This is a genomic window from Micromonospora sp. NPDC050200 (genome assembly GCF_040656135.1).
Taxonomy (GTDB): domain Bacteria; phylum Actinomycetota; class Actinomycetes; order Mycobacteriales; family Micromonosporaceae; genus Micromonospora.
On sequence record NZ_JBFALG010000001.1, the window covers coordinates 100,594 to 158,264 of the forward strand.

The 57,671-nt window shown below is 71.9% G+C and carries 44 protein-coding genes and 1 pseudogene (2 of these 45 only partly in view); 18 read left to right on the forward strand and 27 right to left on the reverse strand.

Going from position 1 to position 57,671, the window contains the following annotated elements; translation table 11 throughout:
- Nucleotides 1-188: the end of a hydrogenase formation protein HypD gene (gene hypD / locus AB0I41_RS00425; RefSeq protein ID WP_357099925.1), read on the forward strand. The gene continues 940 nt to the left of window position 1, outside the view; 188 of the gene's 1,128 nt are visible here — the last part of the coding sequence; the start codon falls outside the window, past its left edge; it ends in the stop codon at nucleotides 186-188.
- On the forward strand, nucleotides 185-1,336 hold the full coding sequence (gene hypE, locus AB0I41_RS00430) for a hydrogenase expression/formation protein HypE (RefSeq protein WP_357099928.1): 1,152 nt from the start codon (nucleotides 185-187) through the stop codon (nucleotides 1,334-1,336). The genes hypD and hypE overlap by 4 nt, the downstream gene beginning before the upstream one ends.
- A 22-nt stretch (nucleotides 1,337-1,358) precedes the next feature.
- On the opposite strand, the gene hypF is transcribed toward hypE, so the two are convergent.
- The 5 genes from hypF to AB0I41_RS00455 are packed head-to-tail and all read right to left on the reverse strand — an operon-like array spanning nucleotide 1,359 to nucleotide 5,574.
- Nucleotides 1,359-3,641 carry a carbamoyltransferase HypF gene (hypF, locus tag AB0I41_RS00435; protein ID WP_357099931.1) on the reverse strand — a complete coding sequence of 761 codons (2,283 nt, stop codon included), beginning with the start codon at nucleotides 3,639-3,641 and terminating at the stop codon, nucleotides 1,359-1,361.
- 11 nt (nucleotides 3,642-3,652) lie between these two features.
- A complete protein-coding gene (locus AB0I41_RS00440; RefSeq protein WP_357099934.1) occupies nucleotides 3,653-4,318 on the reverse strand; it encodes an SIS domain-containing protein in 666 nt (221 codons plus the stop codon).
- Nucleotides 4,315-4,575 carry a HypC/HybG/HupF family hydrogenase formation chaperone gene (locus AB0I41_RS00445; RefSeq protein WP_357099937.1) on the reverse strand — a complete coding sequence of 87 codons (261 nt, stop codon included), beginning with the start codon at nucleotides 4,573-4,575 and terminating at the stop codon, nucleotides 4,315-4,317. Before AB0I41_RS00445 ends, AB0I41_RS00440 begins: the two co-directional genes overlap by 4 nt.
- Nucleotides 4,572-5,186, reverse strand: a complete 615-nt coding sequence (locus AB0I41_RS00450; RefSeq protein WP_357099940.1) for an SIS domain-containing protein — start codon at nucleotides 5,184-5,186, stop codon at nucleotides 4,572-4,574. Before AB0I41_RS00450 ends, AB0I41_RS00445 begins: the two co-directional genes overlap by 4 nt.
- A gap of 10 nt (nucleotides 5,187-5,196) precedes the next feature.
- Nucleotides 5,197-5,574: a helix-turn-helix transcriptional regulator gene (locus AB0I41_RS00455; RefSeq protein WP_357099943.1), complete on the reverse strand. Its 378-nt coding sequence runs from the start codon at nucleotides 5,572-5,574 to the stop codon at nucleotides 5,197-5,199.
- A gap of 230 nt (nucleotides 5,575-5,804) precedes the next feature.
- Here AB0I41_RS00455 and AB0I41_RS00460 point away from each other — a divergent pair, with 230 nt between their 5' ends.
- The 4 genes from AB0I41_RS00460 (at nucleotide 5,805) to AB0I41_RS00475 (ending at nucleotide 9,733) form a co-directional block, all read left to right on the forward strand.
- On the forward strand, nucleotides 5,805-7,019 hold the full coding sequence (locus AB0I41_RS00460; RefSeq protein WP_357099945.1) for a hypothetical protein: 1,215 nt from the start codon (nucleotides 5,805-5,807) through the stop codon (nucleotides 7,017-7,019).
- 134 nt (nucleotides 7,020-7,153) lie between these two features.
- Complete coding sequence (locus AB0I41_RS00465; RefSeq protein ID WP_357099948.1) at nucleotides 7,154-7,801, forward strand: hypothetical protein; 648 nt, start codon at nucleotides 7,154-7,156, stop codon at nucleotides 7,799-7,801.
- 62 nt (nucleotides 7,802-7,863) lie between these two features.
- Nucleotides 7,864-9,075: a M23 family metallopeptidase gene (locus AB0I41_RS00470; protein ID WP_357099951.1), complete on the forward strand. Its 1,212-nt coding sequence runs from the start codon at nucleotides 7,864-7,866 to the stop codon at nucleotides 9,073-9,075.
- A 256-nt stretch (nucleotides 9,076-9,331) separates the two neighbouring features.
- A complete protein-coding gene (locus tag AB0I41_RS00475) occupies nucleotides 9,332-9,733 on the forward strand; it encodes a hypothetical protein (RefSeq protein ID WP_357099954.1) in 402 nt (133 codons plus the stop codon).
- Nucleotides 9,734-9,797: 64 nt separating this feature from the next.
- On the opposite strand, the gene AB0I41_RS00480 is transcribed toward AB0I41_RS00475, so the two are convergent.
- Nucleotides 9,798-10,898, reverse strand: a complete 1,101-nt coding sequence (locus AB0I41_RS00480; RefSeq protein ID WP_357099957.1) for a hypothetical protein — start codon at nucleotides 10,896-10,898, stop codon at nucleotides 9,798-9,800.
- Nucleotides 10,899-12,081: 1,183 nt separating this feature from the next.
- On the opposite strand from AB0I41_RS00480, the gene AB0I41_RS00485 reads away from it, so the two are divergent.
- From AB0I41_RS00485 to AB0I41_RS00515, 7 genes are all read left to right on the forward strand, one after another.
- Complete coding sequence (locus AB0I41_RS00485) at nucleotides 12,082-13,506, forward strand: M1 family metallopeptidase (protein WP_357099960.1); 1,425 nt, start codon at nucleotides 12,082-12,084, stop codon at nucleotides 13,504-13,506.
- A gap of 143 nt (nucleotides 13,507-13,649) precedes the next feature.
- Nucleotides 13,650-14,357, forward strand: coding sequence for a hypothetical protein (locus tag AB0I41_RS00490; RefSeq protein WP_357099963.1), 708 nt, complete (start codon nucleotides 13,650-13,652; stop codon nucleotides 14,355-14,357).
- A 7-nt stretch (nucleotides 14,358-14,364) separates the two neighbouring features.
- Nucleotides 14,365-14,934, forward strand: a complete 570-nt coding sequence (locus tag AB0I41_RS00495; protein ID WP_357099966.1) for a MauE/DoxX family redox-associated membrane protein — start codon at nucleotides 14,365-14,367, stop codon at nucleotides 14,932-14,934.
- Nucleotides 14,931-15,479: a hypothetical protein gene (locus AB0I41_RS00500; protein WP_357099969.1), complete on the forward strand. Its 549-nt coding sequence runs from the start codon at nucleotides 14,931-14,933 to the stop codon at nucleotides 15,477-15,479. Before AB0I41_RS00495 ends, AB0I41_RS00500 begins: the two co-directional genes overlap by 4 nt.
- Nucleotides 15,476-16,489 carry a peptidoglycan-binding protein gene (locus tag AB0I41_RS00505; protein WP_357099972.1) on the forward strand — a complete coding sequence of 338 codons (1,014 nt, stop codon included), beginning with the start codon at nucleotides 15,476-15,478 and terminating at the stop codon, nucleotides 16,487-16,489. Before AB0I41_RS00500 ends, AB0I41_RS00505 begins: the two co-directional genes overlap by 4 nt.
- Complete coding sequence (locus AB0I41_RS00510; RefSeq protein ID WP_357099975.1) at nucleotides 16,486-16,665, forward strand: hypothetical protein; 180 nt, start codon at nucleotides 16,486-16,488, stop codon at nucleotides 16,663-16,665. Before AB0I41_RS00505 ends, AB0I41_RS00510 begins: the two co-directional genes overlap by 4 nt.
- Before the next feature lie 81 nt (nucleotides 16,666-16,746).
- Entirely contained in the window at nucleotides 16,747-17,250 is a 504-nt protein-coding gene (locus AB0I41_RS00515) for a hypothetical protein (RefSeq protein WP_357099978.1), read from the forward strand.
- A 16-nt stretch (nucleotides 17,251-17,266) separates the two neighbouring features.
- Here the strand turns inward: AB0I41_RS00515 and AB0I41_RS00520 are convergent, their stop codons facing one another.
- From AB0I41_RS00520 to AB0I41_RS00530, 3 genes are all read right to left on the reverse strand, one after another.
- Nucleotides 17,267-18,142 (reverse strand): DMT family transporter, encoded by an 876-nt coding sequence (locus AB0I41_RS00520; protein ID WP_357099980.1) that lies wholly within the window; start codon nucleotides 18,140-18,142, stop codon nucleotides 17,267-17,269.
- 16 nt (nucleotides 18,143-18,158) lie between these two features.
- Nucleotides 18,159-18,923, reverse strand: coding sequence for a phosphatase PAP2 family protein (locus AB0I41_RS00525; protein ID WP_357099983.1), 765 nt, complete (start codon nucleotides 18,921-18,923; stop codon nucleotides 18,159-18,161).
- A 281-nt stretch (nucleotides 18,924-19,204) separates the two neighbouring features.
- Nucleotides 19,205-20,038, reverse strand: a complete 834-nt coding sequence (locus AB0I41_RS00530) for a hypothetical protein (RefSeq protein ID WP_357099986.1) — start codon at nucleotides 20,036-20,038, stop codon at nucleotides 19,205-19,207.
- Nucleotides 20,039-20,229: 191 nt separating this feature from the next.
- On the opposite strand from AB0I41_RS00530, the gene AB0I41_RS00535 reads away from it, so the two are divergent.
- Both AB0I41_RS00535 and AB0I41_RS00540 read left to right on the forward strand, forming a co-directional pair.
- The gene (locus tag AB0I41_RS00535; RefSeq protein ID WP_357099989.1) at nucleotides 20,230-22,779 is read left to right on the forward strand and encodes a wax ester/triacylglycerol synthase domain-containing protein; all 2,550 of its coding nucleotides are present in this window, start codon (nucleotides 20,230-20,232) and stop codon (nucleotides 22,777-22,779) included.
- Complete coding sequence (locus AB0I41_RS00540) at nucleotides 22,770-23,519, forward strand: SDR family NAD(P)-dependent oxidoreductase (protein WP_357099992.1); 750 nt, start codon at nucleotides 22,770-22,772, stop codon at nucleotides 23,517-23,519. The genes AB0I41_RS00535 and AB0I41_RS00540 overlap by 10 nt, the downstream gene beginning before the upstream one ends.
- Before the next feature lie 64 nt (nucleotides 23,520-23,583).
- On the opposite strand, the gene hpnH is transcribed toward AB0I41_RS00540, so the two are convergent.
- From hpnH to AB0I41_RS00590, 10 genes and pseudogenes are all read right to left on the reverse strand, one after another.
- Nucleotides 23,584-24,582, reverse strand: coding sequence for an adenosyl-hopene transferase HpnH (gene hpnH, locus AB0I41_RS00545; RefSeq protein WP_357100506.1), 999 nt, complete (start codon nucleotides 24,580-24,582; stop codon nucleotides 23,584-23,586).
- Between the two features lie 2 nt (nucleotides 24,583-24,584).
- Nucleotides 24,585-25,544 carry a 4-hydroxy-3-methylbut-2-enyl diphosphate reductase gene (gene ispH, locus AB0I41_RS00550; protein ID WP_357100509.1) on the reverse strand — a complete coding sequence of 320 codons (960 nt, stop codon included), beginning with the start codon at nucleotides 25,542-25,544 and terminating at the stop codon, nucleotides 24,585-24,587.
- Between the two features lie 78 nt (nucleotides 25,545-25,622).
- Nucleotides 25,623-26,210: pseudogene (locus tag AB0I41_RS00555) on the reverse strand (hypothetical protein); the annotation flags it as partial.
- 47 nt (nucleotides 26,211-26,257) lie between these two features.
- Nucleotides 26,258-28,222 carry a squalene--hopene cyclase gene (gene shc / locus AB0I41_RS00560; RefSeq protein ID WP_357099995.1) on the reverse strand — a complete coding sequence of 655 codons (1,965 nt, stop codon included), beginning with the start codon at nucleotides 28,220-28,222 and terminating at the stop codon, nucleotides 26,258-26,260.
- Nucleotides 28,222-29,232 carry a polyprenyl synthetase family protein gene (locus AB0I41_RS00565; protein ID WP_357099997.1) on the reverse strand — a complete coding sequence of 337 codons (1,011 nt, stop codon included), beginning with the start codon at nucleotides 29,230-29,232 and terminating at the stop codon, nucleotides 28,222-28,224. The genes shc and AB0I41_RS00565 overlap by 1 nt, the downstream gene beginning before the upstream one ends.
- Entirely contained in the window at nucleotides 29,229-30,608 is a 1,380-nt protein-coding gene (hpnE, locus tag AB0I41_RS00570; protein ID WP_357100000.1) for a hydroxysqualene dehydroxylase HpnE, read from the reverse strand. Before hpnE ends, AB0I41_RS00565 begins: the two co-directional genes overlap by 4 nt.
- On the reverse strand, nucleotides 30,605-31,474 hold the full coding sequence (gene hpnD / locus AB0I41_RS00575; RefSeq protein ID WP_357100003.1) for a presqualene diphosphate synthase HpnD: 870 nt from the start codon (nucleotides 31,472-31,474) through the stop codon (nucleotides 30,605-30,607). Before hpnD ends, hpnE begins: the two co-directional genes overlap by 4 nt.
- Nucleotides 31,471-32,328: a squalene synthase HpnC gene (hpnC, locus tag AB0I41_RS00580; RefSeq protein ID WP_357100006.1), complete on the reverse strand. Its 858-nt coding sequence runs from the start codon at nucleotides 32,326-32,328 to the stop codon at nucleotides 31,471-31,473. The genes hpnD and hpnC overlap by 4 nt, the downstream gene beginning before the upstream one ends.
- A gap of 291 nt (nucleotides 32,329-32,619) precedes the next feature.
- Entirely contained in the window at nucleotides 32,620-33,999 is a 1,380-nt protein-coding gene (locus tag AB0I41_RS00585) for an MFS transporter (protein ID WP_357100008.1), read from the reverse strand.
- A 363-nt stretch (nucleotides 34,000-34,362) separates the two neighbouring features.
- Nucleotides 34,363-36,375 (reverse strand): translation factor GTPase family protein, encoded by a 2,013-nt coding sequence (locus AB0I41_RS00590; RefSeq protein ID WP_357100011.1) that lies wholly within the window; start codon nucleotides 36,373-36,375, stop codon nucleotides 34,363-34,365.
- 198 nt (nucleotides 36,376-36,573) lie between these two features.
- Between AB0I41_RS00590 and AB0I41_RS00595 the strand changes: the two genes are divergently transcribed.
- Entirely contained in the window at nucleotides 36,574-36,993 is a 420-nt protein-coding gene (locus AB0I41_RS00595; protein ID WP_357100014.1) for a carboxypeptidase-like regulatory domain-containing protein, read from the forward strand.
- A gap of 130 nt (nucleotides 36,994-37,123) precedes the next feature.
- Here AB0I41_RS00595 and AB0I41_RS00600 read toward each other — a convergent pair whose 3' ends face one another.
- On the reverse strand, nucleotides 37,124-37,627 hold the full coding sequence (locus tag AB0I41_RS00600; protein WP_357100016.1) for a winged helix-turn-helix domain-containing protein: 504 nt from the start codon (nucleotides 37,625-37,627) through the stop codon (nucleotides 37,124-37,126).
- A gap of 534 nt (nucleotides 37,628-38,161) precedes the next feature.
- On the opposite strand from AB0I41_RS00600, the gene AB0I41_RS00605 reads away from it, so the two are divergent.
- Nucleotides 38,162-42,427, forward strand: coding sequence for a carboxypeptidase regulatory-like domain-containing protein (locus AB0I41_RS00605; RefSeq protein ID WP_357100019.1), 4,266 nt, complete (start codon nucleotides 38,162-38,164; stop codon nucleotides 42,425-42,427).
- A gap of 112 nt (nucleotides 42,428-42,539) precedes the next feature.
- Here AB0I41_RS00605 and AB0I41_RS00610 read toward each other — a convergent pair whose 3' ends face one another.
- Both AB0I41_RS00610 and AB0I41_RS00615 read right to left on the reverse strand, forming a co-directional pair.
- Nucleotides 42,540-45,695, reverse strand: a complete 3,156-nt coding sequence (locus AB0I41_RS00610; RefSeq protein ID WP_357100022.1) for a M36 family metallopeptidase — start codon at nucleotides 45,693-45,695, stop codon at nucleotides 42,540-42,542.
- Nucleotides 45,696-45,895: 200 nt separating this feature from the next.
- A complete protein-coding gene (locus AB0I41_RS00615) occupies nucleotides 45,896-47,305 on the reverse strand; it encodes an acyltransferase (RefSeq protein ID WP_357100025.1) in 1,410 nt (469 codons plus the stop codon).
- Between the two features lie 388 nt (nucleotides 47,306-47,693).
- Here AB0I41_RS00615 and AB0I41_RS00620 point away from each other — a divergent pair, with 388 nt between their 5' ends.
- Entirely contained in the window at nucleotides 47,694-52,067 is a 4,374-nt protein-coding gene (locus tag AB0I41_RS00620; RefSeq protein WP_357100028.1) for an ExeM/NucH family extracellular endonuclease, read from the forward strand.
- A gap of 101 nt (nucleotides 52,068-52,168) precedes the next feature.
- Here the strand turns inward: AB0I41_RS00620 and AB0I41_RS00625 are convergent, their stop codons facing one another.
- The 5 genes from AB0I41_RS00625 to AB0I41_RS00645 form a co-directional block, all read right to left on the reverse strand.
- Nucleotides 52,169-53,761, reverse strand: coding sequence for an FAD-dependent monooxygenase (locus AB0I41_RS00625; RefSeq protein ID WP_357100031.1), 1,593 nt, complete (start codon nucleotides 53,759-53,761; stop codon nucleotides 52,169-52,171).
- A gap of 186 nt (nucleotides 53,762-53,947) precedes the next feature.
- Nucleotides 53,948-54,865 carry a MerR family transcriptional regulator gene (locus AB0I41_RS00630; RefSeq protein WP_357100034.1) on the reverse strand — a complete coding sequence of 306 codons (918 nt, stop codon included), beginning with the start codon at nucleotides 54,863-54,865 and terminating at the stop codon, nucleotides 53,948-53,950.
- Nucleotides 54,862-55,191: a hypothetical protein gene (locus AB0I41_RS00635; RefSeq protein ID WP_357100037.1), complete on the reverse strand. Its 330-nt coding sequence runs from the start codon at nucleotides 55,189-55,191 to the stop codon at nucleotides 54,862-54,864. The genes AB0I41_RS00630 and AB0I41_RS00635 overlap by 4 nt, the downstream gene beginning before the upstream one ends.
- A gap of 182 nt (nucleotides 55,192-55,373) precedes the next feature.
- Nucleotides 55,374-56,714 (reverse strand): low temperature requirement protein A, encoded by a 1,341-nt coding sequence (locus AB0I41_RS00640; RefSeq protein ID WP_357100040.1) that lies wholly within the window; start codon nucleotides 56,712-56,714, stop codon nucleotides 55,374-55,376.
- Between the two features lie 223 nt (nucleotides 56,715-56,937).
- A protein-coding gene (locus tag AB0I41_RS00645) for an IS256 family transposase (RefSeq protein ID WP_357100512.1) crosses the window boundary here: on the reverse strand, nucleotides 56,938-57,671 show its 3' portion. The gene runs 526 nt beyond the window's last position; 734 of the gene's 1,260 nt are visible here — the last part of the coding sequence; its start codon lies beyond the right edge, outside the window; its stop codon occupies nucleotides 56,938-56,940.

The following is a 57,671-nucleotide window of genomic DNA, read 5'->3' on the forward strand; positions in this document are numbered from 1 at the left end:
AGGCCTGCCAGTGCGGCGAGGTGCTCAAGGGTGTGCTCAAACCTTGGGAGTGCAAGGTGTTCGGCACCGCCTGCACGCCGGAGACGCCCATCGGCACATGCATGGTCTCGTCGGAAGGCGCCTGCGCGGCCTACTACAACTTCGGCCGCTTCACCCGGCAGCGGTTGACGGAGGCGACGCGGGCATGACGACCGAACGTACCGCGGAATGGGCCGAGCGCGCGGTGACCGAGGCCGGCGCGATCGCCGACCGGGAGCCCGACCGCTCGTCGCCGGAGCAGCAGGTGCTGCACCGCATCGAGCGGGCGCGCCGGCGCAAGCCGAAGGTCCGGGAGAGCCGGGTCACGCTCGCGCACGGCGCGGGCGGGAAGGCGACGCACACCCTGGTCGAAGGGCTGTTCGTCGAGGCGTTCCGCAACCCGACGTTGGAGGCGCTCGACGACGCGGCCGTGCTCTCCGTGCACGGCACCCGACTGGCCTTCACCACCGACTCGTACGTCGTGTCGCCGCTGTTCTTTCCCGGCGGGGACATCGGCGATCTCGCCGTCAACGGCACGGTCAACGACCTCGCGGTCAGCGGCGCCCGTCCGTTGTACCTGGCGGCCGGGTTCATCCTCGAGGAGGGCTTTCCCGTCACCGACCTGCAACGGATCGCCACGTCCATGGCCCGCGCGGCGGACCGCGCCGGTGTCCAGGTGGTCACCGGCGACACGAAGGTGGTGCAGCGGGGCAAGGCCGACGGCTGCTACATCAACACGGCGGGCGTCGGTGTGCTGGAGCGGCCGGTGACGCTGGGCACCCCGCACATCCGCCCCGGCGACGCGGTCGTCGTATCAGGGCCCATCGGCGACCACGGCGTCACGATCATGCTCGCCCGTGGCGAACTGGACATCGAGGCCGACCTCGTCTCGGACACCGCGCCGCTGCACGGTCTCCTGGACGCCCTGCTGGACGCGGCCCCCGATGTGCGGCTGCTGCGGGACGCGACCCGGGGCGGGGTGGCGACGATCCTCAACGAGGTCGCGCAGGCGGCACAGGTCGCCGTCGTCGTCGACGAGGCCTCGGTACCGGTACGCCCCGCGGTGACCGGCGCCTGCGAACTGCTCGGTATCGACCCGCTCTACGTGGCCTGCGAGGGACGTTTCGTCGCCGTGGTGGACGGCACGCAGGCGGAGGCGGCCGTGGCCGCGCTGCGCGCCCACCGGCTGGGCGAGGGTGCGGCGATCATCGGCCGGGTCGCCGCCGACCCGCCCGGGATCGTACTGCTCAAAACGGCGTTCGGCGGTACCCGCGTCGTCGACATGCTGGTGGGAGATCCGCTGCCGCGGATCTGCTGACGCGGCACCGGCAGAGTGCCGCTCAGGCCGCCGGGTCAGCCCGGTGACGGGCGGCGGCCACCACCGCCTGGCCGAGGCAGACGCCTCCGTCGTTGGGCGGCACCCGCGAGTGCACGAGCACCCGGAACCCCTTCGTCTCCAGCCCGCACACCACGCGGTCGAGCAGCAGCACGTTCTGGAAGACGCCGCCGGACAGCGCGACGCTGGTCAGACCGGTGCTCTCCCGGACGGCTTCCGCCGCCCGTACCACGGCGTCGGCCAGGCCGTGGTGGAAGCGCGCGGCGATCCGGCCGGGGTCCACGTCGGCGAGCAGGTCATCGACCACGCACCGGACCAGCCCGCGCCCGACGTCGACGAGCGGGACCGGCCCGACCGCCTCGACCCGGTAGCCGCCGCGTTCGTCGAGACGAGCCCGCTGCTCCAGGGCGATCGCGGCCTGCCCCTCGTACGTGACCCGGTCGCGCAGGCCGAGGATCGCCGAGACGGCGTCGAACAAACGGCCGGCGCTCGAGGTGCGCGGCGAGTTCGTTCCGCTGCGTGTCAGCGCCACCACCGTGGACCACCGCCGCTCGTGCCGCCGTACCACCGCCAGGTCGGGCACCGCGTCGCCGTAGATCTCGTCGAGGTACGCCACCGCCATCCGCCACGGCTCACGTACCGCCGCGACCCCGCCCGGCATCGGCACCGCGCCCAGGTGGCCGACCCGATCGAACCCGCGCAGGTCGGCGACGAGCAGCTCACCTCCCCAGAGGGTGCCGTCCGAGCCGAACCCCAGACCGTCGAGGGCGACGCCGATCACCGGGCCGGGGTCGCCGTTGTCGGCCAGGCAGGACGCGATGTGGGCATGGTGGTGCTGGACGCCGACCAGCTCGACGTCGGCGCGCCGCAGCGCGTACTTGGTCGACAGGTACTCGGGGTGCAGATCGTGGGCGACGATCTCCGGCCGGACGTCGAAGAGCCGGCTGAAGTGCTCGATCCCGTCGGTGAACGCGCACAGGGTCTCGTAGTTCTCCAGGTCGCCGATGTGGTGCGACACGAACGCGCGCCGTCCCTTGGCCACGCAGAACGTGTTCTTCAGCTCCGCGCCGCACGCCAGCACCGGTCGGTCGAACGGCCACGGCACGGTCACCGGGGCGGGCACGTAACCGCGGGACCGCCGCACCGGCAGCTCGCGGCCCCGGAACACGCGCACCACCGAGTCGTCGGTGCGGACGTGGATCCGCCGGTCGTGCACGAGGAAACCGTCGGCGATGTGCGCCAGCCGCTCCCGGGCGTCGTCGTCGCGGTGAGCGATCGGTTCGTCCGAGGTGTTACCGCTGGTCAGCACGATCGGCGTGCCGAGCCGGCCGAGCAGCAGATGGTGCAGCGGCGCGTACGGCAGCATGACACCCAGGTCGCGGTTGTCCGGCGCCACCGACGCCGCGACCGGGGCGTCGGCCCGGCGTGGCAGCAGCACCACGGGACGGCGGGCACCGGTGAGCACCGGCACCGCCGCCGGCGGCACGTCGACCAGCACGCGCGCCGCCCCAAGGTCGCCGGCCATCACGGCGAACGGCTTCTCCTCGCGGCGCTTGCCGGCGCGCAGCGCCGAGACAGCCTGCTCGTCGTCGGCACGGGTGGCCAGGTGGTAGCCGCCCAGCCCCTTGACCGCGACGATCCGACCGTCCCGCAGCCACCGCGCGGCGGCCTCCACGGGATCGCCCGGAACCGGGGCGCCGTCGGCGTCGACGAGCCGGAGGGTGGGGCCGCAGGCCGGGCAGCACACCGGCTCGGCGTGGAAGCGGCGGTCCTGCGGATCCGCGTACTCGGCGGCGCAGTCCGCGCAGAGCGGAAACTCGGCCATGGTGGTGGCGCGGCGGTCGTACGGCACGTCCGTGACGATCGTGAACCGCGGGCCGCAGTTGGTGCAGTTCGTCAACGGGTAGCCGTGGCGCCGGTCCGCCGCATCGGACAGTTCGGCGAGGCAGTCCGGGCAGGTGGCGGTATCCGGCGAGATCAACGTTGCGCGACCGACGCCGGTGACGCTGGCGACGATGCCGAAGCCGCGCTGCCCGGTCGGCGGCACCACTTCGGTGCTGACCCGTTCGACCTGCGCCAGCGTCGGTGCGCGCCGGCTGAGGTCCGCCACGAAGCCGGCCATCGCCGCCGCCTCGCCCTCGACCTCGGCGAAGACGCCCTCGGTGTCGTTGCCGACAAAACCGGCCAGGCGGTACTCGGCGGCGAGGTGGTGCACGAACGGACGGAAGCCGACCCCCTGCACGATGCCCTCGACGCGGACCCGTATCCGCCCCGCACCAGCCAGCACCACGGCGGCTGTCAGAGTTCGCCGGCCAGTGCCTGCTGGGTGAGTTCCCAGAGCACGTGATAGATCGTGGTCTGCGCCTCCTGCACCCGGTGCACGGAGGCGGACGGCACCACGAACAGATAGTCGACGGCCTCGGACTCCGCCATCTTGCCGCCGTCGTAACCGGCGAGCCCGACGGTGACCATGCCCCGCCGAGCGGCCTCGTCAAAGGCCCGCAGCACGTTGGTCGATCCGCCGCTGGTGGAGAGGCCTACCGCGACGTCGCCGGCGCGACCGAACGCGGCCAACTGCCGGGCGAAGACCACGTCGAACCCGACATCGTTGGAGAGCGCGGTGAGCACCGCGACGTCGTGGGTCAGCGAGAAGGCCGGCAGCGGTCGGGCGGCCTTCGGCGGGTGCAGAAACAACTGCGCGAGGTCCTGAGCGTCGGTGCTGCTGCCGCCGTTGCCGAACGTGAACAGCCTGCCGCCGGCCTGGAGCACTGCGGCGAGCCGGTGGGCGCACTCGACCAACCGGCGCCCGTGCTCGGGCACCAGGGATTCACGGAGGATGACGATCTCCGCCGCCTTGTCCGCCGTGGACCGGGTGACTTCGGCGAGCACCGCCTCGGCGTCGGTCGCCCGGCTGTCGAGGAACGGGTAGAGCGCGCCGAGGGCACCCTCGACCCGGGCGCTCATCGGGCCCTCTCCACGACCGCGATGGCCTCCTTCGCGTGCACGAGCACCACATCGCCCGGTGCCGCGTCGACCAGCGCAACGCTCACCTCTTCCGGTCCGGCGTCCGTGTCGACCACGGCCAGGCCGCCGAGCAGCAGCTCACGGACCCGGACGGCAACCGCGACGTCCGAACAGGTGATGCAGACCTCGTCGTGGCAGTCGAGCCCGACCGGTGTGGTCGGACGGCCGGACGGCGAGGTGACCGGCCGCCCGTTCACCGGATCACCGCCGGCTCCGACGGACCGGGCTGCTCCAGGAACACCTGCACCATCTCCCACAGGAGGTGATAGATCGTCACGTGCACCTCCTTCACGATGCACGGGTCGTCGGACCTGGCGACGACGACGTGGTCGGCGACCCCGCCGCGGCCGATGTCCCCGCCGTCGCCGCCGACGAGCGCCACCGTGAGCATTCCGAGGTCGCGGGCGGCCTCCAGGCCCCGACGCACGTTGACACACCGACCGTCGGCGGACAGCCCGAGCGCGATGTCCTCCGGGGCGGCGAGCAGGCGCAGCTGGGCGGCGAACACCTCGTCGAAGCCCTCGGTCCGGGCGATTCCGGTGAGGGTGGCGGTGTCGCTCGTCAGCGAGACCGCCGGCAGCGCCCGCTTGCCGACGATGACGGGATGAACGAACTCGACCACGACGTGCTGGGCGTCGGTCGCCGGGCCGCCGTTACCGAAGACGATCAGCTTGCCGCCGCGGCGGAAGCGCCCGGACATGTCGTAGCAGGCCTTCGCGACCTGCGGCGCGTCACCCGCGAGCGCCTCTGCGGGCGCCACCCGGCGGGCGAACGCGAGCCGGGCCGCCGGGATCACGGACGAGTGCATCTTGTCCCCTTCAACAGTGGGAAGCGGCGTAGGGATCACGGTGCCCGTCCCGCGACCTGGCAAAGGCATCCGCCGAGCGCCTCAGGCAGGCACCGATGACCTGATCGAGTTGCGCCAAGCGGCCGATCATCGACCGGAGATCGGCACGTCCCTTGGCCGTCAGCTCGTAGCGGCGGCGCGCCGGCCCCGGCTCAGCGGTCTCCCACATGGAGATCAGCGAGCGGTCGCGCTCCAAGCCGCGGAGCACCCGGTAGACGTGGGCCGGCTCCACATCGGGCATTCCCAGCGCCTCAAGTCGGTCGATCAGGTCGTATCCGTGACCGGGCCGCTCGAGGATCAGAAGCAGCAAGAACGGATGCAGCAGGCCCCGCAGCTCACGCCCGTGCATGCCAGTCCCCTTCCGTGTCGGAGGCCGCCGTTCCTCGTTGGAGCTAAGCACACCCAGCCGCCCAAAAGTGGGCAAAGCCCCCCATTTAGGGGATACTGGCGCAAAGATGCGCTCGTTGACCGCAGGCCAATTCTCTCCTTCAGGAACAAAGGTACGGATCGCACCTTCGCGCGTGTCCTGTCTCGACGGGAGTGGTTGTACGGAAGGTGACGGCAAAATCACCCATCATCATGACGGTTCGGGCGGCAGCGCCGCGATGGCGGGTCACGTGGGCGCTGCGCGAGAACGACCGCCGGCAGCGCGCGTTCGACAGCGAGGCCGAGGCCTGGCACCGGCGCAACGACCACCTGATCCGGCTGCAGATCGAGGCCGCCGGGTTTCACGGGTACCCGCAGCCGCACAACAGCCTGCCAGTGGACCTGGGCCGCGACGAGGTCGTCTACTGGGTGCTGCCGGCTGCGGAGCTGGTCGAGGCCGAGGCGCGGCACATCGCCGGACTGCCCGCGCCGGAGCTGGCCGTCACGGCGCCCGGGGTCGACACGCCCGGTCGCGGCCTGCCGATGGGCCTGCGGGTCGTCGACGCAGGCATGGCGGCCGTGACCAACCACCGGATCGTCTTCTCCGGACGAGAGGGCCGGCGTGAGTGGACGTACCCGGACATGGTGGGGCCCGCGCACCACCCGGACGCCTCCCTCACCCTGCTCCACACCACCGACGGAAGTCGGCTTGCCGGACTACGCGTGCCGGCCACCGCCACCGTGAACTTCCGCTTCTACCTCACCCTCGCCTTCGCCGCCGCCACCGGGCAGCGTGCCGCCATCGCCGCACAGATCGACGCCCTGTTGGACGGGCATCAGAAGGCACGGCCGACGCCACCGCCACCGGCCCACCCGGACCACGCCCCGCTGACCGCGCTGCGCCCCGATCGCCTGGCGGCCACCGCTGCCGCCCTCGTCGCGTTGACGTTCGCGACGCTGGCCGCCGGCACGTCCCCGACGAAGCAGGCCGGCCCGCCGTACCGGGCCGACGCGGGTACAGGCGTCACCGCCGTCACCACCGACGCACCGGACGCCATCGGCGCCACCGCCCCAAGCACCCCCACCAGGCCCGCAGCACCGGACAGCGGTACCGCCGCATCGCTGACCGGCCCGACGGCAACTCCGCCTACCAGCGGCACGCCCACGGTAGATGGACCGACGCCGCGCCAGCACAGGACGAGCGGGAGCGCCCCCTCAGCGGTCACGCCCGCGGGCCGGGCTGCCCGCCCCGCCCCGCCCGCCGTGCCGGCCCCGACCACGACGCCGCCCCCGACCACCGGTCCGTCCCCGTCCCCGTCCCCGACCACCGCGCCACCGCCGCCGGAGTCCCCCGTTGTCAACCTCTGCCTGGAACCCCTACGGCTACCACTGGCGGAGCGCCTGCTATGTCCACCAACCAGTCCCTGAATGGGCGGTAACCTCGCCCGGATCACCCATCCTTCGACCAGCAACCGCCACCCGACAAGTACGAGGACGTCGGTCGTCCGCCGGCCGGGATCGCCCGCCCCGCATCCGCAATGAGGTCGGCTTACAGTGTGAGAATGTGGGGACCTTTTGCCGCGCCGGTGGTGGGCCTGATGGTCGCGGTGGCCGCAGCCGCACCGACGCCGTCACCGTCCCCGGCGGTGGACGCCGCGCCGGTGCTGACGTCGACACCGTTCGGCGCGCTCCCCGGGCAGCAGGTGACCCACGCCGTCACGATCTCCGGTAGGGGCACCCTCACGGCGACGCGGGTCACGTTCACCACGACGGCTGATCTCGACGGTGTCACCACCCGGGCCGAGCCGGGTCGGTGCGCGGCGTCCCCTCGTACCGTCGTCTGCGAGCTCGGTGACCTGCGCCTGGGCACCGCCGGAGCGGTGCCGCGGATCACGATCGCCGGGCGGGTACGTCCGGGTGCGCCGCCAGGCACGCTGGTCCGCAACCGGGTCAGCGTCACCTCGGCGGAGTCCACCGCGACGGGCGGCCAGATCGCCAGCAACGCGTATCTGCTCCCGGGCTCGACGGCCACCCGCACCGATCCACCGCCGGAGTCGCCGGCGGTGGGGAGCGAGGTTCCGCCACCCGGACGGTCGATGCGGGTGCCGGCCGTCGCGGCGGTGGTGGTGGCCGGCGCGGTCGCGGCGGTTGCGCTCCTGACGCGGCGGCTGCGGCGGCGTCACGGCCCGCCGCCACCCGGCCGGCTGTAACGGTCGGGCACCGGGATCCGATGTAGCAGAGGGACGGGAACGGCCGGCGGCAGGAGTACGGCATGGACCAACGGTGGTGGCGACAGGCCACGCTGGCGACCGTCGCCGGGACGGCCACGCTGATGATGACGTCCCTCTGCCTGGACGCCGGGGCGACGACCGCCGTGGCACAGACCTCAGGGCAGGGACCACTGCCCCTGCCGACCCTGCCCAGCCCGTCGCTGACCGTGTCACTGCCGCCGCTGGAACCGCCGAAGGTGACGCTGCCACCCATCAAGCTGCCCTCGGTCGAGCCGCCGACCCTCCCGTCGCCCACTGCGTCGACCGGACACCCGGCGCCGCCCGCGACCACCCCGCCGCCCACCCACAAGCCACCGCAGGTGGACACCCCGGCCCCACCCGGCGACGACGGGTCGACGGTGAACCCCGGATCGGCCCCCGCGCTCATCGCCGGCGACCCCGGCGCCGACCTTTACCCGCAGCCGCCGGTGGACGCCGCCGTCACGCCGCAGGCCCGCCAGGTCGCCGCGCTCAGCGACGTCCAGCACCGGATCCAGTATCTGGAGAACATCCTCGCCCGGACCCGCGACGACCTCATCAGAGTGCGGAGCGGACCGGATCCGGTGCTGCAACTGCTGACCGCCCTGACCGCCGGCGGGGATGCGGATGCGGCATCGCCCTTCGCCGTGGCGGACTCCGCGGACGTCGTGGACACCCCCACCGGCCACGCTGTCGCCCTGTCCGGCGCGATCACCTCCGGCCAGGCCGAGCTCGTCCGCCGCCGGCAGGAGGAGGCGCGGCTCCGGCAGGAGATCAACCGTCGCGTACGCGCCGTGGCCGCCGTGGCGGCACCAGCCCACAGCGTCGCCACCGCCGGTCGGGGCCGGCTCGGCCGTCCCCTGTCGGGCCGGCTCACCAGCCAGTTCGGCACCCGGTTCGACCCGTACTACCACGTGTGGCAGCTGCACCCCGGTGTGGATCTCGCCGCCCCGATCGGCACCCCGATCCTCGCGGCCGCCGACGGCCGGGTGTCGCGCGCCGGTTGGTACGGCGGCTATGGCAACTACACCTGCATCGACCACGGCAGGGCGGACGGGCAGCGACTGTCCACCTGCTACGGCCACCAGTCCAGGCTGCTGGTGTCGCCCGGTCAGCGGGTCCGCGCCGGCCAGGTGGTCGGACTGGTCGGATCGACCGGCGCCTCCACCGGTCCCCATCTGCACTTCGAGGTACGGCTCGGCGGGCGTCCAGTCGACCCGCTGCCCTGGATCTGAGCCGCGTCGTCCTTCGGGCCCGACGCCTCGGTGGTCGGCGAGGACCACCTGCGAGTCCAGGTCGACGCGGACGACGACACGCCGCCCGTCCAGGCGCACCCTGCCCATCAGGTGTCGCCAGGAGCGTTTGGCCGCCGGGGGCGCGGGAAGACACGCGCGCCGAGCGGGCCGGTCGGCCCGACCCGGCTGGACAGGGCTCGACCCGTCGACGGCACCGTCGGTGCGGGCCTCGGAGCACACCGCGAGGAGGAGCGAGATGGCCGACGCGCGACGCAGCACGACCGGGGCCGCCACCAGACCCACCGGCGCCCGGAAGGCCACCGGGGCCAGGAAGGCCCCGACGAACCGGAAGGCGGCGGCGAAGAAGGTCGCGGCCGCCACGAAACGGGCCACCGGGGCGAGCGTGGCCAAGACGCCGGGCGGGAAGCCCACCGCGACGACCGCCCGCGTGGCCCGGAAGAAGTCCACCGCCGCGACGGCGGCCCCGACCCGCACCGCCAAGGCCCCCGCCACGCGGGCCCCGGCGAAGAAGACGCCGGCGAAGAAGGCCGCGCCGGCCCGCGCCCGCACGACCGCAGCCGGCCGGACGCCGACGAAGAAGGCCACCACCATGGAATCCTTCGGCAACCGGCGTACGCCCCGTACGGCGGGCCGCTGACCAGGGTCACGGGGCGTCAGGAGATGCCCGGTCTCAGGTGGTCACTTCAGCCGGGGTTGCGGGATCACGGCGCGGACGGCTGCTCCGGCCGGCGGTCCGTCGGCCGCCGGGGCGCCAGCGGCGTGCTGGGAAAGTCCCGGTCGCCGCTCCACAGCGCCGGCACCGCGTCGACGTTGCGGGCCAGCGCGTAGCCGATGCTCTCGTAGTTGACCCGCCAGCCGCGGAAGTGCGGCCACGACTCCTCGGCCGAGCGTTCCACGACGAAGCCGGCCTGTTGCACGTACGCCACCGCCTCGGCGTACTCCTCGAACGTGAGCCGGAGCGGACCGTCCGGGCTGGGATCTGGATCGAACGGGATACGGACGACCCGAGCGATGTCGCGCAGCGCGGTGAAGCCCGAGCGCAGCATCAGCCGCGCCGCGGGGACCGTCGCCGCCGTCGGGGCCAGGGAGATGTGCATGGCGCCGGCGTCCATCACCGCGATCAGGGCGATGACCCAGCTACGGTACGGGCGCGGTGACCGGAACGACAGCAGCACCGGATAGTTCGTGTGGGTCTCGCCGATGTCCGCGGCCAGGCGCTCCCAGTTCTCGTACAGCCCCTGCAGCTCGTCCACGGTGCCGACGAGGGCCTGCCGGGCCAGCAGTTCCGGACCCCAGGCGGGCTGGGAGACCCGGGACTCCAGCAGGGTGACCTCCAGTTCCCGTCGATTGAAGGCGCCGTAGAGTGTCGGCAGGTAGGCGATCTGCAGCGCGATGACCAGCGGTCCGCTCGCGGCGGCGACGAAGTCCAACGCGTTGAGCCGGCTGCGGGCGTTGGACGCGAATCCGAGGGTGAACAGGCTGGATCCTGCCTCGCGGAAGGAGTCCGGCCAGGACAATCCGGAAAGTCCGTGCATGAGCAGCCCGTACGCGACCAGCAGCCCCGTCAGCCAGGACCACAGCATCACGACCAGCACGATCGGCGCCAGCCAGGCGAGGAGCCGGTCGCGTACCTCGTAGCTGTGCAGGGGCGCCGACAACCGACGCAGCAGCCATCGCATCAGCCGCCACAGCACCCGCACCAGCGCCGAGCCCAGGCCGCGCGCCACCACCAGGTTGCGCAGAACGCTGCCCACCGTGATCACCAGGACGGCCAGGCCGGCCACCCCCGAGATCCACCGCATCAGGTGGTTCTGCCGGGAGCAGGCAGTACCCAGCGGCGCCGCCGGGATGGGCGCTGCTGCCGTTCGCCTACGGCTGCCATTACGGCCCTCTCCGTGACATTGGCTCTCTTTCGGACCTGTGTTGACTGTCGGCGCTTGCGCGGAAAGGCAGCGGACGCGACGTACCCAGGGCACGCAAAAAGGCAAGCATCGGTGTCGCACCCGGCCAGCCGGATGCTTTCGACCACCCGTGCAGGCGGTGAGGGACGGTAGGTGGATGTCATCACTTTGACATCCACCACCGCCATGAATGGCGGGGATTCCCTCCGCGCTGGGAGTGGAACGCGCAACGCCCGGGTGAGTTCCCGCTTCACCGCGATCCGCCGGAGGTCGCCCCGGTCTTACGTCCACTCCACCGGCGGTTTTCGTCTCCGCAAGCCCTGCGGCGACGGTGGTGTGTCGGGCTCCGGCTTGGCTATCGCCGGAACCCGATGGGACGTTACCACGGTCAAGGGCACGCTCAGGGCCTTGCGGCCCCTCCCGCGCGGGCCTTCACCCCCCCCGGCCCTGAAGGGCGGAGCACTGGCCCCGCCCGTTGGGGTGCCTGGCCTAGCCAAGGCCGCCCCGCCGGCCCACCGCGATCGTGGGCTTCGTCGAAGTGTGCAGGTACGCCCGGTGGATCGGCGACGACGGTCAGAAGGGACTCGTCCCGGGCAAGGTCATAGCAAGGCGGCATCTTCCGCCGCTGCTCGCCGATCCCGCGAGTTGGGAGTACCCCGGCGAGCCGAGCTGGGTTGGAGCCGTCACCTTGGTGGAGACAGAGGCCGGCAAGAAGATCAGCCGCACCTCGTAGGACAAAGCATCCCGCGCGAGATGTCGGATCTGAATCAAATGTCCCATGTCGACCCCTCACGCGCCATGACCAGCACCCAGCACGACGAAAGGGCTCGATGCTTGTTCGGATACGCAGCCGACCGTTGATGCGGCCCACCAACGGTGCCCGCCGTCCCGTGGTGCCAGCCGTGAGTGGCTGCCTTCGGCGCTACCGCGTCGGTCGGCCGGGTGCGCAGGAGGAAGTGCCGAGCTGGGCCGGCGGAGGCGAGAGCGGCCTGCAGATGCTTGACGCATTCGCGTCGGTGCGGATGGATAGGGCGTACTCATCTGGTGATCAGCCTGCCCTGGCATTCCCATACGGAGGATTCACATGACAATCCCACGCCTGCGCGGTGCCGCAGTGGCCGCGGTCGCCCTGGTGGCCGCCGGGTCGGTGGTGGCACCGGACGCGGCCGGCGCGGCACCGGGCGATCCTGGCGCCCCCCGCTACTCGGCTGGTGCGGCGAGCGTCGGCGACCCGTACTTCCCGGACGAGGGCAACGGCGGGTACGACGTCCAGCACTACGACTTCAACTTTTCCTACGACCCGGCGACCCGGTTCATGGACGCCACCGCCACGATCACCGCGACCGCCACACAAGATCTCGATCAGTTCAACCTGGACTTCCGCGGTCCGGACATCTCCTCGCTGACGGTCAACGAGCATTCACCCGAATTCACCCGCGACGGTCAGGAGTTGATCGTCACCCCGCGCCCGAAGCTGAAGGTCGGGCAGACGTTCACCGTGGTGGTGAGGTACGCCGGCGTACCGGGCCCGATCACCGATCCGGACGGGTCCATCGAAGGCTGGGTGCCGACCGACGACGGTGCCTTCGTCGTCGGGGAGCCGCAGGGCACGCCGGCCTGGCTGCCCACCAACGACCACCCGACCGACAAGGCCACCTACCGGTTCACCGCGAAGGTGCCGGAGGGACTCACCGCCGTCGGCAACGGCCAACTCCTGTCCCAGGTGACCAGGGACGGCTGGACCACCTTCACGTGGGACTCGACCGAGCCGATGGCCAGCTACCTGGCGACGATCACCATCGGCAACTTCGTGGTCACCGAATCGACCACACCGAGCGGGGTGCCGGTGTACGTCGCGGTCGATCCACGGCAGGTCGCCGGGTCAGCCAGCGCGGTGGCGCAGATCCCGAAGATGATCGACTTCTTCTCCTCGAAGTTCGGTCCGTACCCGTTCGCCTCGACGGGTGCGATCATCGACCGGGCCCCGAACGTGGGCTACGCCCTGGAGACCCAGACCAAGCCGGTCTTCTCCAGCGCGGCGAGCGTCGGCACCATGGCCCATGAGCTGGCCCACCAGTGGTACGGCGACAGCGTCTCGCCGGAGCGTTGGTCCGACATCTGGCTCAACGAGGGCTTCGCCACCTACGCCCAGTGGATGTACACCGAGTACAACGGCGGCGCCTCGGTCAGCCAGACCTTCAACAGCAGCAGCAACTACGGTCGGGCCGAGACCTCGTCGTTCTGGCAGATCGTCCTCGCCGACCCCGGCCCCGTGGACATGTTCAGCAACATCCCGTACAACCGCGGTGCGATGACCCTGCATGCGCTGCGCGGCAAGGTCGGCGACGACACCTTCTTCCGCATCCTGCGCGAGTGGGCGGCGAGCCACCGCTACAGCCACGCCGGAACGGCCGACTTCATCGCCTTGGCCGAGCGGGAATCCGGCCAGAACCTCAGCGCCTTCTTCGACGTATGGCTGTTCCAGAAGGGCAAGCCCACGACCTGGTGACACGGGTGAGGCCCCGCGCCCCGGTCGCGGGGCCTCACCCGAGCCTTGTGAGCCGAGCAGGCACATCGGTCTTGTCAGAAACAGTTTCATGCACGGATACTCTGAGTTCACCACGCGCCGTGCCCACGGGGGAGGTGGTGGGGATGGCAGCCGCAGAGACTCATGTCGCACACCGCGCCATGGATGGTCGGCGGTTCCTGCTCAGCGGCCCACTCGACTTCAGCGCGCCATTCACCTCGGTGGTCGAGCTGACCATCGCCGGCCGGCCGCACGAGTTCACGGCCGGCTCGGTCGGCCTGGCTGACGAACTGGCACAGGCGCTCGGCGTCGACGACTTCGACGAGAAGCTCAATTATCAGGGCGGCGTCCTGTTGACGGCGCGCGCGAAATCGTACGACGCGCAGATCCGGCTCAGCGAGGACCGGCTGGTGGCGGCGTGGCGAGGGCGCCGATACTGCTTCGTCACCCAGCTGTACGGCGCCTCGACCGCGAATCTGCTCGCGGCGCTGCGGACACTGCGGATCGCGGAGCACGACGACGGTCTCGTCGTGCGCCCCGACACCAGGGCCGGCAGCCACTTCGCGGCGCCGGCAACCGTGATCAAGCAGGTGCCCGGGCTCGGCCTGCTGGACATGACGACGCTCACCGCGGAGCGCGCGCGACAGTTGCCGTCGTGGCGAGGGTTGCCGACCCGGGCGGGAGAACTCTTCCGGGACACACTCTCGGACGGCAGGCCCTACTTCGTGCTCGCCGGCCCGGACACCTGGGTGACCGTGCTACCACTTGCCGACACGGTGGTCGACCAGGTACCGAACCTGGTGGCTCGACTACGCGTCCGGTCCGGCGAGTGAGGACGTCGTGTCAGCCCTCGTCGCCAGCGTCGCGGCGTACACCGTGCTGCTCACCCTGCTCATCGCCTGCGGTGAGCACCTCTCGAAGCCGGCGGCGCTGTCGACGGCGCTGGCCGCCCACCGGGTGGTTCCCGCGCCGTCCACCGTCGCGGCGGTGGTCATCGCGACCGAGGGCCTGCTCGGCGCGGCCGGAGTCGTCGCCCTGCTCCGCGACGACGGTGGCCGGCTGCTGGGCGTGGTCCTGGCCGGCGGTGTCGCGCTCCTCGGCACGTACGCGGGCTACGGCCTGCACGTGAGGTCGACCGGGCGGACCGTCCCCTGCGGGTGCTCGCGGGTGGAGATGCCGATGACCGGCTGGGTGGTGGCGCGCGCGTCCACGCTCGCCGGCCTGGCCCTGGTCGGATCAGTGCTGTCCGACGCGGTCGTGCCGGTGGGGCGAGCCGGCACCTCGCTCACGATCATCCTGCTCGCCGCGGCGACGTTCACCGCACTCCTGACGCACCTGCCCGCCGCCATGCACGACCCGACCCCGGAGCAGCCCGCGGCCGGGGCGACACGAGGAGGCGTACCCGGATGAGTTTCCAGACCAGCGCGCTGATCCTGAGCTGGATCGCGATCCTGCTGCTGGCCCTCGTGGTGTCCGGCCTGGTACGTCAGGTGCACGCCCTGTCCCACGGCACCGTCGGCCGCCCCGCGTCCGTCGGCCTGCGGCCCGGCTCGCCGGCGCCCCGGTTCCGTGACCTGGCGCCGCCATCCCCGGCCGCCCTGGTCCTGCTCTTTCTGGACCCGGGCTGCGCGACCTGCGACCAACTGCTCGACGAGGCCGCCGAACAGGTCCGACGAACCGACGCCGTGCTTCGAGTCCTCTACCGCCACACTGTCCCGCCACAAGCGGCCGATCTGCCGTTGACCGTCCTCGACGAGCAGGCGGACCTGTTCGACCGGTACGACGCCATCGCCACCCCGTTCGCGGTCGTGATCGACGCGACCGGGCGCATCCAGCGATCCGAGCCCGTCGGCTCCCGGGTGGCACTGCGCCACCTGCTCGACCAGGTCGACGACCGGTCCGGCAGCGCCACCGGACCGACCGTCCAGCCGAGTCAACGGGGAGGCAGCCGGTGACCACCCTCGACGCCGTGCCCGCGCTGCGGGGAACGGACCCGGGTACCGGCACCGCGTCCCGGCGGCGCCCGTCGGCGAGCCGGACCAGGACTCGTCTCACCACGTCCTGGGTGCTGTCCCGCCGCACGCTGCTCCAGGCCGGCACCGCGCTGGGAATGACCGTGCTGAGCATCTTCCCGGCCGCACGCCGAGCCTACGCCGACGGATACACGATCTACGGCGGGTGCCCGACGTACGCCAGCGACCACAACTGTTCCCCCGGCTGCGGTCCGAGCACGATCTTCGCCGCCGCCTGCAACACCAGTGGCACGTACACGGGCTTCCACAAGAACGACGGCACGAACTGGATCCTGCGGCCGAACCAGTGCTACGCCGGCACGTACGACGGATGGCTGTGGCGCTACCAGGGCGCGTGTGGCGCGTGCGCCTGCTCGGTGGAGCGCCGCTGCCACGACGGCTACCGGAAGACCAGTTCGGGCTGGGTCAGGTCGATCTGCCGCTGGAACACCGACTGCGGGTGCCTCACCACGGTCAGCTGGCCCACCACGCGGCGCGGCCACACCGGCCCGAACGTCTACACGGTGCAACACCTGCTGACCGCGTGGGGCTATCCCACCACGGTGGACGGGAGCTTCGGCAGCACCACCGAGACCAGGTTGAAGCAGTTCCAGTCGGCCAGGGCGATCCCGGCGACCGGCGTCGTCGACGCCCAGACCTGGCCCGTCCTCGTGGCCACCGTGTCGGCCGCGGGAATCACGGTGAGCCGCGTCGTCGGCCCCCGGACGCGGCTACCCGTCCGCGTGGCCACCGTGCACCGCTCGTACGCCGGGCACGTCGTGCGTGGCGTGCAGCGGCAACTCAACAAGTACGCGTACGGGCTGACTGTCGACGGGGTCTTCGGTTCGGCGACCGATTCCGCGGTACGGGACCTCCAGCGGCAGAACGGGCTCGACGTCAACGGCATCGTGGGACAGAGCAGCTGGCGCACGCTCACCGGCGGCGCCGTATGACGGATCAGCCGCCACCCGTCCGCCCCGTTCCGCCGCTGCGCCGCTGGGCCACCGACCCGCTCGTACCCGTCCTGCTGCTCACTGCCGGCACGATGCTCGCCGCCGCGTACGGGCACGTGCTCACCTGGGCGGTCGTCGGCGGGCTGGCCGGCTACACGCTCTCCGGCTCGGTTTGAACCCGCAACAGCGCGTACGCGCTAGCCTCGCCCGGGCGGCGAGATCGGCATCCGCAGGGGAAGCTCCTCACCCTGTTCGTCATGGGGCTGATCGCCGGCGGCCTGCTCAGCGGGGTGGTCCTCGGGGCGCTCTCCGGGCTGTCGGCGCCGCTGCCGGCGTCCTGGCGGTACGCGGCCATCGTGGCGGTGGCGCTGCTGGCAGTGCTCCGGGAAGCCGAGGTGGTGACCATCCCCCTGCCGCAGAACGCCCGCCAGGTGCCGCAGGACGTGCTACGGCATAGCCCGCGGCGCGGAGCGCTGCGATTCGGGTTCGAGCTCGGCACCGGCGTGCGTACGTACCTGTCGGCCACCGCCCCGTACGTGCTCGCGGTCGCGGTCTTCCTCGGCGGTCAGCACCTGCAGGTCGCCGCGCTCGCCGGTGTCGGTTTCGGCGCGGGGCGCGCCGCCACCCCGCTCATCCGCCGCGCCTCCGGGGCGGTCGAGGGCTGGGACGCCGACCTGCGCGCACGACTTCGCATCATCACCGTCGCGGGGTCCGCCGCGCTCGCCGCTGCCTTCGGTCTGCTCTTCCTGCAGCAGTTGTAAACCCCCATCCCCTCACCTACTGGCCTTTGACATGGGGTGCCCGCCGGGCGAGCAGGAAGACCGAAGCGGCGAGGACGGCCAGGGCGAGCACCTCGCCGAACACCTCCCACGGGCCGGTCCGGATCTCCTCGTGCAGCCAGAGCAGGCCGACCCCGATCGCCACCAACGGGTCGGTGACGGTGATCGCGGCCAGGGCCGGCGCCCCCATCGGCCCGGCCTGGTAGGCGTTCTGGCTCAACAGCACCCCCAAGGGGCCGAGCACGACGATCGCGTACGTCTGCCACTGGCCGAACACGGCGAGCGGGTTACCGTGGAAGTGGAAGGCGATGCTGCTGACGAGCCCGGCGGTCACGCCGTAGCAGATGCCGACGGCCATGGCCAGCGGCAGGGGGCGCCACCGCCGTCGCAGCCCGACGGCGATCATCAGGCACAACGCCACCGACCCGACGACCGCGACGCCCAGGAACACGGCCGCCCAGACCGAGTCGAGGCCCCCACCGCGCCCGCCGGACGGCCGGGCGAACAGCAGGAAGGCGGAGAGTCCGAGCAGGCAGAGCGCGGACTCCAGCATGATCGCGCGGTCCGGGCGGACCCGCTCGGCGAGCGAGAACAACAGCACGTACCAGAGCAGGCCGGTGACCAGCAGTGGCTGGACCAGGACCAGCGGGATCAGGCTGAGCGCGCCGATCTGCAGGCCGAACGCCACCACGGCCAGCACCACGGACCAGCGCCAGCCTTGCTGCCGGACCAGCCGGAGCAGCAGGGTGGGCCGCCCGGCCGGTTCCTCGGGTACCCGTCGGGAGGCCCGGAACTGCAGCACGGAGGAGGCCCCGAAGGCCGCCGCGGCGGCGAGGGCCATCAGCATGCCGGCCAGCATCCGGACGATCAGCACCGGCGCACCGGTCCGGTCATCGGTCCTCCTCCCGGGGTCCGCTCCGGTTCGGGCCCGACGGACCTTCCCGCTGCGACCGACGGTGAACGCCCTGGTCCCTGCGGGACGACCGGTCGAGCTGGTGCGGCAACGTGACGGTCCGCCACGGCACCCGCAGCAGTATCCGCACGATCACCAGGCCGAGCAGGTATCCGCCGATGCTGTCGGTGAGCCAGTGGTAGCCGAGGTAGGTGGTGCCGATGAAGGTCAGCACGCCGGGTGCCCATTGCAGGAGGCGGCGTGCGACCACGGCCAGATACGGCGCGAGCAGCGCCGCCAGCACGCCGTAGTAGACGATGGCGTTGCTCACGTGCCCGGAGGGGTAGTACTCCTCCCAGCCGTCGCTGAACAACTCGACCGCGCCGTGGTGCGGCGCGCCCCGCGAGGTCCACCGCTTCAGGCCCACGATCAACAGGGTGCTCACGATCGGGGCCAGCCCGGCCGGAATGACGGGCCGCACCGTCCGGTGCCGCCAGGCGAGCCAGCAGGACACCAGCACGGTCACGGTGGTCAGTGCACCACCCTGACCGAGGTAGTCGAAGACGACCATCAGCACGGAAACCGGCGCGGGCCGGTGCTGGTCGCACCAGTCGCGCACGGCGATGTCCAGCCGCAGCAGCGGCGGCCACCACGCCAACGCGGCGGTGAGACCGGCCAGCGCGACGACCACCAGCCCGTCGAACCACCAGCCGGCCGGCACCGGGGCCAGGGCGGGTACGCCGAGCGGGCGCGGCGGTCGCACACCTCTCGGCGTCCGTGCGGGCGGGTCCGCCGCCATCGTTCCCTCCCCCACTGGCTCCTGGCCGGCCGCCCGTCCGGCCGCTCTCGCTCTGCACGCCGCCATCCGAGGGACGCTCCGCGGACAAGGAATGCCAACTATCCTAAATAAGAAGAATTGCCCGCTAGGCTGCTATTCACGTTGAGAAAGCATCTTCGGTGCCATTCCACCGCGTATCGCCTGGGGGACCCGACATGTCAAGGACCGCGACCGGCTGTTCCGCGCCGCCACCGGCGGCCGCCGCGTCAGTCGGTCGGGCCGGGATGTGGCTCGGCGTGCCGGGCGAGCGCGATCGCGCCGGTGACGGCGAGCACGAAACCCAACCCCGCCAACGCCTCGGCGCCGGGCCGTATGAAGTCACCGAGCAGCAGCCAGCCGGCCGCCGAGGGCGCCACGGTCTGCCCGACGATGGCCGAGGCGGAAGCGACCGTGACCGAGCCGCGCTGCAACGCGGTCGCGTAGAGCAACACGCCGGTCAGTCCGGCGAACACCACCGCGTAGCTGGCCGGGCTGGCCAGCAGCTCAGTCGGACCGCCGGCCCGGCCGAGCAGCCGGGCACCGACCGCCGCCGAGCCGAAGGACAGCCCGGCCAGCAGCCCGGGCAGCGCCGGGCGCCGCATCCGAGGGCTGCCCAGGTACGCCCCGACGGCCAGCGCGAGCACCGCGCCGAGCAGCCACCAACCGGCACCCGCCGTCACCTCGGCCGGCGGGCCGGTGCCGGCCGAGATCAACAGCAGCAGCAGACCACCGACCACCCCGCCGATCGCCAGCCAGTCCCGGGCGGTCAGCCGGACGTGCAGCACCAGCATGGCCATCAGCGCCACCAGGCTGAGGTTGGCCGCCCCGAACGCCTGCACCGCGAAGACCGGCACCGTACGCAGCGCGGTGAAGCTGAACCCCGAGGCCGCTCCGTCCAGAGCCAGACCCGCGGCGTACGGCCCAGACCGCAGCAGCCGCCACAACAGGCGGGGATCGAGGCGTTCGCTGGCCGCCACCCGGCGCGCACCGATGGACTGCACGATCGCAGCGGTGGCGCTGCACATCGCGGCGAGGAACGCCAGCAGGAAGCCGAGACTCATGAGCGGCTCCCGAGGTGTTCGGTGCCGGGCCGCCCGCTCGGGGGCGACGTGGACGCCTGCGCTTACCCACAATTGGCCGAGTCTCGCACCCGCCGCCGCCCGGATCCGGTGGGCGACCGGTGACCCCGTCCGACGACCGGCCCGGCCATCCGAACCCGTCGCCGGAACCCGCCGAACCGATCGCACGGCGCGTGCTGGTCGTCTCGGCCGACATCGGCGGTGGGCACGACGCCACCGGTCGAGCGCTCGAGGAACGCGTCCACACGTTGTGGCCGGGGAGCCGGGTGGGTTGGGTGGACACCCTCGACGCGATGGGCCCCGGGGTCGGCCGGGGATTCCGCCGCACCTACGTCACCAATGTCGGGTCGACGCCCTGGCTGTACGAGTTCTTCTGGTCCTCCGTGTGGCGGCACCACTGGTTCGCCGAGGCCTCGAAGTGGTTCACCGGGGTGTGGGCGGGGCGACGGCTGGCCCCGGTCGTCGAGCGTTTCGACCCGGACCTGATCGTCTCCACGTACCCGCTCGGCAGTGCCGGGCTGGCCTGGCTCCGTCGGCGCCGTGGCCTCGGAGTGCCGGTCGGGGCCTGGGTCTCCGACTTCGCCCCGCACCCGTTCTGGGTCTACCCCGAGCTGGATCTGGATGTCGTGGTGCACCCGGCGGCGCTGCCGGTGGCGGCAGTCGCCGCACCGGGCTCACCGCTGGGAGTCTGCGCGCCGCCGGTGCTCGAACGCTTTCGTCCTGGCGACCGGGCCGACGCCGCCCGGCGTTGCGACCTCGACCCCGACCGGAAGCCGGTGGTGGTCGCCTGCGGCTCCTACGGCTTCGGAGCGGTCGAGGAGGCGATCCGCGCGTTGGTCGACATCGGGGACGCGGTGCAGGTGGTGGCGGTCTGCGGACGCAACGAGCGGCTGGCCGCCCGGCTGATGCGCCTGGAAGCCCCGCCCGGACGGCTGGTGGTACGCCGCTGGGTCGACGACATGCCCACGCTGCTACGGGCCGCCCATCTCCTGGTGACCAACGCGGGCGGCGTCACCGCGCTGGAGGCGTGGGCCACGGGTACGCCGGTGGTGATGTACCGGCCGATCGCCGCGCACGGTGCGGCCAACGCGGCGCTGATGGCCGCCGCCGGGCTCGCCGAGACGGCGAACACGCCGGCCGCGCTGGTCGCCGGTGTCCGCTCCCGGCTGGTCGGCCGGCATCCGCCCCACCCGCTGGCGGCACCGGCCCAGCCGTGCCTGCCGGACCTCGGGCTGCCGGCGGTGGCGCAGGCGCGTTCACCGCACGACATCCGGTCGCCCGGTGACGCCCACCCGCCGGACCCGGTACGCCCCGCCCCCGGTCGGCCACCCGTTCACCGCCCGGCCAGCTGGCCGCTGCGCCCCCAGGACGCGTTCTTCCTGCACGTGCAGTCGGCGACGGTGGCGCAGCAGGTCGGTGTGGTGCTGGAGCTGGGACCCCGATCCGACGGCCGGCCACTGACCGGCGGGGAGCTGGCCGCGCTGCTGGCCCGGCGGCTGCCGGCGATCACCACCCTGCGTCGCCGGCTGGTCGACCGGGGCCCGTGGCGCCGGCCCGGCTGGGTGGTGGACCGGTACGTCGATCCCGCCGCCCACCTCGACGAGGTTCGGGTTCCGCCTGGCGACGACGGCAGCGCCGCCGTCGACCGGTTCTGGTCGCAACCGCTGGCCGCCGACCGGCCGCTCTGGCGGATCCTGCTGGTCGCCGGCCTTCCCGACGGCCGTACCCGGGTCGCGGCCAAGCTGCACCACTGCCTCGGCGACGGGCTGTCCGTGATCGGCGTCCTGCAACGGCTGCTCGATCCGGCCGACGTCCGACCGGCCGGGCCGGGACGACCGGACCCGGCCCGGTCGGGACGGCCGCGGTCGGCGCTGGGTGACCGGGCCCGGGAGGCGGCGCGGTGGGCCGGGCGCACCGCAGGCGGCCTGGCCCGACTGGCCGTGCAGGGACCGGCGCCGGCCACCGCGCTCAACCGGCCCCTCCGCTCACCGCGCCGCCTCCTGTTCACCTGCACCCTGCCTTCCGCCGACGTGCTCCGCGCCGCACGCGCCTGCCAGGCGCACGCCAGCGAACTCATGCTGGCGCTGACCGCCGGGGCGCTGGGCCAGGTCCACCCGGCACCGGTACCGGCCCGGATGCGGGCGATGTTCGCCGTCACCCGGGACCTGCGGCGGCGGGCGCCCACCCAGGGCAACTGGACCGGGGCGGTGACCCTCGACCTCCCGCTCGGGCGGGTTCCGCCGCGGACCCGGGTCGGTGCGGTCCGGCAGTCGCTGCGCACCGCGTTGCGCAGCGGGGAACCCGAGGCGGCCGGCCTGGTGATGCGGGCGGTGGGCGCACTTCCCGCGCCGCTGCACGCCGCGTTCGCCCGGCGGGTCTACACCAACCGGCATCTCAACGTGATCGTCTCGTACGTCCCGGCGCCGTTCCAGCCGCAGGTGCTGGCCGGCGCCCCGGTCCGGACGGCGACCCCGGTGGTCGCTCTCGCCCAGGGCGTACCGGTCGGCGTCGGTGTGCTGCGCTGCGGGGAGACCTTCGAGGTCGGGGTGCTGCTGGACGAGTCACTGGCCGACTTCGGTGACCGGTTCGTCGCCGCGCTGCGCACCGGGCTGGCCGACCTGCTCGCCGAGGTCGACGGCGAACCGGTCACCGCCTCCCCCATGGACGTCGCCGACCTCCGACAGGCCGGGGCGGCACCACCGGGGGCGCGGCGGTGCAGCTGAGCGGCGCCGTGGTGCTGGTCACCGGCGCGTCGTCGGGCATCGGCGCCGCGCTGGTGCGACGGCTGGCCGAGGCGGGCAGCCACGTCGTCGCGGCCGGCCGGCACCCCGACCGGCTGGCCCGCCTCGCCGCCGAGACCGGCGCCACCACTGTGCTGGCCGACCTGGCCCGCCCCGGCGGTGGCCGGGACCTGGCCGAGCGGGCCCTCGCCCGGCACGCCCGGGTGGACGTGCTGGTCAACAACGCCGGCATCGGTTGGGCCGGCCGGTTCGGCGAGATGACCGACGCGACCGCCGACGAACTGCTCACGGTGAACCTGCGCGCGCCGATCGAACTGACCCGGGCGCTGCTGCCCGGCCTGTGTCGGCACGGCGGTCACCTGGTCTTCGTCGGCTCGATCGCCGGGCGCCTCGGCGTGGGCGGGGAGGCCGTCTACGCGGCCAGCAAGGCGGGGCTGGACACCTTCGCGGAGAGCCTCCGCCTGGAACTGGACGGCCGTGGGGTGACGGTCAGCGTGGTCGTGCCCGGGGTGGTGGAAACCCCGTTCTTCACGCGCCGAGGTCAGCCGTACCGCCGCCGCCGACCCCGCCCGCTGCCGGCGGACCGGGTGGCCGCCGCGCTGGCCACCGCGATCAGCCGGAACCGGGCCGAGGTGTACGTCCCGGGCTGGCTACGCCTGCCGGTGGCGGTACGCGGCCTGCTGCCCGCGACATACCGCCGTCTGGCCACCCGCTTCGGCTGAGCGGAACAGCCGCAGGTTCTCGCCGGAGTCGGGCGGATATCCCTCGGCGGTCGGCTGGCGCGGCTCAGCCGGCCCGCATCGCCCGCAGCGACTGGCGCAGCGAGGACATGGTGGCCAGCACCGCCGTCGGCTCGTACCCGCAGTGCGCCATGCAGTTCTCGCAGCGCGCGTCGCGCCCCCGGCCGTAGCTGTCCCAGTCGGTGGAGTCCAGCAACTCCCGGTAGCTGGCGGCATACCCGTCGGCCATGAGGTAGCAGGGCCGCTGCCAGCCGAGCAGGGAGTACGACGGGATCGCCCACGCGGTGCAGGGGAAATCCACCCGGCCCTCGAGGAAGTCCAGGAACAGCGGCGAGTGGTTGAGCCGCCAGCGGGCCCGCCGGCCCCCGGCGAAGGCCTTGCGGAACAGTTCGCGGGTCTCGGTGATGCCCAGGAAGTGCTCCTGGTCCGGCGCCTTCTCGTAGGCGTAGGCCGGTGAGAGCATCATCTCGTCCACCCGCAGGTCTTCGTTGAGGTAGTCGAGCACCTCGATCACCGTCTGCGGCGTGTCGGTGTTGAAGAAGGTGGTGTTGGTGGTGACCCGGAACCCGCGCCGCTGGGCGTCCCGCACCGCCGCGACCGCGGCGTCGAAGACGCCGTCCTTGCACACCGACGCGTCGTGCCGCTCGCGCAGACCGTCGATGTGCACGGTGAAGGCGAAGTACGGCGACGGCCGGAACCTGTCGATCTTCTTCGGCAGCAGGACCGCGTTGGTGCAGAGAAAGACGTACTTCTTCCGCCGCACCAGTTCGGCGACCAGGGTGTCGATCTGGGGATGCATCAGCGGTTCCCCGCCTGCGATGGAGACCATCGGCGCCCCGCACTCCTCCACCGCGGCCAACGCCTGCTCCACCGGCATGCGGCGCTTGAGCAGATCCGCCGGCTGTTGGATCTTGCCGCAGCCGGCGCACTTGAGGTTGCAGGCGAACAACGGCTCCAACTCCAGCAACAGCGCGAACCGCTTCCGCCGGCGCAGCTTCTGTCCGACCAGGTATGTCGCGACCCGCACGCTCTGACGCAACGGCATACTCACGGCTGGCGTGCCTCCTTCGGAAGGGTGAAACTGACGTCTTCAACGGCAGCGACGTGTTCGCTCACCTCCCTGGCACCGAGCGCGGTGAGGGCGGCGACGACCTCGTCGACCAGCGCCGGCGGAGCGGAGGCGCCGGCGGTCACCCCGACCGTCGTGGCCCCCGCCAGCCAGCGCAGGTCCACACAGCCCACGTTGTCGACGAGATGGGCCCGCGCGCCGGCCCGCTCGGCCACCTCGACCAGCCGCAGCGAGTTCGACGAGTTGGCCGAGCCGACCACCAGGACGACGTCGGCACGGGCGGCCACTGCGGTGACCGCCCGCTGCCGGTTCGTGGTGGCATAGCAGATGTCATCCGAGCCGGGGCCGGCCAGGGCGGGGAAGCGGCGGCGCAACGCGTCCAGGATGCCTGCCGCCTCGTCCACCGCGAGGGTGGTCTGCACCAGGTAGGACACTCGGGACGGGTCGTCCACCTGAACCGTCTCGGCCGTGGCCGGGTCCGGCACCAGGCGGATCCGCTCGCGGGCCTCGCCGAGGGTGCCCTCGGTCTCTTCGTGGCCGGCGTGTCCGATCAGCAGCACCGTGTCGCCGCGGCCGGCGAACCGGCGCGCCTCCGCGTGCACCTTCGTCACCAGCGGACAGGTGGCGTCGATGACCGGCAGCCGCCGGTCGGCCGCCGCACGGCGTACCGCCGGCGACACGCCGTGCGCGGAGAAGACGGTGACCGCCCCGTCGGGGACCTCGTCGAGTTCATCCACGAAGACCGCGCCGCGGGCCCGCAGGTCGGCCACGACCTGGGTGTTGTGCACGATCTGCTTGCGGACGTAGACCGGTGGGCCGTGCCTGCGCAGCGCCTGTTCCACCACCTCGATCGCCCGCTCCACCCCGGCGCAGAACGACCGGGGCGACGCCAGCAGTACCCGGTGGACGCTGTCGGCGGCAGCCGCCCACTCGGCCAGCGCCGCCGCCACCACCGGCAGCACCCGCAGTGCGGTACGGACCTGGCCGAGCGCGGCCGGCCGGTACAGCGGACCGGTCGCGGTGTCGGCTACCACCCGGACGCAGGCCGACGGCCGATCGGCGCAACCGGCCAGCAGCCAGGCTGATTCGAGGTCGGCGACCAGCGCGCCGGTCTCGGCGAGTCGGGCCCGGGCCGCTCCATCGACCAGTCGGTCACTGCTCAGCACCGGGCCGAGGTGCACCCGGAGCCCGCGTCGACGCAGGGCGGCGGCGAGCATGGCGGCGGCCGGCATCCGTACCCCGTCCGGCGTCCCCCGCGCGGCGAGCGGGTCGCCCAGCAGCTCGCTGGCCACGACGACGTCACCGGGAGCCAGCCCGGGAGCCAGGCCGCCGCCGATACCGGCGACCGCGACCGGTGTCGTCCCGGGCGCGCCGGGCGCGGGCGCCCCCCGGGCCCCCCCCGCCGCCCCACCCGGGACCCGCCGCGCCCCGCGCCACCCCCGCGGCACAACCGCCCCCCCCGCGCCGGGGCTCGCCCCGGGCCCCCGGTCGGCGGCCGCCGACCGGGCACGCCGCGCTCCGACACCGGTACGCCGCAGCGCAGGCCGACACCGCAGGTCAAGACCGGCCAGCCCACGGCGCAGGGCCGACACCTCCAGCCGCATCGGCGCGTACAGCGTCCAGGCCGGGCCGTCGGACCGCCCCGGCCCGCTCACCGCACCACCTCGGCAGAGATCGTGGCCTCGACACCGACCGCCGGCGCGTCCAGGATCCGGCCGAGCGCGCTGATCGGAAACACCAACCGGTACAGCCCGTAGTTGATGTAGAAGTCGCCGGGGAACCCGGTGCCGGTGTACTGCGGCTCGTCCCAACCACCGTCCGGTCGCTGGGTGGTGACCAGCCAGCGCACCCCACGGCCCGCCGGCTCCCCGGCACCGTGGCCGGCGGCGTGCAGCGCGAGCAACGCCCAGGCGGTCTGCGAGGCGGTGGACTCGCCACGCCCGATCCAGGACGGATCCCGGTATGAGCGCAGGTCCTCACCCCAGCCGCCGTCAGGGTTCTGGTGCGCCAACAGCCAGTCGACGGCCCGGCTGACAGCCGGGTGTCCGGTCGGGACGCCGGCCGCCACCAGGGCCGGCACCACCGCCCCGGTACCGTACACGTGGTTGGCGCCCCAGCGGCCGAACCAGGATCCGTCCGGCTCCTGGGCCCGCAGCAGCCACGCCACCCCACGGCGCACCGGGACGGTGCCGGCGAAGTTCTCCGCCGCCAGCGCTTCGACGATGTGCGCGGTCACGTCCGCGCTGGGCGGGTCGATCACATTACCGAAGTCGCAGAACGGCAGGTCGGCGACAATCGCCCGGGTGTTGTCGGCGTCGAAGGCGCCCCAGCCGCCGTCGCGGCACTGCATGCCGAGCAGCCAGCGGCTGGCTCGCAACACAGCCGCGTCAGCCGGTACCCCCGTCCGCCGCAGTGCCATGATCACCTCGGCGGTGTCGTCGGTGTCGGCGTACCCGTCGTTGTCGAACTCGAAGGCCCAGCCGCCGACTGGGGTTCGCGGGCGGCGAACCGACCAGTCACCGCGGACCCGGATCTCCTCGCCGAGGAGCCAGGTGCCGGCCCGGGCCAGCGCCGGATGCCCGGCCGGCAGCCCGGCATCGGAGAGCGCGGTGACGGCGAGCGCGGTGTCCCAGACCGGCGACTGGCACGCCTCCAGCCGGCGGACCGGGCCGTCCGGGGTCTGTTCCCGCACCGTGAACCGGTCCAAGCCGTCCAGGCCGGCCCGGAGAACCGGGTGGTCCAGCGGATAGCCGAGCAGGTGCAGTGCCATCAGCGAGTAGACCCAGGGCGGCTGGATTCCGCCCCAGGATCCGTCGGCCTCCTGGCGAGCCACGATCCACTCGGCGGCCCGGCGCAGCGCGTGCCGGCGCACGGGTCCCCGGGCGATCCGCTCGTAGCCGCCGGCGAGTCGGTCGAGCCGGTGCAACAGACCGGACCGGGACCGGAGTCGGGGCGACCGTGGTGGCGCCGCGTCGGTGCGCAGCTCGTCGACGGTGAAGCCGAGGTCCCGCACCGGGCGCAGCGCGCGGACGATGGACAGCGGGACGATGGTCTGCCGGGCCCAGCACGCGAAGTCGTAGATGTTGAACGGCATCCAGGTCGGCAGCAGCACCAGCTCGGGCGGGACGGCGGGCAGACTCGACCAGGGCCAGTGGCCGAACAGGGCCAGCCAGAACCGGGTGAACACCCGGCTCGCCGCCAGGCCGCCGTGCTCGCGGACGAACCCGGCGGCGGCGGCCAGGTGCGGCGCTTCCGGCGGATCGCCGGCCAGCCGCAGCGCGAGATATGCCTCGACAGTGGTGGAGAGATCGCCCGGGCCGCCGTGGAAGGTGGCCCACGAGCCGTCCGGGCGCTGCTGGGACCGGATCCACCTCGTCGACTCGGCCGTCTGCTCGGCGGTCCGGATACCCAGGAACTGTCGCAGCAGCAGGTCCTCGGCGTCCATGGTGACGTTGGTGGCCAGTTCCCCCTTCCACCAGCCGGCATCGTCCTGCAGCCCCAGCAGGTGGTCGCAGGCGCGACGCAGAGCCTCCCAGGCCGGATCGGGCCCGGTCCCGCCCGCTGGCGGAGCCGCCCGGTCGCTGGCGGTGGGCTTCGGGGACAGCAGTTCGGTCATCAGTGGTCCCGTCCGGTGATGAAGGTGGCGATGTCGAGGAACTCCCCGCGCACGTCGTCGGGCAGATCGAGAGCGTCCAGCTCGGCCCGCGCCCGCTCGGCCTCCTGCCACGCCCACTGCTCGGTGCGCTCCCGGGCTCCGGCCGCCTCGATCAGCGCGCTCGCCCGGACCACGTCGTCATCGGTCAGCGGCGCCGGCGATCGGTACAGCTCGGCCAGGGACCGACCGGCCCTGTCCCCGCCGGTCACCGCCAGGACGACCGGAACGGTGCGCTTGCGGGCCCGCAGGTCCGAGCCCACCGGCTTGCCGGTCCGCTGCGGGGCCCCCCAGATGCCCAGCAGGTCATCCACGAGCTGGAAGGCCAGTCCCAGATGCCTGCCGAAGCGGGACAGGCCGTCGATCAGGCCGGGTGGGCCCCCGTAGAGGACCGCACCGAGGGCACACGAGCTGGCCAGCAGTGCCCCGGTCTTGTCGGCGGCCATCCGCAGGCACTCGTCGAGGGTGACGTCGTCGCGCCGTTCGAAGCTGAGGTCGGCGGCCTGCCCGGCGACCAGGGCCCGCACGTCCACGGCGAGCCGCTGCGCCGCCGGCCGGCCTCCGGGCACCTCGGCGAGGGCCTCGTAGGCCAGCCCGATCAGGGCGTCACCGGCGAGGATGGCCGGACCGACCCCAAAGACCGTCCATGCCGTCGGGCGGTGGCGGCGCTCCGTGTCACCGTCCATCACGTCGTCGTGCAGCAGCGAGAAGTTGTGCGCCAGCTCGACCGCGGCAGCCGCCGGCACTCCGGCCTCGGGCGTGGCGCCGGCGGCCCTGGCCGACAGCAGCGCCAGCGCCGGGCGCAGCCCCTTGCCCTGGCAGTCGGCGGGTGACTCGTCGGCGTTCCAGTAGCCGAGCTGGTAGCCGCCGACCAGCCGGTTGCCCGGGTCCAACCGGTCCAGCAGCGCCCGGATGGCCGGCTCGACGTGGGTCGTCTGGATCTGATCAGCGCTTCGACTGCGTGCGATGGTCATCGTGCGGCCTCCGTGTGGTGTCGAGGCCGGGACGCGAGCTCGCGGGCGACGACGTCGGCAGCCCTCTGGCCGCTGCGCACCGCTCCCTCCATCGTGTCCGGCCAGCCGGTGTCGGTCCACGCTCCGGCCAGTACCAGCCCGGGTAGGCGGGTTGCCGGACCCGGCCGGTACGCCCGGGTGCCGGGCGTCTGCCGGAAGGTCGCCTTCGGCTCCCGGGTGACGAACGCGTCGCGTACCCGGGTGTGCCGTGCGGCGGGGAACAGCTCGGCGAGCGCCCTGCGCTGCGCCGCCACCAGCTCGGCGGCCGGCCGCCCGATCTCCGCGTCGGCGGCCGACAGAGACACCACCAGGTGCTGCTGGCCATCGGCGCCCAGCTCCGGGCGGTCGAAGATCCACTGTGCCGGGGATTCGACCGCGGCAGCCATGGACAGGTCGGTGACCTTGGCGGCGTAACGCAGGTGCACGTTGACGATGGGCGCGGCACCCAGACGACGCCACTGCCCGGCGGCGGGCGCGGCGGCGGGCGGCACCAGCGACGCCGCGGCCTGGTGGGGCACGGCCAGCACCACGGCGTCCGCATCGACCTCGGCGTCGCCCACCCCGATCCGGAATCCCGCCGGCTCCGGCCGGATCCACCGGACGCGGGAGCGGGTGTGCACCCGGACACCGAGCCGGTCCAGCAACCGCCGGGCCGCGACGGCGTGCAGGTCGACCATCGGGACGCGGGGACGGCCGATGTCACCGGCGTCCGCGGCGTCGAGCAGGCCGGTGCGGAACACCCGCGCGGCCAACGCCAGCGACGCCTGGGCGCAGGGCAGGTTCAGCGCCGCCACGGTGATCAGGTCCCAGAGCCGACGGATCGCCCGTCGGCTCTGGCCGTGGTCGACGAGCCAGTCGCCGAAGCTGTGTCCGTCGGTGGCGGGCAGGTCCGGATCGACGTACCGCAGCGCGGCCGAGGCTCGGACGGCGGCGAGCCGCTCCGCCGGGCTGAGCAGCCGATAGCCGGCCAGCGCGGGCAGCAGGTGCGCCGGCGCCGGCAGCCGGCGGCGGGCCAGCAACTGCGGAGCCCGTCCCGGGAGCAACACCGGCACCGCGAACCGCCGCTGCAGGTCGGTGTCGCCCGTGGTGCCGAGCCGGTCCAGCAGGCCCCGGTAGGCGGTGTAGCAGCGCAGGAAGACATGCTGGCCGGTATCCACCGTCAGCCCGTCCCGTCGCAGGGAGTAGGTGGCACCGCCGAGCTCCGGCCGGCTCTCGAGCAAGGCCACCGGCAGGCCGAGGTCGGCGAGCCGGACGGCCGCGGCGATCCCGGCCAGACCACCGCCGATCACACACACCCCGCCGGTACCGGTCATCGGCGTCAGGACCGACCCGGTCATCCGAGACGCCCCACGAGAGCGCGGGCCGCCACCCAGGCCTTCTCCCGCCCCGGCAGCGAGACCCGGCTGCGGGTGACCGCCAGCGGATCCGCGGCGATCCGGGCGAGCAGGCGGCGGTAGATGCCCGCCATCGCGGCCGTGCAGGCCGCGCTGCGCCGGTCCAGCAGTGGCAGCAGCCGCAGCCCGGTGTCGTACCAGCCTGCGGCCCGGCCGGCCTGGAAGCGCACCAGCTCGACCAGCCGGTCGGGCGGATCGGCGAAGCCGCCGTCGGTCAGCCGCAGCGAGCAGCCGAATCGGTCCAGGTCCTCCGCGGGCAGGTAGATCCGGCCGGCGACCCGGTCCTCGACGAGGTCGCGCAGGATGTTGGTCAGCTGGAGCGCCACGCCCAACGCGTCGGCCAGCGGGTCGGCCCGGCCCGGATCGGCGGCGCCGAACACTCCGAGGGAGAGTCGGCCGATCGAGCCGGCCACGCAGCGGCAGTACCAGACCAGGTCGTCGAAGGTGGCGTACCGGCGGCCGGTCACGTCGGCGGCGCAACCGTCGATCAGCTCGTCGAACGCCTCCAGCGGGATCGGCATCCGGGCCGCGGCGTGGCCGAGTGCGGTGAGGACCGGGTCCCCGCCGTCGCGGCCGGGTAGCCGGTGCAGTGCCTCGCGGGTCTGGGCCAGCCGGTCCAGCTTGTCGTCGGGGGGCAGGTTTCCGTCGCCGATGTCGTCGATGCGGCGGGCGGTCGCGTAGATGGCCGAGAGCGCCCGCCGCTTCGCCGGTGGCAGCAGGCGGATGCCGTACGAGAAGTTGGCCGCCTGCGTGCGGGTGATCTGCTCGCAGTGCCGGTAGGCGGCCTCGGCGCCGGCGGTCGTGGTCATCCGGCGCTCCGGACACTGGCGGTCAGCCAACGGGTGAGGACGCGCCGGCGGCGGGGGCGGACGGTTACGGCCAACGGGTCGTGGTCTGCGGCCGCCAGCGCGTCGAGCGTCGCCCGACCGCCGGCCAGGTAGCCGCTCACCGCGAGCCGGCCCCAGCCGCGCAGCGCCGCCACCAGCGGGGCGCCCGCGTCGAGCCAGGCCCGGGCCCGCTCCGCCTCGAACCCGATCAGCTCCCGCAACCGGCTGCCGGCCGTGGGTCGGGCGAGGTCGGCCTCGGTGACGCCGAACCGGTCCATGTCGGCGTGCGGCAGGTAGATCCGGCCGCGTCGGTGGTCCTCGGCCACGTCCTGCAGGTGCTCGACGAGTTGCAGGGCGGTGCAGACCCGATCGGACAGCGCGAGCGTCGCCGGTCCGGCCTGCCCGAAGATGTGCAGGACCAGCTCGCCGACCGGATTGGCCGACAACGTGCAGTAGTCGACCAGCTGGTCGAAGGTGGCGTAGCGGGTGACGTGCTGGTCGACCCGGTTCGCCTCGATCAGCCGGACGAGGGCGTCCAGGGGCAGCCGGCACTCGGCCACGGTGGGCGCGAGGGCACGCAGCACCGGCTGGGTCACCGGACTGCCCGCGTAGAGGGCCCGCAGCTCGGCCTCGAAGTCGTCCAGGGCCGCCAGCCGGTCGACCCCCTCGTCCAGCGGTTCGTCACCCAGGTCGTCGACGTACCGGGCGTAACCGTAGACGGCCAGCAGGTGGCGGCGGTGCCGGCCGGGCAGCACCCGCAGTGCCACCGGGAAGTTCTCCTGCGCACGGGCCTGCTCGACCCGGCGTGCGGCCGTGGCGATGGCTGGTTGACTCATCCGAACTTCCCTTCTGAGGGGCCCGGGCCGACAGTGCGCACCAACCCAGCGTCGACGTATCGGCCGCCGGCGGCTGGGCGGCCACTCGGGCTGGGTGGCCTCGGCGGCGAGTCGTCGCGGATGCGGTGACCCGGCCGCAGGTGGTGCGGGTGGCGCCGCGAGGGCAAGGGAGTTACCTAGCACATGCGTAAAACGAGCATAACCATCCCTATCGCCTCTACCGCTCAAATTGGCCTCGAATCCGTCGGCGGGAAGCGGCGACGGCACCGCCGGACGCCCGCCGGCACCGACTCAACCGGCCTGACGCCGGTCCGACGCGGCCGCCGTGGCCACGTCGACCGGATAGCTGCCCCGGGCGGCGATCAGGATGAGGCCGTTGGCGGCCAGCGGTACGAGCATGATCAGGAAGGCGTCGCGCAGGCCGACCCCGCTGGACCGACCCGCCGGCCCGCCGAACTGGTCGGCGATCCAGCCGAAGGTGGCCGGGGCGACCGCCTCGGCGGCGAGCCGCAGCACCGTCCGCAGGCTCTCCGCCCGCCCCCACAGCCGCCCGGGGACGATGTCCAGCCGGGCCGCGTCCAGCGGCGGATTGGACGCCGCCAGCGCACCGGCACCGAGCGCGATCAGGGGTAGCGCCGCCAGCGAAGTGAGCCACACCCCGGGCACGAAGAACAGCGCGGCGGCGACGTAGCCGGCCGCCGGGACGAGAATCCGGACTCCGGTGTGGCCCTGCCCCAGTGCCCGATCGGTCAACCGGCCGGCCAACACCGCCCCGACCAGCGCCGCCAGCCCCACCACCGGCACCAGACCGCCGAGCGCCGTCTGCGGGATGCCGAAGTGACTGACCACGAAGACGACGACGAAGGTACGCATACCGGCAAAGAAGAAGTAGCCCATCGCCGATGCCACGATCAGCAGCCGGTTGGTGGGGATGGACAACAGGTAGGTCGTGGCCCGGGACAGGGACCACTGGTTCGGATCATCAATCAGCACGCGGTCTCGGGCTGGCGCGACGCCGCGGGCGACCACCGCCGCCTGCGCCCGGCCGGTCGACTGCTGCCCGGCGTCCGGCGGCTGCCCGGGCTCGGGCGCGCCCCGGTCCGTGGGCAGCCAGCCGGCGCCACCCCGGCCCGGCTCCGGCAGCAGCCGCCACACCGCCACCGAGAGGACCGCACTCGCCACCGCCAGCAGGAAGAACGCGTGCCGCCAGGAGAACACCGCGGCGACTTCGTCACCGATCAGCAGGCCGAGGCCCGCACCGATGATCTCACCGGTGAGGATCCAGCCGAGGACACCCGCCCGATCGGAGGGTGGAATGAAATCGCCCGTCAACGAGACCACCGCCGGGCCGGCCGCGCCCACCGCGGCGCCGAGCAGCAGTCGGGCGCCGAGTAGCCACCAGTAGTTGGGCGCGAGGCCGCTGGCGACCATCGCGACCGCCCAGACCGCCACGGTGATCACCAGCAGCTGTACCCGGCCGGTCCGGTCGACGAGTACACCCAACGGCACGGAGGCGACCGCGCCGACCCCCGACGACGCCGCCGCCAGCAGGCCGAGCCGGGCGTGGCTGATACCGAAGTGCGCCTCCAACTGGGGGGCGACCGCACCGAGCGTCCCGGTGTCCGCGGTGTTCAACGCGAGCACCGAGGCCAGCAGCAGCACGACGCGCACCCGACCGGGCCCACCCAGGAGACGACGGGCCCGCCGCACGAACGGGCCGTCCGGTCCGCCGCGCGGGCCGCTGTCCTGGCTACCGCCAGCCGACCTGCCCATGATCGCTCGATCCCACCACCTGGCACCGCTCGATGCCCATCTGCGACTCTGCCTGACCGGGTCGGCCGTCCGAGTCGCATTCGGCGAACGACGGGGTGACCAGGCCGGCTCAGCTGGCGGGGAAGCTCGTGCGGGTTCTGCCGGCTGCGGCACCAGCTGCCGCAGCAGCCGCCGGTCCGGCCACTCGCCGGTGCAGCTCGACCTGAACTGAACGGCGAGGCCGGGACGGGACCTCGACGGGTGCCCCGCGTGGGAGCACCCTCACCGCTCGTGCCGGCGCGCCACGACCCGGCGGGCGACGGCCAGCAGGTACTCCTTGCGGTCGGTGGGGTTGTGGTCCGAGCGGGGGCGGGTGGGCGGCTCGCCGCGGACCGGTCGGTGGTGGTCGAAGGTGGACTCGAAGATCCCCTCACCGCGGGTCAGCGCCGGCAGCCGCTGCTCCACCGCGTGCACCCGCCGCGCCGGAATGTCCCCCTCGATCACGTACGACGAGCCCTGCGCCAGGGTCGTCCGGGGCACCGCGTCCAGCCTGGCCAGCGTGGGCAGTACGGCGCTGAGCACGTCGCCGGGCGCCTCCAGCCGGAATCGGTGCATCGGCTCCTCCACCCGGGTGCCGGCGTGGGTCAGCGCCGCGATCAGCACCAGCGGGGTGAGGTTGCGGAAGTCCCCGGCCGTGCTGGACATGCTCTTGTCGAAGGTGCCGTGGGAGTGGCTCTGGCGGGCCCAGTACCCGGCGTGGGTCATGGTGACCTCGCAGTCGAGGACCTGCCAGCCGTGCGGTCCCTGGCGCAGCGTCTCGCGGACGGTCTCCTCGACCGCGGTGAAGAAGGCGGGTGGCATCGAGCCGAGTTCGACGCCGAGCCGGAAGCGGAACCCACTGCCGGTCGTCGTGGGTGCCACGCGGAGCCCCACGGTAGCCAGGAACGGGTTGGCTGCCACGCCGATCAGCTCGACGGCCGATCCGGTTCCGAGCGGCCGTTCCACGAAGACCGTCGTCGTCTCCCGGAAGCTGACCGCCAGGCCGTACTCCTCGGCGAGTGTCGCCTGGATGACCTCCTTCTGGACCTCGCCGTAGAGCGAGACGCTGGTCTCCCGCCGGATCGCGTCCACCCGGACGTTGATCAGTGGGTCCTGCTCGGCGAGCTGGCTGAGCGCAGCGTGCAGTGCTCTCTGATCTGCCTGCCGCTCGGGTACGACGACGGTTTCCAGACCGGGCAGGGCGAAGTGGCGGTTGCCGGTCCACCCGGTCCGCCGCGCCACCCCGATCGGGTCGCCGATCCGGACGTCTCCGAGGCCGCGAAGCAGGGCGATTCGGCCGGCGGTGGCCGCGTCACCGCGTACGGTCGAGCCGCGGTCGAAGACCTCGATCCCGGTCACCGTGGCGACCCGCCCCGCACCGACGGGCAGCCGGTCACGCACCCGTACGGTGCCACCGAACAGCCGGACGTAGGCGATCCGCTCGCCGGAGGGGCCCCGCTCCACCTTGAAGACGGTGCCGGAGGTGGGGCCGCCGGCGCCTCCCTCGGCCACCGGCAACAGCTCGGTCAGGCCGGCGATCAGCGGTGTCACACCCGCGCCGGTGATCGCGGAGCCGGCGAACACCGGATGAACCAGCGCCTGCCGGGTCTGCCCGGCGAGGACGTGGCGCAGCCGCCGTCCGGTCAGTCGCCGCTCGTCCTCGACGTAGTCGGTCAGCAGCGCGTCATCGTGCACGGTGAGCAGGTCGAGCAGCCGTCGGGTGAAACCCGGGTCGGTGTCGGGGTGGGGTACGCAGCGGGCAGCTGCCGTGCCGGCCCCGTGTACGGCGCCCGTCGCCACCACCGCGGGGGTGAGCCGGGTGGCGATGTCGCGCAGTACCCGATCAGGATCGGCACCGGCCCGGTCGATCTTGTTGATGAAGATCAGGGTCGGCAGGCGCATCCGCTGGAGCGTCCGCATCAACACCCGGGTCTGCGCCTGCACGCCCTCGACGGCGGAGACCACGAGCACCGCACCGTCGAGCAGGTCAAGGACTCGTTCCACCTCGGCGATGAAGTCCGGGTGGCCGGGCGTGTCGATGAGGTTGACCGTGACGCCGTCGACGACGAAGGAGACCACGGCGGATCGGATGGTGATGCCGCGTTGCCGCTCCAGCGCCATCGAATCGGTCCGGGTCGTGCCGTCCTCCACGCTGCCCATGTCGTCGATGACCCCGACGGCGTGCAGCAGTCGCTCGGTCAGGCTGGTCTTGCCGGCGTCAACATGCGCCAGGATCCCGATGTTCAAGGTCTTCACGAAGCGTCATGTCCTTCGGGTAGATGATCATTCCCAGGCGGTTGGACATGAACGCTGCGCGCATCTCTGATCCTCTCCGGTTGGTTGCGACGGCCCACCCAGTCGACCAGCGCGTCCGACGGTGGGCAACCGAATAACGCGATCCGTGCAGTGGGGTCACCACCGGAACCGTCACGGTCCCGACACCGTCATACCGGCATGCGCCACCGGCTACTCGCCCTGTCCGTCGCCCTGACGGTGATCATGCCGACTGGCTGCGCGCGCGACCGCTCGTCGGGCCCGTCTGCGCAGGTCACCGCGGCGTCGAGCGACTCGGGCATCGAGGGGCGTACCACGGTCGACGGCGGCTGCCCCGTGATCAGGGACAACTCTCCGTGCCCGGACGCGCCGCTGTCGGCACGACTGACCGTGACCCGACAGGGCTTCGACGTCCCGGTCGCCAGCACCACCAGTGACTCCGACGGGCGATTCCGGCTCCCGCTGCCGCCCGGCCGATACGTCGTGCATCCGAGCAACCTCACCGGCGGCATCCACCCCGCCGCCGCCCCGATCGAGGTCCAGGTCAGCTCCGGCGCCTACACGACGGTCACGGTGCCGTTCGACACAGGCATCCGTTGACGTTCTCTCCGCCTTACTCCCGCCGTCGGCGCTGGCGCTACGGTTGCGCCTCCTGACAAACCCGCCCACGCCTGACGCCCCGTGCGAGGGACTCCCAGTCGTCACACCCGGCTGCCGCCGGATGTACGGCTCAATGACGACCTTGGGAAGTGGCGTCCACCAGGGAGTAACCGACGCCTCGGGCGGACTCCACCGCGACGGTGGCGTTCGCGTCGCGGAGCTTGGCGCGCAGCCGCTTGACGGTGGACCGGACGGCCGAGGCGTCGTCCAGGTAGTCCACTGCCCACACCCGCTCGTAGAGCTGCTGGTAGGTCCAGACACGCAGGGGCGGGCTGGCCAGCGCGGCGAGCACGTCCCGCTCCAGGCGGGTCAGCGGGAGGACGTGGCCGGCCCAGCTGACCTGTTGCCGCTGCTGGTTGACCACCAGCCGCCCCAGCGCCACGGCACCCGTCGCGGGAGCAGCGGAGACGGCCGTGTCGTCGAACAGCACCGCGCGGATCGCCTGCAGGTCGGGAAACATCAGCACGACACCGTGGCCGCTCAATAGCCGAGCCAGTTGGGCCCGTTTGCTGCGGCTGGCGGTCACGCAGAGTACGACCGGCTGTTCGTCGAAATCCCCCGCAGGACTGCTCATGACAGAAGGAAAGCAATTTGCGGAAGACAGGTCAACATCAGGGCGCTGCACGTTCAAACCTGAAGCTCGATATTGAACCGATTTTGCCCCCTTCCTGCCCGGCCCCTGCGCTTGAGGAAAGATCGAAACCCATCGACGATGATCGCAGGATTCCGCTTACCGACGGTATCCGCGTCCCGCACCCTCGGTGAGCCAGTCACTCTTGGCCACCGTCAACCAGGAGGTCGTCGCCTGATGCGCAAAACGCGAAGAGGACTTCTGAGGGCAGGCCCGGTCGCCGCCGTGGCCGCCGCCGTCCTGCTCCTCGGTGCCCTACCAGCAGTCGCCCGACCCGTCGACCCGGGACCCGCCACACAGGCACGGGCAGCGGCAAAGGCCGAAGTGCGCCAAGCCACCAAACACGACGTTTCGCGAAAACTGCGCGACATCGCTGCGAAAAACAAGGGCGGCGAGGGATCGGAAATTGCGGCACAGCCAGCTCGGTCACTGGACCGCCAGGCGACGCAGACGTCCGCCGCCGCGGGAAGCGACGCCGTGCAGCAAGGCGTCACCGCCACTCAGGTACCTGAGTTCGCCGCGAACTTCGAGGGCGTCGGCAACGTCGACGGGGTGCTGCCGCCGGACACCAACGGCGATGTGGGGCCCAACCACTACGTGCAGATGGTGAACCTGCACTACGCCGTCTACAGCAAGACCGGCAGCCTGCTGCTCGGTCCGCTGCCCGGCAACGCGATCTGGGCCGGCTTCGGCGGACCCTGCGAGACCAGGAACGACGGCGACCCCGTCGTGCTCTACGACGAGGCCGCAGACCGGTGGATGGTCACCCAGTTCGCCCTCCCCGGCGGGTCGGCCGGCAACCACCAGTGCATGGCCATCTCCCAGACCCCGGACCCGACCGGCGCCTACTTCCGGTACGACTTCCTGTACCACCAGACCCGGATGAACGACTACCCGAAGTACGGGATCTGGCCGGACGCCTACTACATGACGACCAACGAGTTCGCGCCGTCGTTCGTCGGCGCGGGCGCGGTGGCGTTCGAGCGGGAGAAGATGCTCACCGGCCAACCGGCCCGAATGGTGTACTTCCACCTCGGGCCCGATTTCGGGGGCCTGCTGCCCGCAGACTCCGAAGGGCTTGCCCCGCCGGCCGGCGCACCGAACCCGTTCGTCATGTTCGACGACGACGCATGGGGCATCTCGCCCACCGACCGGCTGTTGATGTGGGACTTCAAGGTCGACTGGACCAACCCGACGAACTCCACGTTCGGCAACAACCTCGCCCCGGACCGCTTCCTGGAGACCGCACCGTTCGACTCGAACATGTGCAACTACGCCCGCGCCTGCATCCCCCAGCAGGGCACCTCGGCGCGGCTGGACTCCATCTCCGACCGGTTGATGTACCGGGCCGCGTACCGGAACTTCGGCGACCACGCCTCGATCGTGCTGAACCACACGGTCGACGCTGACGGCACCGACCACGCCGGCATGCGCTGGTACGAGCTGCAGAGCACCTCGCCCACCAACTGGCGGATCAACCAGCAGGGCACGTACGCGCCGGACGCCGAGCACCGCTGGATGGCCAGTGGGGCGATCGACGTCTCCGGCAACATCGCGTTCGGCTACTCGGCGTCGGGCAGCACGTCGTTCCCGTCCATCCGAATGGCCGGCCGACTCTCCGGTGACCCGCTCGGCCAGCTCGGGCAGAGCGAGCGGACGCTGATCGCCGGCACCGGAGCGCAGACCCACTCGGCGGCCCGCTGGGGCGACTACAGCTCGATGTCGGTGGACCCGACCGACGGCTGCACCTTCTGGTTCACCTCCGAATACCTGACCACCACCAGCTCCGCCACCTGGCAGACCCGGGTCGGCGCGATGAAGTTCCCGAATTGCGTGGCCGGGCCACGCGGGGAGGTCACCGGCAAGGTCACCAAGTCCGGTGGTGCGCCGATCGCCGGCGCCGCGGTGCGCGTCGGCGGCAGCGGCACCGTCACCGACGACCAGGGCGGCTACAAGCTGACGCTGCCGGCCGGGCAGCACGAGCTGACCGCGTCGGCGTTCGGCTATGCGCCGAAGACCCAGACGGTCACCGTCACCGACGGCGGCAGCGTGACCGCCAACTTTGCCCTCGACGCCGTGCCGATGCGCAAGCTCTCCGGCGTGGTGAAGGACAGCTCCGGGCATGGTTGGCCGCTGTACGCGCGGATCGACGTGGCCGGCAAGCCGGGCGGTCCGGTGTTCACCGACCCCGCCACCGGCGCGTACTCCGTCGACCTGCCCGGCGGCGAGTACGGGCTGACCGTCAAGGCGATGTACCCGGCCTACCAGCAGGGCACCGCGCAGGTCACCGTCGGCGACGGCGACCAGGTGAAGGACTTCGGCCTGGCCGTCGAGAACAGCTGCACCGCCGCCGGCTACAAGTTCAACTACGGCGCCCCGGTGCTCACCGAGCAGTTCGAGTCCGGGACGACCCCGCAGGGTTGGAACGTGGTGAACCGGACCACCAGCGGTGGCTGGGTGTTCACCGACCCGCGTAACCGGGGCAACCTCACCGGCGGCACCGGCAAGTACGCGATCGCGGACAGCGACGCGGCCGGTTCCGGCACCACCATCGACACCGATTTGATCACTCCGGCGCTGGACCTGTCCGCCGTGTCGTCGCCGGTGCTGCGGTTCAACAGCGACTACCGGGCGCTCAACGGTTTCGCCGACATCGACGTCAGCGTCGACGGCGGCACGACCTGGGTGAGGGCGGCGAACTGGACCACCGCCAGCCGGCGCGGTCCGGTGCTCGAGGAGGTCCAGATCCCGCAGGCCGGCGGGCACGCCGACGTTCGGGTCCGGTTCCACTACCGGGGTAGCTACGCCTGGTGGTGGGAGGTGGACAACGTCTCGGTCGTCAACCGGGCCTGTGAGCCGGTTCCGGGCGGTCTGGTTGTTGGTCAGGTGCTCGACGGCAACACCTCGACCGGCCTCAACGGCGGCACGGTGACCAGTGTGGACAAGCCGGCCGAGAAGGCCACCGCCGGGCCGACGCCGGACGACGGCAACCTCGGTGACGGCTTCTACTGGATGTTCTCGTCGCTGACCGGGGAGCACCCGTTCACGGCCTCGAGCAGCAACTACGGGGCGGTCACCGCCACCGTGAACGTGGCGGCCGACCGGAGCACCCGAGCCGACTACTCGCTCAAGGCCGGCCGCTTGACCATCACCCCGCCGTCGGTGACCGGCACCCAGACGCTGGGGCAGAAGACGACGGTGAACACGACGATCACCAACACGGGCAACGCGCCGGCCAGCGTGGAGCTGTCCGAGCGGCGCGGTGGCTTCGAGATCCTCGGATCGCGCGGCGCGCCACTGCAGAACAACCTGGTCAAGGGCAGCGGCACGTCGATTGCCTGGCGGGGCGACAGCACGGCCGGTGACCCGGTCGAGCCGTCCCCCTACGCACCGCCGTGGGTCAACACAGCCAACTATCCGGTCTCGGTGATGGACAACGCCGTCGCCGCGTACGACGGCAAGGTGTATTCGGTGGGTGGCGCCTCCGCCTCCGCCAACCTCGCCAACAGCTACGTGTACGACCCGGCGACGAACGTCTGGACCCGGATCGCCGACCTGCCCGCGGCGCTGGAGAAGCCGGCGGCGGCGTTCGTCGACGGCAAGCTGTACGTGTTCGGCGGCTGGGACTCGGCCGGCAACCCGTCCAGCAAGGTCTACGCCTACGACCCCGCCACCAAGGCCTGGCAGACCCGGGCTTCGGTCAACCCCGCGCCGAGGGCAGCCCCCGGCATCGCGGTCGTCGACGGCCAGATCTACCTGGTCGGCGGGTGCGTGGACGGTACCTGCGCCAAGTCCAACGCGGTCGTCCGGTACAACCCGGGAGCCGACTCGTTCACCACCGTCGCGCCGTATCCGGTCGCCGTGGCCTGGCAGGGCTGCGGCGGGATCAACGGCACGGTCTACTGCGCCGGCGGTAACGGGCCGACGACCCTGAAGAGCACCTACGGCTACCACCCGGGCACCAACACCTGGACCCAGCTGGCCGACCTGCCGGTCGACTTCTGGGGCGTGGCCGCCGACACCGCCAACGGCCTGCTGCTGCTGTCCACCGGTGTCATCAACAACTCCACCATCGTCACCAACCAGGGCTGGGCCTACGACCCGGCGGCCAACTCCTGGGCGGCGCTGCCCAACGCCAACTACGCCCGCTACCGGGCTGGGGCGGCGTGCGGGTTCGTGAAGGTCGGTGGATCGACCGGCGGGTTCACCCCGACGCCGGAGAGCGAACGGCTGCCCGGCTTCGACCAGTGCTCCACCGTCAGCGACGTTCCGTGGCTGGCCGCGTCCCCGACCACGGCGACGCTGCAGCCCGGGCAGAGCGTCACGGTGAGCGTCACGCTCGACGCCACCTCGGCGGCGGGCGTAGGCCAGCCCGGCACCTACACCGCGCAACTCGGGGTCAGGTCCAACACCCCGTACGCGGTGAACCCGATCGACGTGACGATGGTGGTGCAGCCGCCCAAGGACTGGGGCAAGCTGGCCGGCACCGTCACCGGAATCGACTGCCAGGGCAACAAGGCCCCCCTGCGGGGAGCCACGGTCCAGGTCAACGGCAAGGGCGGCTGGACGTTCACGCTGAAGGCCGACGCCAACGGCAAGTACGCCATCTGGGCGCCGGAGGGCGCCAACCCGACCCAGGTGATCGTGGCCCGGGACGGGTGGATCCCACAGACCCAGAAGGTGACCATCAAGGCGGGCAAGACGGTGACCACCGACTTCGCCCTCCGACCCGACACGTGCTGACCGCCGACTGAGATCACCCGGGCCCGCGCCGATCAATCGGCGCGGGCCCGGCCCGTTGGCAACCACCACGAACACCTTCAGGAGGGGTGCTCGGGTATGTCGCGCCGCTACCTCACCTCGTGTCCGTCGCGGTGAGGGTGAACGGCACGGCGGCGCCCAACCAGAGTTGGGTCAGGATGTAGCGGGCTCCGCTCGGGATCGTGCCGGACTCGTCGGCGGCCGACGACGCCGCGGTGCCGAGCAAGGTGCACGAATCGTCGTAGAAGTACAGGTCGAAGTCGTACGGAAGGATGCTGTCGCTGCGTACCTGCACTTCGTGGGCCCCGTCGCCGAAGCTGTCAGGCAGCTTGGTGACCCACCCGTCCGCGCCCTGCGCCGGCGCGGCGGGCACCGCACAGGTCGTCTTGAACGCTGTCGCGGTCACCCCGGTGGCGTCGTCGGCCGTGCCGGTGGACGGGTTGCCCGTGACGATCACCCCGGCGTCGGTCACCGGCGCGTCCGGCGGCGACGGCGGCAGCGGCTCCACCCCGGTGACGGTCTGCGAGAAGACCTGCAGTTCCGCCGTCTGCACGTCGCTCTTCGTCTCGCCGAGCGCGGTGTCGGTCCAGAACCGCACGTACTGGGCCTGCGCCGGCTTCGACAGCGTGAACTGTTTGTAGTGCAGGTCGGGTGCGGTGGGGCGGGGCGTCTGGTAGCCGAACGCGTCCGCCCGGGTCAGGACCGTCTGCCAGTTCGTTCCGTCGGTGGAGGTTTGCACGGTGAATCCGCGCAGCCCTTCGAATCGGGAGTTCGTGAAGGCGCTGACCTGCACCGACGAGATCTCCGCCGGTGCGGCCAGCTTGATCACGGCGTTGCCGGTGCCCCGGCTGGCCTTCCAGGTGCTCGCCTCGGTGTCGTCGATCAGCCGTCCGGCACCGGTCGCGGTGGCCGAGACGACGGTGGCGCCGTTGGCGGCGGAGGCCAGGTTGGGCGGCAGCGCGAACTGCAACGCGGTGGCCTTACCGGCGGTGATCTTCACACCCGGGAAGGTTCGGGAGCCGAAACCGTCCGCCGCGATGGTCACCGGGTAGGTGCCGGCGGTCACGGGCGCGGAGAACCCGCCGTCGGCGGACGACGTCCGCAGCGGGGTGACCCTTGCTTCGAAGACGCCGAGGATGATGCGGGCGCCGGGGATCGGCTTGCCGGTGGCGGCGTTGACGGCGGTGCCGGTCAGGGTGCCGTTGCGAGCCGGGTTCACGTGCTCGTACGACGGGATGGGGTCGGTGTCGTCGCCACCGTTGCTGGCCGCGTGCAGGCCCAGGCCCCGCTTGGCGAAGGCGTCGTAGACCGTGTCCACGACGGCGGTGTAGTCGGACCTGCTGTGGTAGCGGTTGCCCAGGGCGGTGCGGATCGAGTCGCGCATGTCGATGAACGACGGGTCCGCCGGGGACAGCGGCATCGCGTCGGTGACCAGGCGTGCGGCCATCTCGCCACCGGCCGTCTCGCCGTAGCGGGCGACGAGGGCCTTACGCATGTCCCACAGGATCGCCGTCCAGATCTCCCCGTCGGAGTGGACCTCGGCGCCGCCGAGGTCGTATCCGATGTCACCGAACCCGGTCGGGTTCTTGTCGTAGCTCCAGTTGCGGATGCCGCGTTCGAGGTTGCCGGTGGCGTACTGGCCGACCACAGCGGTGGTGGCGAGCTTCTTGCCGTAGAGGTAGTTCAGCGCGTACCAGTCGCCCCACCCCTCGCCCATCGAACCGGACTGGTGGGTGTTGAGGGCGTTGTCCTCGCCGCTGACGTACCGGTTGGACAACCCGTGCGCGTACTCGTGCTCGATGACGGACGCGTCGAAGTTGCCGTCCGAATACGGCCCCTCGAACGTGTCGTTGATCGGCTCCCACAGGAACATCCCGCTCCACGCCGGGATACCGTCGGGCAGGGTGAGCATGTAGGCGTTGTCCCGACCGGTGTAGGTGGGCGCGCCGCCGCTGGCCGCACCGGCATGCACCAGCCCGAGCACCGGGTCGCCGCCCTGTCCGCCGTTGCTGCCGTTGCCGACCTGGAAGTTTCCTCCGGACTCGGTGAAGCCCAGCGCCCGGAACTCGTCGTGGATGCGATTGTGCTGCCAGAACAGGTTGGTCGCCGCCGGATTCAGGTCCTGGGCGTAGCTCGGCGGCACCGTCTGCCCCTTGCTGCGCGCCCAGTTGGCCTCGTACGGATAGTTGAACTGGGCGGTCGGGCTCACCGGACGCGGCCCCTGATCGGCGGGGACCAGGAAGTTCGAGTAGTTGGCATACGTGTTGGCGTTGTTGCCGAAAGTCGTCGGCCCGGCGGCGCCCACCAGACCGGTCGGGTCGACGTACCCCGACGGCGACTGGGCGGTCGGCCCGAACGACTTGATGACCGGAGCGCCGCCCGCCGGCGCCCCGGGGTAGTTCTCGTAGACGGTGCCTTCGGCGTCGCGCGCCACCAGGGACGCCTGGTACAGCGTTTCCCCGGTCGCCGCGTCGACGACCGTGTCCCATGCCTCGTCGAGGGCCTTGATGAACAACACCCGGTAGGCCGGCCGGGCGCCGTCCTGGGTCGGGAACGCTGCCTTCTGCACGTAGGACTCGCCGGCGAAGGGGCCCTTGGCGAAGACCTGGAATCCGGCGCGGTCACCGGCCGGCTGCGCCGTGTAGGCCACGCCGGGGGCGAGCTTGCCCGCCAGACCCTCCACCACCTGGCCGGCGGACAGGGTGTGGGCGGCGGTGAGCGCACCGCTGCGGACGGAGTTGCCGGCATAGGAGAGGACTCTCCCGTCGCTGCTGACGGCCACGCCGAGGCGCCCGCCGCGCACCGCCGGCAGGCCGGCGTACGTCTGCGCGAAGTTCACCACGTGGGTGCCGGTGCCGACGAGTTCGTGATCCCGCACGATGGTCAGCGCCGCGACATCCGCCGCCGTGAGACCGAAGACATCGCGGTTGGCGTCGATGAACGACCGGGCCACGACGGCCGCGTCCCCCGATCGTGGACCGGTGAGCCAGCCACCGTCCTTGCGGATCGTCCGAGGGGTGCCGAACCGCCGGTCCCAGCTGACCCGCGTGCCGGCGCCCGCAGCACGGGCCAGTTCGCGTACTGCGGTGAGCTGGGCGTCAGTCGGTCGCGCCGATGCCGACGTACGACGAACATCCAGCCGGTCGATGCCCGGTGACCCCACGTCCACGACGGCCGAGGCGGCCGATGGACTGAGTGTGAGGACGAGGGCGAAGGCCGCACCGACGGCCAGGGGTGGACGAATACGCATGGAAGCTCCCTCTGCGGGTTGGGTCATGCCGGTGTCGTGCCGGAGGTGGTAGCGCCTCGCAATGAACATCGACGCCACCGGCTGAAGCGCAACACCATCGACCTACCGGCTGCGCTCCTTGTCCCGGCACGGCCAGGACGCCATCAACGAGGCCTGACGCCTCGGCAGCACCAGCCGACCGGATGCGTGCGCCCGGCTCCTTACCGGGAGGGTCGACCGAGAGGCTCCCCTGTTGCTCTGAGTAGCCGCAGGATGCCTGCCCCGACCAGAAAGGCGACCAGTGCGCCGGGGGGCAGTCCCAGCGGCTCGGGTGCGGACATCCCGACCATGGTGTTGATCAGCAGGCCGGCCACCACACCCGCGTAGCCGGCCGCGGTGAGTACGGTGCGGGTCGTACTGGTCCGGCCGGTGCCCGTCCGTTCGCGGTCCTGATGCCGGGTCCGGCGGCTGGTGCGTGCCTCGATCGGGCCGAGGACGGCTATCAGCGCCAGCAGGACGGCGGTCAGCATCAGCAGCCAGAGCGCCCGGAACGCATACCAACTTCCGCCGCCGACCGGTGGGGACGGTAGCCAGTGCACCGTGGTCAGCACGCCAATCAGTACCACGACCGCGGTCAGGTGCCACAGAAAGACGGTCATGACGACGGCGTTCACCCCAATCACTGCCCGCCAGGGGCGGGGGCGGCGCAACCATCGTTCGACCGGATGGTGCAGCAGCAGGATGACCCCGAGCTGAAGGGTGGCCAGAGCCAGCAGGGCCAGGCTGGGTGGCGAGGTGTTGTCCAGTCGTTCGCCAGGCACTTCGATCATGCTGACCGGATAGGGGCCGACGACGGTGAGCAGCAGCAGCGCGCCAAGACCCACGAGCAGCAGGGGCACGCCCGCCGGTCGACCCAACGGCAGCCGGCGGGCGAGCAGCCGGCGACGACGCCCATCGTGCCCGGCCGGCCCCTTCAACGCGTATGCGTCGTACCAGGCAAAGCCGATCTGGTGGATGACCAGCCAGCCGAGGAGGAAGTTGCCGCCAGACAGCGGGCCCGGGCCGAGGAGTCGCCCGAGATCGCCGGCGGCCACCAGCGCCACCAGCACCAGCGGTACGGCGAACCCGAAGCGGTGGTGCAGCGGATACATGACCGGAGTGAGCCCCACCACGGCAACGTAGGCGCTGAGGAACCACAGCGGGATGGTGGCAAACGAGACCACGGTCCGGATCTCGGCGGCATCCACGCCGATCACCCTGCCCAGCAGGCTGCCGATGGCGAGCGTCAGGAGCAGCACGGTGGTGGGGCGGACCAGCCGGGCGCTGCGGTCCAGCAGCCATTCTGTGGCGTTGCCACCCCGAGCCAGCCTGTTGTTCAGCGAAGCAGCGTTGGCGAAGCCGCCCACCAGGAAGAACACTGGAATCACCTGGAAGATCCAGCTGAGCGGACGGGCCCACGCCAGGTCGGACAGCGCCGAGAAGCCGGTGAGATGGCCGGAACTGTCGTGGACCACGACGGTGACCAGCCAGTGACCTACCACCACCAGGCTGATTGCCAACGCCCGGAGGAAATCGACGTACCGCTCCCGCCCGGCCGGCGTCCGTTCGGCGAGCTGTCGCACGCGGCGCATCGAATCAGGATATTTCAGGATGAGCCCGGCGGCCGTTCGCCGAGCCGAAGTCCCGGGGATCGCGGCGCCCGCTCCTCACCCGTTCGGAGTCCGATCCGCTGCCGGCCGGCGCCAGACCACAGGTCCCGCACGTAAGAATTGACTACCGTCGAGGCCCGACAACGGCAAGGTTGAGGCCGCTGGGGCGTTGTGCCCACGATGGCCGATTCTGATTACCCTCACGCCCGAGGACGAGCAGTTCAGCGGCGCTGCCAGCAAATACTCACTGTCGCCGATTAGTTGCCACGGTCGGCCAGGTGACCATTCGTTTTCGTACATCTGGCGGCTCTTGCCCGGGCACCGATCCCGCTTACCCTGCAGGGTCTACCCCCCTCGGAGGCCGAACTTCATGCACAGGACCAGACGCAGACAAGCACTCAACACACTGGGTGTGCTGCTCACCAGCGGTGCGCTCACGCTGGCCAGCGGCGCGACCGCGTTCGCCGCACCGGCGACGGCGACACCGGCGATCAGCGAGATTCATTACGACAACGCCGGCACCGACACCGGCGAGGCCATCGAGATCGAGGCGCCGGCCGGCTACGACCTGACCGGTTGGGGAATCGTTCTCTACAACGGTGGCAACGGCGCGGCGTACAACACCAGGACGCTCAGCGGTGTCGTGCCGGCCGCGGGTGTGGTCGTCGAGTCGTACCCGACGGACGGCATCCAGAACGGGTCTCCCGACGGGGTCGCGCTCGTCGCCCCGAGCGGAGCCGTCGCGGAGTTCCTGACCTATGAGGGGACCTTCAAGGCAGTCGGCGGGCCGGCGGACGGGCTGACCGGTGCCGACATCGGCGTGGACGAGACGTCGACCACCCTGGTCGGCCACTCCCTGCAGAAGATCGACGGCACCTGGCGGGCCCCTGCACCGAACACGTTCGGCGTCCTCAACGGCGCCCCCGGTGGTGGCGGCGGTGACCCCGACCCGACCCCGGGCTGCACCGTCACCGTCGACCACACGATCGCCGAGGTACAGGGCACCGGGAGCGCGACGCCGCTGCCGAACACGAAGGTCACCGTCGAGGGCGTGGTGACCGCCGACCACCGCACTGGTGGCTACAACGGCGTCTACGTGCAGACCGCTGGCAGCGGCGGAGACCGTCCGGCCGCCGCCGGCACGGCGTCGGACGGCATCTTCGTCTACCTCACCACGAACACCGCCAACCACCCGTCGGTCGCGATCGGCGACCGGGTGCGGGTCAGCGGCACCGCGAGTGATTTCAACGGGCTCACCCAGCTGAACATCGCCGCCAAGAGCGACGTGCAGGTCTGCGAGCACGGCGCGGCGCTGCCCGCACCGGTCCCGGTTTCCCTGCCGCTGGACGACGCCGCCCGCGAGTCGGTCGAGTCGATGCTGGTCGCGCCGGTCGGCGCGTTCACCGTCTCCGACGTCTACAACACCAACCGGTACGGCGAGGTCGTGCTCGCCGCCGGTGACCGTCCGGCCGCCAACCGCACCGACGTGGCCCGCCCGGGATCTGACGCCGCCAACCAGGTGGCCGCCGCGAACAAGCTCGCCCGGGTCCTGGTCGACGACGGCAGGACCACCAACCTGGCCACCGCCGGGCTGCTGCCGCCGTACCTGTCCAAGGCCAACCCGCTGCGCGTCGGCGACTCGGTCGAGGCGTTCGGACCGTCGGTGCTGTCGTACGGCTTCAACGAGTGGCGGCTGCAGCCGACCACGCCGGTCAGCGCGGACACCCCGTCCGCCGCACGGACCACCTTCAAGGCCACCAACCCGCGTACCGCGGGACCGGTGGACGTCGGCGGCGACGTGCGGGTGGCCAGCTTCAACGTGCTGAACTACTTCGTGCACTTCGGCGGCGACGCCCGCGGCGCGGCCGACGAGGCCGCGCTGGCCAGGCAGGAGGCGAAGATCGTCTCGGCGATCGGCGCGCTGGGTGCCGACGTGGTGGCGCTCGAGGAGATCGAGAACTCCGTCCGGTTCGACGCGGGTGACCCGCAGCAGGCGCTGAAGCGCCTGGTGGCGGCGCTGAACACCGCGCAGGGCGCGGGCACCTGGGACTACGTCCGCACCCCGGCTGAACTGCCCGGCCCGGCCCAGCAGGACTTCATCACCACGGCGATCATCTTCAAGCCCGCGAAGGTGCAGCCCAAGGGCCCGTCCCGCTCCGTGAACGACGAGAGCGTCTGGTTCAACGCCCGCGAGCCGATCGCGCAGACGTTCACCGCGGGGAAGATCTCCTTCACCGTGGTCGTCAACCACCTCAAGTCCAAGAGCGGCGCGGGGACCGGCGACAACGCCGACGCCGGCGACGGCCAGGGGTCGTGGAACGGCGACCGGGTCCGTCAGGCCCGCGCGCTGACCGCGTTCGTCGACCAGGTCAAGGCCGACAGCGGCACCGACGACGTGCTGCTGCTGGGTGACTTCAACGCGTACACCCAGGAGGACCCGATGCAGGTCCTCTACGACAAGCAGTACCGCGACCTGAACGACACCGGCAAGGCCACCTACGTCTTCGGCGGCGAGTCCGGCTCGCTCGACCACGCCCTCGCCTCGCCGTCCCTGGCGACGCGGGTCACCGGGGTCGACGTGTGGCAGATCAACGCGGTCGAGTCGATCGCCTTCCAGTACGACGGGCTCGCCGCCTTCTACGAGGCGAACCCGTACCGGGCCAGCGACCACAACCCGCTCGTGGTGGGCATCAGCACCCGGGCGAAGCCGGTCAACCTGCAGCTGCTGAGCATCAACGACTTCCACGGCCGGCTGGAGTCCCCGGCCACCGTAGGTGGTCAGCCGGTCGGCGGCGCCGCTCAGCTCGCGGGTCTGGTGGGTCAGCTGCGGTCGCAGAACCCGAACACCACTTTCGTCTCCGCCGGCGACAACATCGGCGCGTCCACGTTCATCTCGGCGATCGACGGGGACACCCCGACGATCGACGCGTTGAACACCGCCGGACTGGCCGCTTCGGCGGTGGGCAACCACGAGTTCGACAAGGGCGTCGCTGACCTGACGGGCCGGGTGTCCGACCGCGCCGACTTCCCGTACCTGGGCGCCAACGTCTACCGGGGTGACACCCGGGCGCTGCCGGCCTACTCCGTCAGCACCGTGGGTGGGATCCGGGTCGGCTTCGTCGGCGTGGTGACCGAGCAGACCACGTCCCTCGTCAGCCCGGACGGCATCGCCGGCCTGACCTTCCGTGACCCGGTGGCCGAGGCCAACCTGGTGGCCGGCCAGCTCAAGGACGGCAACCCGGACAACGGCGAGGCCGACGTGGTGGTGCTGCTCGCGCACGAGGGCGCGGCAACGGAGAACATCCGCTCCGCCGAGGCGCTGGCCAACGACCCGGTCTTCGGCAAGTTCACCCGGGTCGACGCCACCATCGACGCGATCTTCAGCGGCCACACCCACCAGCCGTACGCCTTCAAGGTCCCGGTGCCGGGGTCGGACAAGCTGCGTCCGGTGGTGCAGGCCGAGGACTACGGCAAGCGGCTGGGCAAGGTCAACCTGACCTTCGACCCGAACACGGGTTCGGTGACCGCCGCCGACGCGCAGCTGGTCGACGTGGTCGGGGCGCCGCAGGACCCGACGGTGGCCGACATCGTGGCCGCGGCCAAGGCCAAGGCCGCCGAGCTGGGCAAGCAGCAGCTCGGTTCGATCACCGCGGACGTGAAGCGGGCCTACACCAACGGCAACGAGGACCGGGGCAAGGAGTCGGCGCTGGGCAACTTCATCGCCGACGTGCAGCTCGCCGGCACCCGGGACGCCGGCCGGGGCGGGGCGCAGATCGCGTTCATGAACCCCGGCGGACTGCGGGCCGACCTGCTCTACCGGACCGACGGCACGGTGACGTACGCCGACGCCTTCGCCGTCCAGCCGTTCGCCAACGATGTGGTCACCAAGAGCTACACCGGTGCCCAGATCAAGCAGGTGCTGGAGGAGCAGTGGCAGCCCGAGGGCGCGTCCCGGCCGGTGCTGTGGCTGGGCGTCTCGAAGGGTTTCAACTACACCTACAACCCCGAGGCGCCCAGGGGCTCGCGGATCACCTCGATCAAGCTGAACGGCACGCCGCTCGACCCGACGGGCACGTACCGGGTCACGGTGAACTCGTTCCTCGCCTCCGGCGGTGACAACTTCGCCACCCTGGCGAACCGCCTCGACCAGGTCACCACTGGTGACAACGACCTCACCATGCTGGTGAACTACTTCGCGGCGAACTCGCCGGTCACCGCGGACACCAAGCCGCGATCGGCCGTCGGGCAGGCCGGGCTGCAGTGCACCACGACGATCACCGGGAACTACGCCAAGTCGCTGGTCGTCACCGCCGGCCTGACCTGCCTGGAGAACGCCACGATCGGCGGCTCCGTCACGGTGAACCCGGGCGCCTCACTGGTGGTCACCGGCGGCACCATCGGCGGCTCGGTTTACGCCACCCGCCCCGTGCTGTTCGACCTCACCGACGCGACGGTGGGCGGTCCGGTCACGGTGTCCGGCGCGACCGGCGGGCTGAAGATCAGCCGGGGCAAGGTGAAGGGTCCGGTGTCGGTCTCGTCCAACAGCGGCGGGGTACGGATCGAGACGGTCACGATCGGCGGTGCGGTCACCGTGACCGGTAACACGGGCAGCCAGCCAGTGGTGGTTACGGCGAACATCATCAGCGGGCCGCTGGGCTGCTCGGGCAACGACCCGGCCCCGGTCAACGAGAGCCGGCCAAACACCGTGAAGGGCCCGGCAACGGGCCAGTGCGCGCGGTTGTAGTCCGTAGTTGATCCCCGGTCCGCGGCCGAATCCCGGCCGCGGACCGGTCGCTCTCCACGGCCACGATCGGACGAGGGCGGCCGGTTCAGCAGCACATCGTGTTACGAGCGGAGCCATCGGTCCAGGTAGGCCAGGAGCCCGGTCAGGTCGACGCCGCCGGCCCGGTAGCCGATGTGCCCGTCGGGGCGGACCAGGAACAGACCGCTGCCGCCAGGGGTGATGCCAAGGCACCGCAGCGCCCGAGCGGCGGACGTACGCGCTGCTGCCGTACCGGCGGGTTCGGGCAGCCGGTGCACGGTCAGCCGGTACCGATCCAGCGCCGGGGTCGCGGCGGCCGGCCAGGCGGCGGGTGGCCCGCACAGCAGCAGGTGCCACCCGGGCGTGGCCGTGAGCTGGTGCAGGGTGGCACTGTCCCCGCCGGCGGGGACCGGGGCGTCGGGCAGCCGGTCACCGGCCCGGGGGCCTTTGCGGGGCGCGCTCGGGTCCTCCACCGACAGCGGGCTGTGCCGGTAGCCGATGCCGAGTTGCGACACGGTGCGGAAGGCGGATGCCCGGACGAATCTGGGTGCGAGCGCGACGGGGATGAGGGCGGGGGCGAGGCGGGTACGGGCGAAACGGACGAGCGGGTTGGTGGAGGTGGCGACGGTGAACGCCCGGTCGGTGAAGCGCAGCACCATCCGCCCGACCGGCGCCCGCTCGGTGTCGTAGGTGTCCAGCAGGGCCGGGGCGGCGTCGCCGCGCAGGGCCTGGGCCAGTTTCCAGCCGAGGTTGACTGCGTCCTGGATGCCGGTGTTCATGCCTTGGGCGCCGGCTGGGCTGTGGATGTGCGCGGCGTCGCCGGCAAGGAACACCGGCCCCGCCCGGTAGCGGGTGGCGGCCCGGTGGTGCAGCCGGAAGTTGGTCATCCAGACCGGGTCGTGCAGTCGCATCGTCGCGGCGGTGTAGGTGTCGGCGAGGGCCTGCACCTCGTCGAGGGTGACCGGGGCGTCCGGCGGGGTCAGGTCGGTGGGCGGCCGCATGGCCAGCAGCCGCCAACTGGTTGGGTGGCCGAGCGGGAAGAGGAACAGCATCCCCCGCTCGGACAGGAACACGTGCGCCGCCCCGGGCTCGACGCCGTCGGCTTCGAGGTCGGCCAGAACGAACGTTTGTGGGTATGCGGCGCCCTCGAACCCGATCCTGGCGAGGTGGCGTACGCTGCTGTGCGCGCCGTCACAGCCCACCACGTACCGGGCCGACACTGGCTCCTCGCGGCCGTCGCGGTGCCGCAGCCTCGCCATCGCGCCGTCGTCGGTCTGCTCCAGCCCGACCAGTTCGACACCACGGTCGACGGCAAGGCCGGCCGCGGCCAGGTGTTCACCGAGCACACGTTCGGTCTCCGCCTGGGAGAGGAAGAGCAGATAGGGGTACGCGGTGTCGTGAAGGCCCAGGTCGAACAGCGGCACCGACCGCTGCCGGCCGCGCGCGTGCAGGCACATGCCGACCGCCCGGTTGCCGCGGGCCACCAGCTCGTCGGTCACACCGAGACCCGCGAGAACCTCCAGAGTGCGAGGCTGAATCGCGAGCGCCCGGGATTCATGGACCCGATCAACGGCCCGGTCGACTACGCGAACCCGCACGCCGAAGGCGGCCAACTGCCCGGCCACGGCCAGCCCGGTCGGCCCCGCCCCGACCACGAGCACCTCGACCGCCTTCATCAGACAAGGACACGTCGGGGGCAGACGATCGCTGCCGCTACCGCCAACCGGTCGGCCGGGGCGCCGAACCCGATCACGTACGCGATGCCGACCATCAACATCTCCTGACTTGGCCCCACGTCCCGCAGCAGGGGCGGTCACCCCGATGACTGGCGACTGCCGCTTCCCGACCTGACGATAGCCCGGTCATGCAGCGGCGTCATCGCCGATCAGCGACAACCCACGCCTCATCCAGCCCCTGGTGATCCCGTCTGGGCTGTCTGGTCCCGGGCAGCCGCACTGCCTGCGGTCGGGGGGCTCAGCCGGGTCGTGGGGCGTACCTGATGACGGCGACGCCGACCAAGCACAGGTGGCGACGAAGCCGTACGCGTCGAGGGCGATGATCCCGGCGGCGACCCCCACCGGCCCCGGTGCTCGCGCCAGCCCTGCCAGACCAGCCGGGCGCCGCCGATCTCGGCGGGTGTGGCGACGGGCCCACCACCAGGCGGCACCTGACGCTGCGGCCAGGGCGACGGTGAGGCCGGGCATCCACCGGCCGAGAGCGGCCCAGCCGGCGCCGGACAGGATGTCGGCGGCCAGCAGCAGCGGGATGGCGCAGCATCCCAGGCATGCCGCGCCGGCCAAGCCGGTCAGCCCGGACGGGAGAAGACGTCGTGACAGGTCAATGAGCGTCGGCATCGGGGTTCCTTGGCCGAGGGGGGCGAACGGGAGCGGGCAGCACGGGCTGCGGGCGCAGGTGACAAGGTCGTCGCAGCCGGCGTCGACCGCCGCGCGCAGCGTCTCGGCGATGACCTGCAGGTCGGTGATCTTCGCCTCGACCTCGGCGAGCTTGTCCGGTGTCCGGGCCCGCAGGCCGGCGTCGGCGGAACGGCGGTGCCGGTGGCGGGCGATGGCGAGCATGTCGGCGACTTCGTCGAGGGTGAAGCCGAGCCGCTGGGCGGCCTTGATCACCCGCAGCACGGTGATCGTCTCGGCCGGGTAGCGGCGGTGCCCGCCGAGGCTGCGGCGCGGTTCGCTCAGCAGGCCTCGCCGCTCGTAGTAGCGCAGGGTCTGCGGGTTCACCCCGGCGGCGGAGGCGACCTGGCTGATGCGCAAGCCGCTCATGCCGTCAGCCTGGACGTGGCGTGAGCAGCGAGCGCGTCGAGGACCTCCACCTGGGCATCCGAAACCTGCACATCCACCTGCACGGCGATATCGGTTCGGGTCAAGGCGAACGTGAAGAAGGAACAGCAGTCACTCTCGCGCGCGGTGAGGTCCCGGACAGTGTTCTCCGCCGCCGGGTCCAAGCGCCACCGCAGCCGGGTGGGCGCCAGCCGCTCCTGCTCGCGCAGGGCGGCGGTGAACAACTCGTCGAACTCTGCCAGTCGCAGCGGCTGCTGTGCCGACGGCAGGCCGCACGCCTCGGGCACCCATCCCTGGTCGATGCTCATGCCACGACGGTAAGCCCGTACCTGGGTACCGGTTGCAACCCTGAACAGCCCCCACCCTGAATCGAGCAATAGTCAAGAGTTGTGGATGAGAAATCTTGATTAGTACGGCAGCCGCCGTTTGAGATGCCGCTGGTGGGGCTGGTAGACGTGGCGCGGCCACCGCGTGATCGTCTGTATGTTGCTCAGGACGGCGCCGACCCAGTCTGGTCGGCGTCGTCCGCCGGTGGCCGGGCCGCCTCCGCCTCCGCCTCCGCCTCCTCGAGGAGCGTGCTCCGCAGCCGCCGCCGTTGCGGGCGGCTGACGATGAACTCCGTCACCGCCATGACGAGGCAGACGACGGCCAGCCACATCAAGGCCCGTAGAGCGGAGATCCGCGTGGTGACGGGGATCGTCGCCAGCAGCACGGCCGCCGCGGTGAGCCGTGGCCAGATGATAGTGCCGATCCGGGGGCTCAGCCGCCACTGGAACGCGGCGTGGGCGAGCAGGAAGAGGGCTACGCCACCGTACATCCCGTACCGGCCGAGGTCGTCGAGCGGGTCGCCCCGCCGGTACGCCGCCTCGTCGCCGACGAGAGAGGGCACGTGCTTCAGGCCGAGCGCCAGCAGAATGACTCCCGTGATCATCGGAAGGTGGAGGTAGCTGTACCCGTCCCGTCCGAGCCCCGCCCGCCGGGCCGGATCCGCCGCGTACAGCGCGCTCTCGCCGGCGAGTGCCGACAGGTCGAAGTAGATCCACTCGAGCGAGCCGGCGACGACGACGGCGAGCGCCGACGCAATGAGCAGCCCCAGCGTGCCGGGCAGGTGGGCTCCGGCCAGCCCGATCGCCACCAACACCTCGCCGATCGCCACGATGACGATGAGGTTGTGCCGTTCCGTCCAATGCCGGACGGAGAAGATCCGCCGGTCGCCGATGGGCAGGGCCATCCCGAAGGCGTAGTCCACGACGGCCGCGACCGCCCAGAGCGTCACCTGCCCGATCCCTATGCGGCCGGTGTCGAGGCCGGTCAGGGGCAGTGCGGCCGCGGCGGTCAGCAGCCCGACGGCGACGAGCATCGGCACGGTGAGCGCCGCGAGGTCCCGGCGGCGCAGCCCGGGCGAAGCGTAGATCCGCAGCGCCAGGTAGATGGCCCGCACCAGGACGAACCCGGCGACGAAGACGAACGGCATGTACACCCCGCCGGGCCGGTCGGTGAAGGCTTCGGGAATGGAGACCGAGAGCACGAACATGATCGGCGTCGCGGTCAGCAGTACCAGACGAGACAGGCCGTAGTTGGCGTTTGCCCGGTTGCCCAGCCAGGCGAACAGCGACCAGGACCACCAGAGCACGGTGAGCAGCAGAATTCCCTGCAGCACGTTGAGCAGGCTGGCCTCGTCGGACATCCGGGTGGTGACCTGAAGGAAGGCGACCACGAACACCAGGTCGAAGAAGAGCTCGGCCGTAGTGACGTGGGTCCGCTCGGTGACGGGGCGGATGCCGGGTCGTGGGCCTCGACCACCCGAACCGGCGCGGTCAGGTTCAGCCACGACGGGTAGGTCCGCTCACTCGTGGCTCCTCAGCCAGTCCAATCTCGTGGACGCCGGCTACCCCGTCGATCCTCCGGTAAACGCCGGTACTTTGGCTCCCGGCCGGGGAGCCGACGTACCGGTCGACCTTCGGTCACATCAACGAGGGCGGGTCGCGGTAGCGCGATGGCCGCCTCGCGTCCACCCCGCTCCACCAGCAGCATCTCAAAGGGCGGCGGCCGTATTAGGCGGCTGCGGCTGGGTTCGTGACAGTCTCGGTGACGGGTCGTTCGACGAGTTTGCCGCGTTCGAAGCGGGCGCCGGCGCGGACGAGGGCGACGAGGTGGGGTGCGTTGACGGCCCGCCACCGCTGTTGGGCGGCCTCGATGAGTTTGAACGCCATGGCGAGGCCGGCGGCTTTGGAGCCGGGGCCTTTGGTGACCTTGGTGCGGTGTCGGACCGTGGCGAAGGTCGACTCGATGGGGTTGGTGGTGCGCAGGTGCACCCAGTGCTCGGCCGGGAAGTCGTAGAACGCGAGGAGTTCGTCCAGGTCGTCGACGACCTTGGCGACGGCTTTGCCGAACTTCGCGCCGTAGGCGAGCTTGAACGCGGCCACGGCGCGGCGGGCGTGGTCGCGGTCCTCGGCGTTCCAGATCTCGGCCAGGGCCTTCTTCGCTCCGGGATGGGCGGATTTCGGTAGCGCGGCGAGGACGTTGGCGATCTTGTGGAACCAGCAGCGCTGCTCCCGGGTGGCGGGGAACACCTCGCGCAGCGCGTTCCAGAACCCCAGTGCCCCGTCCCCGACCGCGAGGACGGGGGCGCGCATGCCCCGCCGCTTGCAGTCGCGTAGCAGGTCGGCCCACGAGCCGGCCGACTCGCGGTAGCCCTCGGCGAGGGCGACGAGTTCCTTGCGGCCGTCGACACGGACCCCGACCACGACGAGCAGGCACAGTTTCGCCTCGTCGAGACGCACGTTGA

Coding starts and splice junctions, on each gene's coding strand:
- hypE (WP_357099928.1), top strand. CDS start 185: ATGACGACCGAACGTACCGCGGAATGGGCCGAGCGCGCGGTGACCGAG.
- AB0I41_RS00440 (WP_357099934.1), bottom strand. CDS start 4,318: ATGAGCGCCCGGGTCGAGGGTGCCCTCGGCGCGCTCTACCCGTTCCTC.
- AB0I41_RS00450 (WP_357099940.1), bottom strand. CDS start 5,186: ATGCACTCGTCCGTGATCCCGGCGGCCCGGCTCGCGTTCGCCCGCCGG.
- AB0I41_RS00455 (WP_357099943.1), bottom strand. CDS start 5,574: ATGCACGGGCGTGAGCTGCGGGGCCTGCTGCATCCGTTCTTGCTGCTT.
- AB0I41_RS00460 (WP_357099945.1), top strand. CDS start 5,805: ATGACGGTTCGGGCGGCAGCGCCGCGATGGCGGGTCACGTGGGCGCTG.
- AB0I41_RS00465 (WP_357099948.1), top strand. CDS start 7,154: ATGTGGGGACCTTTTGCCGCGCCGGTGGTGGGCCTGATGGTCGCGGTG.
- AB0I41_RS00470 (WP_357099951.1), top strand. CDS start 7,864: ATGGACCAACGGTGGTGGCGACAGGCCACGCTGGCGACCGTCGCCGGG.
- AB0I41_RS00475 (WP_357099954.1), top strand. CDS start 9,332: ATGGCCGACGCGCGACGCAGCACGACCGGGGCCGCCACCAGACCCACC.
- AB0I41_RS00480 (WP_357099957.1), bottom strand. CDS start 10,898: ATGCGGTGGATCTCGGGGGTGGCCGGCCTGGCCGTCCTGGTGATCACG.
- AB0I41_RS00485 (WP_357099960.1), top strand. CDS start 12,082: ATGACAATCCCACGCCTGCGCGGTGCCGCAGTGGCCGCGGTCGCCCTG.
- AB0I41_RS00490 (WP_357099963.1), top strand. CDS start 13,650: ATGGCAGCCGCAGAGACTCATGTCGCACACCGCGCCATGGATGGTCGG.
- AB0I41_RS00500 (WP_357099969.1), top strand. CDS start 14,931: ATGAGTTTCCAGACCAGCGCGCTGATCCTGAGCTGGATCGCGATCCTG.
- AB0I41_RS00510 (WP_357099975.1), top strand. CDS start 16,486: ATGACGGATCAGCCGCCACCCGTCCGCCCCGTTCCGCCGCTGCGCCGC.
- AB0I41_RS00515 (WP_357099978.1), top strand. CDS start 16,747: ATGGGGCTGATCGCCGGCGGCCTGCTCAGCGGGGTGGTCCTCGGGGCG.
- AB0I41_RS00530 (WP_357099986.1), bottom strand. CDS start 20,038: ATGAGTCTCGGCTTCCTGCTGGCGTTCCTCGCCGCGATGTGCAGCGCC.
- hpnH (WP_357100506.1), bottom strand. CDS start 24,582: ATGCCGTTGCGTCAGAGCGTGCGGGTCGCGACATACCTGGTCGGACAG.
- shc (WP_357099995.1), bottom strand. CDS start 28,222: ATGACCGAACTGCTGTCCCCGAAGCCCACCGCCAGCGACCGGGCGGCT.
- AB0I41_RS00565 (WP_357099997.1), bottom strand. CDS start 29,232: ATGACCATCGCACGCAGTCGAAGCGCTGATCAGATCCAGACGACCCAC.
- hpnE (WP_357100000.1), bottom strand. CDS start 30,608: ATGACCGGGTCGGTCCTGACGCCGATGACCGGTACCGGCGGGGTGTGT.
- hpnD (WP_357100003.1), bottom strand. CDS start 31,474: ATGACCACGACCGCCGGCGCCGAGGCCGCCTACCGGCACTGCGAGCAG.
- hpnC (WP_357100006.1), bottom strand. CDS start 32,328: ATGAGTCAACCAGCCATCGCCACGGCCGCACGCCGGGTCGAGCAGGCC.
- AB0I41_RS00595 (WP_357100014.1), top strand. CDS start 36,574: ATGCGCCACCGGCTACTCGCCCTGTCCGTCGCCCTGACGGTGATCATG.
- AB0I41_RS00600 (WP_357100016.1), bottom strand. CDS start 37,627: ATGAGCAGTCCTGCGGGGGATTTCGACGAACAGCCGGTCGTACTCTGC.
- AB0I41_RS00610 (WP_357100022.1), bottom strand. CDS start 45,695: ATGCGTATTCGTCCACCCCTGGCCGTCGGTGCGGCCTTCGCCCTCGTC.
- AB0I41_RS00615 (WP_357100025.1), bottom strand. CDS start 47,305: ATGCGCCGCGTGCGACAGCTCGCCGAACGGACGCCGGCCGGGCGGGAG.
- AB0I41_RS00620 (WP_357100028.1), top strand. CDS start 47,694: ATGCACAGGACCAGACGCAGACAAGCACTCAACACACTGGGTGTGCTG.
- AB0I41_RS00625 (WP_357100031.1), bottom strand. CDS start 53,761: ATGAAGGCGGTCGAGGTGCTCGTGGTCGGGGCGGGGCCGACCGGGCTG.
- AB0I41_RS00630 (WP_357100034.1), bottom strand. CDS start 54,865: ATGAGCGGCTTGCGCATCAGCCAGGTCGCCTCCGCCGCCGGGGTGAAC.
- AB0I41_RS00635 (WP_357100037.1), bottom strand. CDS start 55,191: ATGAGCATCGACCAGGGATGGGTGCCCGAGGCGTGCGGCCTGCCGTCG.